The organism is Arthrobacter sp. P1_C12_2 (genome assembly GCF_056406415.1).
In genome coordinates this window covers 1-57,671 of the sequence record NZ_JBFUAF010000017.1, presented here as the reverse complement: position 1 = coordinate 57,671, position 57,671 = coordinate 1, and the positions used below count along the sequence as shown (strand labels likewise).

At 67.9% G+C, this 57,671-nt stretch carries 51 protein-coding genes and 1 tRNA gene; 39 read left to right on the top strand and 13 right to left on the bottom strand.

Annotated features, from left to right (window positions below; genetic code table 11):
- The first annotated feature begins 39 nt into the window (after positions 1–39).
- From AC1DZQ_RS16930 to tsaD, 6 genes are all read left to right on the top strand, one after another.
- Complete coding sequence (locus AC1DZQ_RS16930) at positions 40–504, top strand: phage tail protein (RefSeq protein ID WP_476964581.1); 465 nt, start codon at positions 40–42, stop codon at positions 502–504.
- Positions 505–1,072: 568 nt separating this feature from the next.
- A complete protein-coding gene (alr, locus tag AC1DZQ_RS16925; protein ID WP_476964580.1) occupies positions 1,073–2,293 on the top strand; it encodes an alanine racemase in 1,221 nt (406 codons plus the stop codon).
- Positions 2,290–2,943: a tRNA (adenosine(37)-N6)-threonylcarbamoyltransferase complex ATPase subunit type 1 TsaE gene (tsaE, locus tag AC1DZQ_RS16920; RefSeq protein ID WP_476964579.1), complete on the top strand. Its 654-nt coding sequence runs from the start codon at positions 2,290–2,292 to the stop codon at positions 2,941–2,943. The genes alr and tsaE overlap by 4 nt, the downstream gene beginning before the upstream one ends.
- Positions 2,943–3,614 carry a tRNA (adenosine(37)-N6)-threonylcarbamoyltransferase complex dimerization subunit type 1 TsaB gene (gene tsaB, locus AC1DZQ_RS16915; RefSeq protein WP_476964578.1) on the top strand — a complete coding sequence of 224 codons (672 nt, stop codon included), beginning with the start codon at positions 2,943–2,945 and terminating at the stop codon, positions 3,612–3,614. Before tsaE ends, tsaB begins: the two co-directional genes overlap by 1 nt.
- A gap of 47 nt (positions 3,615–3,661) precedes the next feature.
- Positions 3,662–4,129, top strand: coding sequence for a ribosomal protein S18-alanine N-acetyltransferase (gene rimI, locus AC1DZQ_RS16910; protein WP_476964629.1), 468 nt, complete (start codon positions 3,662–3,664; stop codon positions 4,127–4,129).
- A complete protein-coding gene (tsaD, locus tag AC1DZQ_RS16905) occupies positions 4,126–5,226 on the top strand; it encodes a tRNA (adenosine(37)-N6)-threonylcarbamoyltransferase complex transferase subunit TsaD (protein WP_476964577.1) in 1,101 nt (366 codons plus the stop codon). Before rimI ends, tsaD begins: the two co-directional genes overlap by 4 nt.
- A gap of 85 nt (positions 5,227–5,311) precedes the next feature.
- Here tsaD and AC1DZQ_RS16900 read toward each other — a convergent pair whose 3' ends face one another.
- The gene (locus AC1DZQ_RS16900) at positions 5,312–6,463 is read right to left on the bottom strand and encodes a glutamate--cysteine ligase (RefSeq protein WP_476964576.1); all 1,152 of its coding nucleotides are present in this window, start codon (positions 6,461–6,463) and stop codon (positions 5,312–5,314) included.
- A gap of 307 nt (positions 6,464–6,770) precedes the next feature.
- Here AC1DZQ_RS16900 and AC1DZQ_RS16895 point away from each other — a divergent pair, with 307 nt between their 5' ends.
- Positions 6,771–7,604: a shikimate 5-dehydrogenase gene (locus AC1DZQ_RS16895; protein WP_476964575.1), complete on the top strand. Its 834-nt coding sequence runs from the start codon at positions 6,771–6,773 to the stop codon at positions 7,602–7,604.
- Between the two features lie 55 nt (positions 7,605–7,659).
- Here the strand turns inward: AC1DZQ_RS16895 and AC1DZQ_RS16890 are convergent, their stop codons facing one another.
- Positions 7,660–8,883 carry a class I SAM-dependent methyltransferase gene (locus AC1DZQ_RS16890; protein WP_476964574.1) on the bottom strand — a complete coding sequence of 408 codons (1,224 nt, stop codon included), beginning with the start codon at positions 8,881–8,883 and terminating at the stop codon, positions 7,660–7,662.
- A 66-nt stretch (positions 8,884–8,949) separates the two neighbouring features.
- Here AC1DZQ_RS16890 and AC1DZQ_RS16885 point away from each other — a divergent pair, with 66 nt between their 5' ends.
- The 4 genes from AC1DZQ_RS16885 (at position 8,950) to AC1DZQ_RS16870 (ending at position 14,161) form a co-directional block, all read left to right on the top strand.
- Positions 8,950–9,384: a hypothetical protein gene (locus AC1DZQ_RS16885; RefSeq protein WP_476964573.1), complete on the top strand. Its 435-nt coding sequence runs from the start codon at positions 8,950–8,952 to the stop codon at positions 9,382–9,384.
- 441 nt (positions 9,385–9,825) lie between these two features.
- Complete coding sequence (gene groES, locus AC1DZQ_RS16880) at positions 9,826–10,122, top strand: co-chaperone GroES (protein ID WP_018773735.1); 297 nt, start codon at positions 9,826–9,828, stop codon at positions 10,120–10,122.
- Positions 10,123–10,202: 80 nt separating this feature from the next.
- A complete protein-coding gene (gene groL, locus AC1DZQ_RS16875; RefSeq protein ID WP_079550210.1) occupies positions 10,203–11,813 on the top strand; it encodes a chaperonin GroEL in 1,611 nt (536 codons plus the stop codon).
- A 269-nt stretch (positions 11,814–12,082) separates the two neighbouring features.
- Positions 12,083–14,161 carry an acyltransferase family protein gene (locus AC1DZQ_RS16870; RefSeq protein WP_476964572.1) on the top strand — a complete coding sequence of 693 codons (2,079 nt, stop codon included), beginning with the start codon at positions 12,083–12,085 and terminating at the stop codon, positions 14,159–14,161.
- Positions 14,162–14,217: 56 nt separating this feature from the next.
- Here the strand turns inward: AC1DZQ_RS16870 and AC1DZQ_RS16865 are convergent, their stop codons facing one another.
- A complete protein-coding gene (locus tag AC1DZQ_RS16865; protein ID WP_476964571.1) occupies positions 14,218–15,186 on the bottom strand; it encodes a DUF389 domain-containing protein in 969 nt (322 codons plus the stop codon).
- 205 nt (positions 15,187–15,391) lie between these two features.
- On the opposite strand from AC1DZQ_RS16865, the gene AC1DZQ_RS16860 reads away from it, so the two are divergent.
- The 10 genes from AC1DZQ_RS16860 (at position 15,392) to AC1DZQ_RS16815 (ending at position 32,731) form a co-directional block, all read left to right on the top strand.
- On the top strand, positions 15,392–17,476 hold the full coding sequence (locus AC1DZQ_RS16860; protein ID WP_476964570.1) for an acyltransferase family protein: 2,085 nt from the start codon (positions 15,392–15,394) through the stop codon (positions 17,474–17,476).
- A gap of 276 nt (positions 17,477–17,752) precedes the next feature.
- Positions 17,753–19,264 (top strand): IMP dehydrogenase, encoded by a 1,512-nt coding sequence (guaB, locus tag AC1DZQ_RS16855; protein ID WP_476964569.1) that lies wholly within the window; start codon positions 17,753–17,755, stop codon positions 19,262–19,264.
- 120 nt (positions 19,265–19,384) lie between these two features.
- A complete protein-coding gene (locus AC1DZQ_RS16850) occupies positions 19,385–21,235 on the top strand; it encodes an ABC transporter ATP-binding protein (protein ID WP_476964568.1) in 1,851 nt (616 codons plus the stop codon).
- Positions 21,236–21,369: 134 nt separating this feature from the next.
- Positions 21,370–22,506 (top strand): GuaB3 family IMP dehydrogenase-related protein, encoded by a 1,137-nt coding sequence (locus AC1DZQ_RS16845; RefSeq protein WP_476964567.1) that lies wholly within the window; start codon positions 21,370–21,372, stop codon positions 22,504–22,506.
- A gap of 92 nt (positions 22,507–22,598) precedes the next feature.
- Positions 22,599–24,350 carry a glycerol-3-phosphate dehydrogenase/oxidase gene (locus AC1DZQ_RS16840; RefSeq protein WP_476964566.1) on the top strand — a complete coding sequence of 584 codons (1,752 nt, stop codon included), beginning with the start codon at positions 22,599–22,601 and terminating at the stop codon, positions 24,348–24,350.
- A 91-nt stretch (positions 24,351–24,441) separates the two neighbouring features.
- Entirely contained in the window at positions 24,442–24,930 is a 489-nt protein-coding gene (locus tag AC1DZQ_RS16835; protein WP_476964565.1) for a PTS sugar transporter subunit IIA, read from the top strand.
- Positions 24,931–25,034: 104 nt separating this feature from the next.
- Complete coding sequence (locus AC1DZQ_RS16830) at positions 25,035–25,967, top strand: SURF1 family protein (RefSeq protein ID WP_476964564.1); 933 nt, start codon at positions 25,035–25,037, stop codon at positions 25,965–25,967.
- Positions 25,964–26,473 carry a DUF3817 domain-containing protein gene (locus AC1DZQ_RS16825; RefSeq protein ID WP_476964563.1) on the top strand — a complete coding sequence of 170 codons (510 nt, stop codon included), beginning with the start codon at positions 25,964–25,966 and terminating at the stop codon, positions 26,471–26,473. Before AC1DZQ_RS16830 ends, AC1DZQ_RS16825 begins: the two co-directional genes overlap by 4 nt.
- Before the next feature lie 154 nt (positions 26,474–26,627).
- On the top strand, positions 26,628–28,217 hold the full coding sequence (guaA, locus tag AC1DZQ_RS16820) for a glutamine-hydrolyzing GMP synthase (protein ID WP_476964562.1): 1,590 nt from the start codon (positions 26,628–26,630) through the stop codon (positions 28,215–28,217).
- Positions 28,218–28,513: 296 nt separating this feature from the next.
- A complete protein-coding gene (locus tag AC1DZQ_RS16815; protein WP_476964561.1) occupies positions 28,514–32,731 on the top strand; it encodes an AAA family ATPase in 4,218 nt (1,405 codons plus the stop codon).
- Between the two features lie 146 nt (positions 32,732–32,877).
- On the opposite strand, the gene AC1DZQ_RS16810 is transcribed toward AC1DZQ_RS16815, so the two are convergent.
- From AC1DZQ_RS16810 to AC1DZQ_RS16800, 3 genes are all read right to left on the bottom strand, one after another.
- Entirely contained in the window at positions 32,878–33,684 is an 807-nt protein-coding gene (locus AC1DZQ_RS16810) for an RcpC/CpaB family pilus assembly protein (protein WP_476964560.1), read from the bottom strand.
- Positions 33,685–33,910: 226 nt separating this feature from the next.
- Complete coding sequence (locus AC1DZQ_RS16805; protein WP_018773751.1) at positions 33,911–34,162, bottom strand: FmdB family zinc ribbon protein; 252 nt, start codon at positions 34,160–34,162, stop codon at positions 33,911–33,913.
- Between the two features lie 137 nt (positions 34,163–34,299).
- On the bottom strand, positions 34,300–34,938 hold the full coding sequence (locus tag AC1DZQ_RS16800; protein ID WP_476964559.1) for a 5-formyltetrahydrofolate cyclo-ligase: 639 nt from the start codon (positions 34,936–34,938) through the stop codon (positions 34,300–34,302).
- A 106-nt stretch (positions 34,939–35,044) separates the two neighbouring features.
- Between AC1DZQ_RS16800 and galU the strand changes: the two genes are divergently transcribed.
- The 6 genes from galU to AC1DZQ_RS16770 all read left to right on the top strand — a co-directional run bounded on the left by galU (position 35,045) and on the right by AC1DZQ_RS16770 (position 38,886).
- Positions 35,045–35,962, top strand: coding sequence for a UTP--glucose-1-phosphate uridylyltransferase GalU (gene galU / locus AC1DZQ_RS16795; RefSeq protein WP_476964558.1), 918 nt, complete (start codon positions 35,045–35,047; stop codon positions 35,960–35,962).
- A 5-nt stretch (positions 35,963–35,967) separates the two neighbouring features.
- Positions 35,968–36,588, top strand: coding sequence for a GNAT family N-acetyltransferase (locus AC1DZQ_RS16790; protein ID WP_476964557.1), 621 nt, complete (start codon positions 35,968–35,970; stop codon positions 36,586–36,588).
- A 143-nt stretch (positions 36,589–36,731) separates the two neighbouring features.
- Positions 36,732–37,730 (top strand): hypothetical protein, encoded by a 999-nt coding sequence (locus AC1DZQ_RS16785; protein ID WP_476964628.1) that lies wholly within the window; start codon positions 36,732–36,734, stop codon positions 37,728–37,730.
- Positions 37,731–37,876: 146 nt separating this feature from the next.
- Positions 37,877–38,017, top strand: coding sequence for a hypothetical protein (locus tag AC1DZQ_RS16780; RefSeq protein ID WP_476964556.1), 141 nt, complete (start codon positions 37,877–37,879; stop codon positions 38,015–38,017).
- Between the two features lie 46 nt (positions 38,018–38,063).
- Positions 38,064–38,136, top strand: a tRNA-Ala gene (locus tag AC1DZQ_RS16775).
- A gap of 120 nt (positions 38,137–38,256) precedes the next feature.
- Positions 38,257–38,886, top strand: a complete 630-nt coding sequence (locus AC1DZQ_RS16770; protein ID WP_476964555.1) for an N-acetyltransferase family protein — start codon at positions 38,257–38,259, stop codon at positions 38,884–38,886.
- Positions 38,887–38,903: 17 nt separating this feature from the next.
- Here AC1DZQ_RS16770 and AC1DZQ_RS16765 read toward each other — a convergent pair whose 3' ends face one another.
- Positions 38,904–39,425 (bottom strand): hypothetical protein, encoded by a 522-nt coding sequence (locus AC1DZQ_RS16765; protein WP_476964554.1) that lies wholly within the window; start codon positions 39,423–39,425, stop codon positions 38,904–38,906.
- Positions 39,426–39,605: 180 nt separating this feature from the next.
- Here AC1DZQ_RS16765 and AC1DZQ_RS16760 point away from each other — a divergent pair, with 180 nt between their 5' ends.
- Positions 39,606–41,270 carry a phosphodiester glycosidase family protein gene (locus tag AC1DZQ_RS16760; protein ID WP_476964553.1) on the top strand — a complete coding sequence of 555 codons (1,665 nt, stop codon included), beginning with the start codon at positions 39,606–39,608 and terminating at the stop codon, positions 41,268–41,270.
- Between the two features lie 16 nt (positions 41,271–41,286).
- On the opposite strand, the gene AC1DZQ_RS16755 is transcribed toward AC1DZQ_RS16760, so the two are convergent.
- Positions 41,287–41,964: a glycosyl hydrolase gene (locus AC1DZQ_RS16755; RefSeq protein ID WP_476964627.1), complete on the bottom strand. Its 678-nt coding sequence runs from the start codon at positions 41,962–41,964 to the stop codon at positions 41,287–41,289.
- 464 nt (positions 41,965–42,428) lie between these two features.
- On the opposite strand from AC1DZQ_RS16755, the gene AC1DZQ_RS16750 reads away from it, so the two are divergent.
- The 5 genes from AC1DZQ_RS16750 to AC1DZQ_RS16730 all read left to right on the top strand — a co-directional run bounded on the left by AC1DZQ_RS16750 (position 42,429) and on the right by AC1DZQ_RS16730 (position 46,262).
- Positions 42,429–42,797: a hypothetical protein gene (locus tag AC1DZQ_RS16750; protein ID WP_476964552.1), complete on the top strand. Its 369-nt coding sequence runs from the start codon at positions 42,429–42,431 to the stop codon at positions 42,795–42,797.
- A gap of 25 nt (positions 42,798–42,822) precedes the next feature.
- Positions 42,823–43,293 (top strand): GatB/YqeY domain-containing protein, encoded by a 471-nt coding sequence (locus tag AC1DZQ_RS16745; protein ID WP_476964551.1) that lies wholly within the window; start codon positions 42,823–42,825, stop codon positions 43,291–43,293.
- Positions 43,290–44,882, top strand: coding sequence for an ABC-F family ATP-binding cassette domain-containing protein (locus AC1DZQ_RS16740; protein ID WP_476964550.1), 1,593 nt, complete (start codon positions 43,290–43,292; stop codon positions 44,880–44,882). The genes AC1DZQ_RS16745 and AC1DZQ_RS16740 overlap by 4 nt, the downstream gene beginning before the upstream one ends.
- A 166-nt stretch (positions 44,883–45,048) precedes the next feature.
- Positions 45,049–45,783, top strand: coding sequence for a hypothetical protein (locus AC1DZQ_RS16735; protein ID WP_476964549.1), 735 nt, complete (start codon positions 45,049–45,051; stop codon positions 45,781–45,783).
- A 155-nt stretch (positions 45,784–45,938) separates the two neighbouring features.
- Entirely contained in the window at positions 45,939–46,262 is a 324-nt protein-coding gene (locus AC1DZQ_RS16730; protein WP_476964548.1) for a hypothetical protein, read from the top strand.
- Here the strand turns inward: AC1DZQ_RS16730 and corA are convergent.
- Positions 46,259–47,254, bottom strand: a complete 996-nt coding sequence (gene corA / locus AC1DZQ_RS16725; protein ID WP_476964547.1) for a magnesium/cobalt transporter CorA — start codon at positions 47,252–47,254, stop codon at positions 46,259–46,261. The genes AC1DZQ_RS16730 and corA overlap by 4 nt on opposite strands.
- Positions 47,255–47,261: 7 nt before the next feature.
- A complete protein-coding gene (locus tag AC1DZQ_RS16720; protein WP_476964626.1) occupies positions 47,262–47,801 on the bottom strand; it encodes an Lrp/AsnC family transcriptional regulator in 540 nt (179 codons plus the stop codon).
- Between the two features lie 175 nt (positions 47,802–47,976).
- Here AC1DZQ_RS16720 and AC1DZQ_RS16715 point away from each other — a divergent pair, with 175 nt between their 5' ends.
- Complete coding sequence (locus AC1DZQ_RS16715) at positions 47,977–49,215, top strand: MFS transporter (protein WP_476964546.1); 1,239 nt, start codon at positions 47,977–47,979, stop codon at positions 49,213–49,215.
- A gap of 15 nt (positions 49,216–49,230) precedes the next feature.
- Here AC1DZQ_RS16715 and AC1DZQ_RS16710 read toward each other — a convergent pair whose 3' ends face one another.
- Positions 49,231–49,728 (bottom strand): Lrp/AsnC family transcriptional regulator, encoded by a 498-nt coding sequence (locus AC1DZQ_RS16710; RefSeq protein WP_229995409.1) that lies wholly within the window; start codon positions 49,726–49,728, stop codon positions 49,231–49,233.
- Between the two features lie 133 nt (positions 49,729–49,861).
- On the opposite strand from AC1DZQ_RS16710, the gene AC1DZQ_RS16705 reads away from it, so the two are divergent.
- Complete coding sequence (locus AC1DZQ_RS16705; protein ID WP_476964545.1) at positions 49,862–51,025, top strand: trans-sulfuration enzyme family protein; 1,164 nt, start codon at positions 49,862–49,864, stop codon at positions 51,023–51,025.
- Between the two features lie 16 nt (positions 51,026–51,041).
- On the opposite strand, the gene AC1DZQ_RS16700 is transcribed toward AC1DZQ_RS16705, so the two are convergent.
- Positions 51,042–52,343: an MFS transporter gene (locus AC1DZQ_RS16700; RefSeq protein ID WP_476964544.1), complete on the bottom strand. Its 1,302-nt coding sequence runs from the start codon at positions 52,341–52,343 to the stop codon at positions 51,042–51,044.
- Positions 52,344–52,435: 92 nt separating this feature from the next.
- Here AC1DZQ_RS16700 and AC1DZQ_RS16695 point away from each other — a divergent pair, with 92 nt between their 5' ends.
- Positions 52,436–53,443: a LysR family transcriptional regulator gene (locus AC1DZQ_RS16695; RefSeq protein WP_476964543.1), complete on the top strand. Its 1,008-nt coding sequence runs from the start codon at positions 52,436–52,438 to the stop codon at positions 53,441–53,443.
- A gap of 112 nt (positions 53,444–53,555) precedes the next feature.
- Here AC1DZQ_RS16695 and AC1DZQ_RS16690 read toward each other — a convergent pair whose 3' ends face one another.
- Entirely contained in the window at positions 53,556–54,608 is a 1,053-nt protein-coding gene (locus tag AC1DZQ_RS16690; protein ID WP_476964542.1) for a nitronate monooxygenase, read from the bottom strand.
- Positions 54,609–54,713: 105 nt separating this feature from the next.
- On the opposite strand from AC1DZQ_RS16690, the gene AC1DZQ_RS16685 reads away from it, so the two are divergent.
- The 3 genes from AC1DZQ_RS16685 to rsgA all read left to right on the top strand — a co-directional run bounded on the left by AC1DZQ_RS16685 (position 54,714) and on the right by rsgA (position 57,633).
- Entirely contained in the window at positions 54,714–55,598 is an 885-nt protein-coding gene (locus AC1DZQ_RS16685) for an N-acetylglucosamine kinase (protein WP_476964625.1), read from the top strand.
- Positions 55,599–55,632: 34 nt separating this feature from the next.
- Entirely contained in the window at positions 55,633–56,088 is a 456-nt protein-coding gene (locus AC1DZQ_RS16680; RefSeq protein WP_476964541.1) for an NUDIX hydrolase, read from the top strand.
- Positions 56,089–56,508: 420 nt separating this feature from the next.
- Entirely contained in the window at positions 56,509–57,633 is a 1,125-nt protein-coding gene (rsgA, locus tag AC1DZQ_RS16675; RefSeq protein ID WP_476964540.1) for a ribosome small subunit-dependent GTPase A, read from the top strand.
- Positions 57,634–57,671: the final 38 nt, after the last annotated feature.

Sequence of the window (57,671 nt, the reverse complement as noted above, 5' to 3'; positions counted from 1 at the left end):
CGTTAGCATTGGTCCCAACACACCTGACCGGGAGGCCGCATGCCGTACGTCGTTGAGTTCGAGAACGTTTCTACTGTCGGCTTGGAATCGTCTCCGGTCGCCGAGGCCGTCGCCGGGTTGCGCGCCAACGAGGCTCGCTATTACCGGAACAAGTACGACCACGTCTTCACAGTGAGCCCTGCAAGCGAGGTTCCGGAGGTGGTCGACCGGCTGAGCCGGATCCTCCTGGACGAGCGTGACATCGTCATTGGATCCCGCCCGCTAGAAGCGACCGCCTTCGAAGTCGACGGTTTGCGGATGGCCTACGTTTTCTACGAGTCGGGGCTGTCGATCAACGTCATGTACAGCATCGAGGACGGCGGGAAGCGAGCGGTCGGGTTCAAACTTGCCGAAGGCATGGAAATTCCGGAAGAACTGGCGCCGCGCTTCAAGTTTGCCCGCCAAAAATCGAAGCTGGCAGGCGTTATCCGCGGCTCCTACTTCGTGATCAAGGGCGAGTACTGACTGGGCTCACCGCCGCATTTAGGCGACGACGCGACCGCTGCGGACTGACGTTTCGCGCCGCACGGGGCTCAGACCAGCATCGCGGTGCTTGTCGGAGGTCGCCTGGCTGGTCAAACCCAGCGTGTAGTCGTTCCCAAATGCGGGTCGGCTCCAACTGACTCTGACACTGGCCGTCTTGTTGACGGGATACATCCTCCTCGCCCTAGCCGCCGCCATTCAGGGGTGGTGATCGGTCCGGGCGTCGCAGCGCTACTGGTCCTACCAGTGGGCGCCGGGGCGGGTTCCTGCCGCCACTGGACATGTCCTCCGCTCGGGCCAAGGAGTGGACCTGGACCCGTTGTACCCGGCCGGGGGCGCGAAGAATGGACATGTCCCGCGGTGGACGCCCGGCTGGGTTCCTGTGACCGCTGGGCATGTCCTCCGCTCAGACCAAGGCTTGGGTATGGACCCGTTCTGCGCGGCCTTGGGCGTGCAGAATGGGCATGTCCCGCGGCGAGGAATGGGCCTGTCCAGTGGTGGCCGGGGCCGCCGATTATTCGGCCCGCAGCGCCGCGCCTAGAATCGTTAAGTGACTTACCAAGCAGCAACAGGCGATCTCCTGCCCGGCTCGGCGGCAGCGCCGGCCCGCGCTGAGGAGCGCTCGGCCGTAATCGACCTCGACGCCATCCGGCACAACGTCCGCCGCATCGCAGCCGTGGCCTCACCCGCGCAGGTCATGGCTGTGGTCAAGGCCGACGCCTACGGGCACGGTGCCATCCAGGTGGCCCGGGCGGCCCTCGGCGCGGGGGCCAGCTGGCTGGGCGTCGCCCACATCTCCGAGGCCCTCGCCCTGCGCGCCGCCGGGATCGAGGCGCCGCTGCTGGCCTGGCTGCACACCCCGGACAGCAACTTCGGCGCGGCAGTGGCCGCAGGAATCGACATCGGCTGCTCAGGCTGGGAACTGGACCGGATCGTGGCCGCGGCCCGCGAGCAGGAAAGGCCCGCCCGCGTCCACCTGAAAGTCGACACCGGGCTCGGCCGCAACGGCGCCACCCTCGATGCCTGGGATAGCCTGGTAGGCGAGGCCATGGAACACCAGGACCAGGGCCTGCTCCGGGTCGTGGGGATCTTCTCCCACCTGGCCGTCGCCGACGAACCCGAACGGCCCGAAACCGACGAGCAGCTCGCCGCGTTCCGCCAGGTCCTCGCCGTCGCCCAGGACGCCGGCGTGGACCCCGAGGTCCGCCACCTGGCCAACACCCCGGCCACCCTCTCCCGGCCGGACACCCACTTTGACCTGGTCCGCGTGGGTCTTGGCTTGTACGGGCTGTCCCCCTTCGATGGACAAAGCCCGGCCGAGCTCGGGCTGCGCCCGGCCATGACGGTCCGCACGGTGGTCTCGCACTGCAAGGACGTCCCCGCCGGGCAGGGCGTTTCCTACGGGCTGAATTACCGCACGGACGGCGTCAGCACCCTCGGGCTCATCCCGCTGGGCTACGCGGACGGCGTGCCGCGCATCGCCACCGGAGGCCCCGTCCGGGTCGAGGGCGTGAACTATCCGGTAGTCGGGCGCATCGCGATGGACCAGATGGTGATCGACCTCGGACCCCGCCACGTGACGGCCGGAGGCCCGAGCATCCTCGGCGCCGAGGCTGTGCTGTTCGGCGACGGCGCCGACGGCGGACCCACGGCCGATGACTGGGCCAGGGCCGCCGGTACCAACAACTACGAGATCGTCACCAGGATCAGCCCGCGCGTGCCGCGCCGCTACATTCACGAAGAGCCCACCGCCGGCGAAGAGCGGCCGTGAGCGGGCCCGCGTGGGAACGGAGCCTTGAGGTCCACACGGCGGCGCAGACGCACGCGCTCGCCGCGGCCCTCGGTGCCGTGCTGGAGGCGGGCGACCTTCTGGTCCTGACCGGCGAACTGGGTGCCGGCAAGACCACGTTCACGCAGGGGCTGGGGGAGGGACTGGGCGTGCGGGCCGGCATCATTTCACCGACCTTTGTCCTGGTGCGCATCCACCCCAGCCTGCCCGGAGGACCCCGGCCGGGCGGTCCGGACCTGGTGCATGTGGACGCCTACCGGCTGGAATCGGCCGCTGAAATCGACGACATCGACCTCGAAAACACCCTGGACAGTGCCGTGACGGTGGTCGAGTGGGGCCGGGGCCGGGTTGAACACCTCAGCGACAGCCGGCTGGAGGTGGAACTTCACCGCACCCGCGGAGGCGCCGCTGCTCCCGCCGCTCCCGCCGCCGGTCCCGTTCTGGATTTCGACACGGACGACGACGATGAGCCGCGGACCGTGGTGATCCGCGGCTTCGGCCCGCGCTGGGCCGAAGCGCCGACGCTGCCCGGCGTCGCGCCCGTGCCCGGCACCGGGCCCGTGCCCGGCACCGTGCCCGAGACCACGCCCGTGCCCGAGACCACGCCCCAGACCCCGGAACGGAACTCCTGATGCTGCTCCTCGCCATCGACACCTCAGCCGTCGCCAGCGCCGCGCTGGTCTCCGATGACGCACCGGAATCCGTGCTCGCCAGCTTCGCCACCGAGGACACGCGCACCCATGCGGAGGTCCTGGCCCCGGGGATCGACAGGCTCCTGGCCGAAGCCGGGGTCAGCGGCCGCGACGTCGACGCAATCGTCACCGGCGTCGGCCCCGGACCGTTCACGGGACTGCGCTCCGGGATCGTCACCGCCCGCACCCTCGCTTTTGTCTGGGGCAAGCCGCTGTACGGCGTCATGAGCCTGGACGCGATCGCCCTGGAAGTAGCCGAATCCACCGACTCGGCCGCGGAGTACATTGTCGCCACCGATGCGCGCCGCAAGGAAGTGTACTGGGCCCGGTACACCCTCTCCGATGCCCAGCTGCCGCACCTGGCGGACGGCCCGCACGTGGGATTCGCCGCGGATCTGCCGGATCTGCCCGTCTACGGTGCCGGGGCCGGGATCTACTCCGACGTCGTCAAGGCGGTCGCCGAATTCAGCACCAGGCAGCCGGAGGCCCTCTCGCTGGGCCAGTTCGCCCTCGCCCGGCTCTCGGCGGGGGAACAGCTCCTGGACTCCACGCCCCTGTACCTGCGCGAATCCGACGCCCAGGTGCCCGGACCCCGGAAGCGTGCCCTGTGAGCGGGGAGCGGGCCGCCCGACTGCCCGGCGGGGTCACCCTGCGGGACATGGACGCCGCGGACATTCCCGCCATCCACGCGCTGGAACGCCGGCTGTTTCCCGTAGACGCCTGGCCGCTGCAGATGTTCCACGACGAGCTGGCGCAGACGGATACCCGGCGCTACCTCGTGGCGGAGATCCACGGCGGGATTGTGGGCTATGCCGGGCTCATGTGCATCGAGCCGATCTCGGACGTCCAGACCATCGCCGTGGTGCCCGAGGAGGAAGGCAAGGGCATCGGCTCGGCCCTGCTCACGGAGCTGATCGCGGAAAGCCGGCGCCGCCACGCCCAGGACGTGCTGCTGGAGGTCAGGGCGGACAACCCGCGGGCCCAGCACCTCTACCTGCGCTTCGGCTTCGAACAGATCCACGTCCGGCCCCGCTACTACCGCGACGGCGTCGATGCCCTGATCATGCGGCTGCAGCTGCCCCGCGAACCGCTCAGCCCCCAGCCCACGGAAGCAGGCCGACCATGAACCGCACCCAGCCGCTCGTGCTCGGCATCGAGTCCTCCTGCGACGAAACCGGCGTCGGCATCGTCCGGGGGACCGCCCTGCTGACAAACACCGTCTCGTCCTCTATGGACGAACACGTCCGCTTCGGCGGGGTGATACCCGAGATCGCGTCCCGCGCCCACCTCGACGCGTTCGTCCCCACTCTCGAAGAGGCCCTCGCGGAGGCGGACGTGACGCTCGCGGACATCGACGCAATCGCCGTCACCTCCGGGCCGGGCCTGGCGGGGGCACTCATGGTCGGAGTGTGCGCTGCCAAGGCGCTCGCCGTCGCCACCGGCAAACCCCTCTACGCCATCAACCACCTGGTGGCCCATGTCGGCGTCGGGCTCCTGCAGCAGGGCGACGGCACTCGGTCGCCGCAAACCCCGCCGCGCACCCTGCCCGAGAATATGGGTGCCCTTCTGGTCTCCGGCGGCCACACCGAGATCCTGCGGATCCGGAGCATCACGGACGACGTCGAGCTGCTCGGCTCTACGATCGACGACGCCGCCGGCGAAGCCTACGACAAGGTGGCCCGGCTCCTGGGCCTGGGCTACCCGGGCGGTCCGGCCATCGACAAGCTCGCGCGCACCGGCAACGCGAAGGCCATCCGGTTCCCGCGCGGGCTCACCCAGCCCAAGTACATGGGGACCGCCGAGGAACCCGGGCCGCACCGCTACGACTGGTCCTTCAGCGGGCTCAAGACCGCCGTCGCCCGCTGCGTGGAGCAGTTCGAGGCCCGCGGCGAGGAGGTTCCCGTGGCGGACATCGCGGCGGCCTTCCAGGAAGCCGTGGTGGATGTCATTACCTCCAAGGCGGTGCTCGCCTGCCGCGAAAACGGCATCACGGAGGTCCTCCTGGGTGGGGGCGTTGCCGCCAACTCGCGGCTGCGCCAGCTCACCGAACAACGCTGCACTGCGGCCGGGATCCGGCTGACGGTGCCGCCGCTGCCGCTGTGCACGGATAACGGCGCCATGGTGGCCGCACTCGGCGCGCAACTGGTGATGGCCGGCGTGGAACCGAGCGGGATCGGGTTTGCGCCGGATTCCTCGATGCCGGTCACGACCGTCTCCGCCTGAGGCTCTGACCGCCCGAAGTTAGGACAGCCCGAAGCCTCGACCGCCGCCGTGGCGGCTGTTGCGTGGCGGTTGTTGGGTGCCGCAGCTAGGCGTCCGGGCCCTGGCGCATCTGCTTGACCAGATCCAGTACGACGGCGCGCAGGTCCCCGCCGTGCTCGGCGGCGACCCGGCGCTGCCGCTGGTAGCCGGCGCCGCGTTCGATGATCTTCTCGACGTCGGCCAGTTCGGCGCTGCAGCCGAGCTTTGCCGCCACGGGCTCAAGCCGCTTGAGCGTCTCGCGCAGGTGCTCTGTTACGAGCTTTTCGTTGCCGTCGGCGTCGAGGATGATGATCGCTTCGAGGCCATACCGGGCCGCGCGCCACTTGTTTTCCTGCACGTGCCACGGGGGCATCGTGGGAATGGTGCCGCCGTTCTCCAGCGTCGTGGAAAATTCGTCGACGAGGCACTGCGTGAGTGCGGCGATCGCGCCGACGTCCTCGAGGGTCGCCAGGCCGTCGCAAATGCGCATCTCGATGGTGCCGAGGGCCGGAACGGGGCGGATGTCCCACCGGATCTCGGAGAGCGTATCAATCACACCGGTGGTGAACATGTCCTGGACGTAGGCCTCGTAGTCCTCCCAGCTGGCGAACTGGAACGGCAGGCCGGCGGTGGGCAGCTGCTGGAACATGAGGGCGCGGTGTGAGGCGTAGCCCGTGTCCTCGCCGCCCCAAAAAGGGCTCGACGCAGAGAGCGCCTGGAAGTGCGGGAAGTAATTGACCAGGCCGTCCAGCACCGGAAGGACCTTGTCCCGGCTGTCCAGTCCGACGTGAACATGGACGCCGTAAATGACCATCTGCCGGCCCCACCACTGGGTCCGGTCAATGAGCTTGGCGTAGCGTTCCTTGTCCGTGACGGGCTGCAGCTGGGGCGGGCTGAAGGGGTGGCTCCCGGCACAAAAGATCTCCACGCCCATGGGATCGGTGACCTCCCGGACGGCCGCGAGCGAGCTGTTCAGGTCCGCTTTGGCTTCCGCGACTGTGGTGCAGATGCCCGTGACGAGCTCCACGGTGTTCAGCAGCAGCTCCTGCTTGATGTGCGGGTGCTCGTCGTCCTCATTGAGTTCGGGGTGCCGGGCAGCGACGCCGCGGAGCACCTGGTTCGCCACGGAGGCCAGCTCACCGGTCTCGGCGTCGACGAGCGCCAGCTCCCATTCCACGCCAAGAGTCGACTGCCTGGATGAAGCGAACTCGATCTTCATGTGGTCCCTTCACTGTTTTGCTGTCGCTGGCCGCGGTCCTGGTGGGAAATGCGCTGGCAAACACCCTCGGGCGTGCCCTGGCCGTTGCCACCGGCGGTGGCACGCGACATTTCCCCACACCTGAGCGCCGGCCGGGCGGCTGGCACGGCTACGGGTGGTCCAAGTCTAGTGCAGGGGCGTCCCAAGGGCGGTGTCAAAGTGACCGCTGGTGCGTGAGTGTATTCACAACGCGGCTGGTCAGCGACGGCGCGCGCGGCTGCGGGGTGAGCTGCGGGGGACCGGACCCATCCTGGCGTTTAATGGAGCTGTGCCCATTCTGAACAAAGACATGACCCTGTGTATCTCGCTCTCGGCCCGGCCCAGCAACAACGGGACGCGCTTCCACAACCACCTGTATGAACAGCTGGGCCTGAACTGGATCTACAAGGCCTTCGCCCCCACCGACCTCGCCCAGGCGATCGCCGGGGTGCGCGGCCTCGGCATCCGCGGCTGCGCGGTGTCCATGCCGTACAAGGAGGACGTGATCGCCCTCGTTGACGTCATGGACCCGTCGGCGAAGGCCATCGACTCGGTCAACACCATCGTCAACGACGGCGGCCGGCTCACGGCCTACAACACCGACTACACCGCAATCGAGCAGCTCCTGCGCAGCAACGGCGTCCCCACGGACTACTCGGTGCTGGTCCTGGGCGCCGGGGGCATGGCCAAGGCCACCGTGGCGGCGCTGCGGGACGCCGGCTTCAAGGACGTGACCGTCGTGGCCCGCAACGAGGACGCCGGCCGCGCCCTGGCCGGCCAGTACGGCTTCGCCTGGAGCGCGGAACTGGGCCCGGCGGGGTCCGGCACCGGTACGGCGGACATGCTGATCAACGTCACACCTATTGGCATGGCCGGCGGCCCGGACGCCGCCGCGCTGCCCTTCCCGCAGGAGGCCATCGACGCCGCCAAGGTGGTGTTCGACGTCGTCGCCCTCCCGGCCGAGACGCCGCTCATCAAGGCCGGCCGCGCGGCCGGCAAGACCGTGATCACCGGAGCCGAGGTGGCCACGATCCAGGCGCTGGAGCAGTTCGTGCTGTACACCGGCGTCCGGCCCACCGACGAGCAGATCCGGGCCGCCGAGGAGTTTACGCGGGCCCAGTAGTCCAGTTGCCCGGCCGCCTCCCGGGATCCTGCGGCGGGCTCCCGCGCCTTCGGGGCTAGACCGGCTCCACCGAGATGGCCACCCGGTCCTCGCCGATCCTGGTGAGGACCAGGGTGGCCGACTTCTTGCCCTTGTGCTTTGCGCTGCCGCCGGGCAGGAGTTGCTTGCGCAGTTCCTCCGGCGTGACAGCCGTGCCGCGCTTCTTGATGTCCAAGACCCCGATCCCTTGGTCCTTGACCCAGGCCTTGAGCGCCTTGACGTTGAACGGCATCACATCCAGGACCCTGTACGCCTTGGCGAACGGGGTGTCGTGCACGTCCGGGGCGCAGATGTAAGCGATGTGCTCGTCCACGAGGTGCCCGCCCAGCTGGAGGGCGACGTCGGCCACCAGTCCGGCGCGGATCACCGCGCCGTCGGGCTCATACAGGTACCCCTCCACGGGGCCCACGGGCGCCACCGGGCCGGCCCCGAAGTCCTCGCCGCTGGTGAGCTCAGCGGATCCGAGGGGTCCGAGCACGAGGGCCGCGCGCCGCACCCCGGGGCGCCGCACCGCATTGAACCACAGGGCCACCTCGGTCACGTCCCCGCCCACCGAGACCCACTGCGCCTCGCAGCCGGCCGGCACGGAGTCGTGCGGCATGCCCGGCCCCATCTTCACGCCGACGGCTCGGCCGGAGCCGGCGAGTGTCTCCACGAAGGACAGCGGCGGGGAGAAATCCTCCGGATCCCAGATCCGTTTGGTTCCCGACGTGGACGTGGTGCGCCGGGCCGGGTCCATCCAGACGCCGTCGACGCCCTCCAGCGACACCGACGTGGCATCGGCATGGACCACGGTGGCATTGCGGAACGGGATCAGGTTCATCGTGGCGCACGCGGCCGTGGCCTCGTCCATTTCCACCGAGGTGACCACCAGGTCCAGGGACGCCAGGGCCATCGAATCCGCCCCGAGCCCGCAGCCGAGATCCGCGACGTGGCCGATCCCGGCCTCCGCGAACCGCTGCGCATGCCGTGCCGCCACCGTGAGCCGGGTGGCCTGCTCCAGACCGGCCCTGGTGAAGATCATCTGCCGGGCGAACTCGCCGAATTTGGCCTCGGCCTTGGTCCTTAGCCGGGACTGGGTGAGTACGGCCGAGACGAGTTCGGGGGAGTGGCCGGCTTTGCGCAGCGCCGCCGTGAGGCGGAATGCCTCGTCCTCGCGGTAAGGGCCCAGCGACGCCAGCAGCTCCCAGCCCTCGGGGGTGAGGATCGGGGCAATATGTTCCTGCGGTGCGTCAGTCATGCCATCCAGCGTAGTTGAGGTCCGCGGGCGCGCTGTGACCGGGCAGCGGGGGCTAGGCTTGACGGCATGGAAGACAGCGGCACAGGCGACAGCATCCCAGCGGACACGGCCGGGCAGGACACGGTAGGCAACGACGACGCCGGGCAGGAGCGCCGGAGCCCGCAGGGGCTGGCCCGCTACGCAAGGCCGGCGCTGGTCGCCGGCGCGGTGATCGCCGTCGTATGCGTTGCACTGTTGGTGATCATCTTCTTCCTCGATTCCTTCAACGCCACCGTGTATTCCGTCGGCGGCAAGAACGTCCAGGACGCCACGGAGGAGGCCCGGGCCATCCGCGATACTTACACGGCTGCCCGGCTCGGCGGCATCATCTTCCTCATCGCGGGGATCCTGCTGGCCGCCGCCGGCGCCGTGCTGATGTACCGGCACCGGAACGACGAAGGCCAGGACACGGACGAAGACGACGGCGAGAACGTGGACTTCGAAGACCTCGCAGGCCAGTAGCCAGCCAGCAGCCAGCGCATTAGCGTCCGAGTCGGCGTGAGAGTCGGCGCGCGCCCGCAAACGCCAGACGGCCAACGGCCACGGGACATGCCCACTCTCCGGCGCCACGAATGGGCATGTCCTCCCGGGCAATGCCCGCACGTTGGGCATGTCCATCGCTCGGCGCGGGCAGTGAGCATGATGCCCACGTGTCCTCTCGCCGCGGCGAAAATTGGGCATGTCCCCCCGGGGGAAGTGTTCACCCGGAACGAATTTCTGGCACTCGCCTTGACCGAGTGCTAGCCATTTACATAGAGTCGTCATTAGCACTCTCCCTAGGAGGGTGCTAACACGTGAAGCGCGTTCCGCCAGGCACGCTGCCGGCACCGCGACGACGGTCTGTGCGCCTTGGCATCACCGCTTCATGGTCCACGAATTTGCTGACGAAAAGGAGAGGTCCGAGTGTCGGTCTCTATTAAGCCTCTTGAGGATCGTATTGTTGTCCGCCCGCTCGAAGCCGAGCAGACCACGGCTTCCGGCCTGGTTATCCCGGACTCCGCGCAGGAGAAGCCGCAGGAAGGTGAAGTTGTTGCAGTAGGCCCCGGCCGCTTCGATGACAACGGCAACCGCGTTCCCATTGACGTTGCCGTTGGCGACGTCGTCATTTACTCCAAGTACGGTGGAACCGAAGTCAAGACCGGCGGCACCGAGTACCTCGTGCTCTCCGCCCGCGACGTTCTGGCGATCGTCGTAAAGTAACTCTCTTGGACCCCCGCGCAGCCGATCCTTCGTATTGAATGGATCAGTTGCGCGGGGTTCTGTCTTGAAAGGACAAAACCATGGCAAAGCAGCTTGCGTTTAACGACGCTGCCCGCCGGTCGCTTGAAGCCGGCATCGATAAGCTCGCCAACACCGTCAAGGTCACGCTGGGCCCGCGCGGCCGCAACGTCGTACTGGACAAAAAGTGGGGCGCCCCCACGATCACCAACGATGGCGTGACCATCGCCCGTGAAGTCGAGCTGGACGACCCCTACGAGAACCTTGGCGCGCAGCTTGCCAAGGAGGTCGCCACCAAGACCAACGATGTTGCCGGTGACGGCACCACCACGGCCACCGTTCTGGCCCAGGCCCTGGTCAAGGAAGGCCTGCGCAACGTTGCGGCAGGCGCCGCACCGGGCGAGATCAAGCGCGGCATCGAGGTTTCGGTCGAGGCCGTCGCCGCCCGCCTGCTGGAGAACGCGCGCCCGGTTGAAGGCACTCAGGTTGCCAACGTTGCCGCCATCTCCGCCCAGAGCGACGAGGTCGGCGAGCTCCTGGCCGAGGCGTTCGGCAAGGTCGGCAAGGATGGTGTGATCACCATCGAGGAATCCTCCACCACGCAGACCGAGCTGGTCCTCACCGAGGGCATGCAGTTCGACAAGGGCTACCTGTCCCCGTACTTCGTCACCGACGCGGAACGCCAGGAGGCCGTCCTCGAGGACGCCCTGATCCTGATCAACCAGGGCAAGATCTCCTCGGTTCAGGATTTCCTGCCGCTGCTGGAAAAGGCGCTGCAGAGCTCCAAGCCGCTCTTCATCATTGCCGAAGACGTCGAGGGCGAGGCCCTGTCCACGCTCATCGTCAACCGCATCCGCGGCACCCTGAACGTCGTCGCCGTCAAGGCGCCGGGCTTCGGTGACCGACGCAAGGCCATGCTGCAGGACATCGCGACCCTCACCGGTGCGCAGGTTGTCTCCGCCGAGCTGGGCCTGAGCCTGGACACCGTTGGCCTCGAGGTGCTCGGCACCGCACGCCGTATTACGGTCACCAAGGACAACACCACGATCGTCGACGGCGCCGGTTCGGCCGAGGACGTCGCCGCCCGCGTTGCCCAGCTGCGTGCCGAACTGACCCGTACCGATTCGGACTGGGACAAGGAAAAGCTGCAGGAACGCCTGGCCAAGCTGGCTGGCGGCATCGGCGTGATCAAGGTCGGCGCTGCCACCGAGGTTGAGCTGAAGGAAAAGAAGCACCGCATCGAGGACGCCGTGTCCTCGACCCGCGCTGCCCTCGAAGAAGGCATCGTGGCCGGCGGCGGCTCCGCCCTCATCCACGCGCTGAAGGCTCTCGACGAGGACGCTGCCGTCCAGGCCCTCGAGGGTGACGCGGCTGCCGCCGTCGGAATCGTCCGCCGCGCCCTGACCCAGCCGCTGCGCTGGATCGCCCAGAACGCCGGCTTCGACGGCTATGTCGTGGTTGCCAAGGTGGCCGAATCCGCTGTGAACCAGGGCTTCAACGCCAAGTCCGGCGAATACGAAGACCTGATCGCCGCCGGCGTGATCGACCCCGTGAAGGTGACGCGTGCGGCTCTGCGCAACGCGGCCTCCATCGCGGCACTGGTCCTCACCACGGAAACCCTCGTGGTGGAGAAGCCGGCCGACGAAGACGAGCACGCAGGGCACAAGCACTAGGTTCTGCCCGCAAAGGGGACGGTCCGGCACCTTGCCGGGCCGTCCTTTTTCTGTCGAGTCTCTGCTACGGTTCTGCCGGAATCTTGGTTGCAAGTGGCCTGGATTCTCGCGCGTTGACGCCGTCAGGTTCCGCGCCAGGGTCCCGGGTTCACTGGAAATTCCCACGTTGGCATGCCTCAATGGAGATCTGTGGCCGCCGGGGCGATTGGCCATAAAAATTACGTTTTGGTAACATGGAGGCTTTGGTTATCTGGTTGAGGGGTAGTTCTATGACACAGCAAGGAACCTTGCCCCTGCCTGCCCGGCACAGTGCCGCGCACAGGGCAAGCCCCACCGCCGCACTCAGGGCCGGCCGGAAATCCACATTCAGGCCCGAAATCCAGGGACTCCGGTCCCTGGCCGTGCTGATGGTCATGAGCTATCACATTTGGCTTGGCCGGGTCTCCGGCGGCGTGGACGTGTTCCTGCTGATCTCGGCCTTCCTCATGACGCTGCAGTTCGTCGGCCGCTACGAGCAGGGCCGGCCCATGGCCTTGCTCAAGCATTGGCTGCACCTTTTCCGGCGCCTGATCCCGGCTGCCGTCACCGTCATGGTGGCCGTACTCGCCGCAAGCATCCTGTTCCTGCCCCGGACCCGCTGGCTGGAAGTCATCAACCAGGGGTGGGCCTCCCTGTTCTACGCCGAGAACTGGCTCCTGCAGTCCGAGGCCACGAACTACTACGCCTCGGACCACAGCAAGGCCAGCCCCTTCCAGCATTTCTGGTCCCTCTCAATCCAGGGGCAGGTCTTTATCCTGTGGCCGCTCATCTTCGCCGGAGCAGCAATCCTCGCCAAGCGCTTCAGGCTCCGTTACCGCGTGCTGCTGTGCTACATATTCGCCCTGATCTTCGTTGTTTCGCTGGTCTACTCAATCGTCTTCACCCAGACGTCCCAGACGGAGGCGTACTTCGATACCTGGGCCCGGCTATGGGAGTTCGCGCTCGGCACCCTGGTGGCTCTGGCCCTTCCCGCCCTGCGGCTTCCGCGGGGCTGGCGGCTGGGCCTGGGCTGGCTGGGCATTGTGGCCATGCTCAGCTGCGGCCTCCTGCTCAATGTCCAGGCGTCCTTCCCCGGGTCCGTGGCACTCTGGCCTACCCTGGCGGCAGCCTGCGTCATCGCCGCCGGGCAGTCGGGCAGCAAGCTGGGCGTCGACCGGATCCTCAGTTCGAAGCCGTTGGTCCGGCTGGGAGACATCTCGTACGCCCTGTACCTATGGCACTGGCCGGTCCTGGTCATCTCGCTTGCCGCGACGCACAGGGACCATGCGGGGCCGATCACGGGCGCCGTCATCGTCACCGTGTCGCTGGTGCTCGCCTATCTCACTACCCGCTTTGTGGAGAAACCCTGGCGGGAATGGAAGTGGCCGGAGGTGCAGCGGCGCCGCGCATTCATTGCCATCGCCGCGGCCGTGGTCACCGCCGCCGTGCCGCTGGCCGGCTGGCACCTTCAGATCAACTACGCCACGGCGGCCGCGGCGAGCCAGGCCTGGGCCAATAATCCGGGTGCCCGGTCGCTGGACCCCGCCTACGTCGACGGGGCTGACAAATCCGCCCCGCTCCTTCCCACCCTCGCCACGGCAGCGGAGGAATGGCCCCAGTACGCGGGCGGCTGCACCGCGGATGCAAAGGAATTCACGAACGTCTGCAACAACGGCAAGCAGAATGCCACCAAGACCGTGTTGATCATTGGCAACTCGCATGCCCACGTCTGGGCGACCCCCATCCTCACTATGGCAGAGAAGCACGGCTGGAGGGTCGAGGCCATCACCAAGGGGTACTGCCCCGTGACGGTCCACCAGGCCGCGGGGCTCTCGGAGGGCTGCCTGGACTTCAACAAGGACACCCTCAAGAAGGTGCTCGAGATGAAGCCGGACCTCGTGGTGACAACTAGCACCCGGACTGACCCCGACCCGAGCAACACAGAATTCATGGATCCGGGGTGGGTTCCGCCGATCAAATCCATCAACGACGCCGGGATCCCCGTGGTGGCGCTGCGGGACACCCCGCGCATGCACGAGGCCGTTCCCGCGTGCCTCGAAAGCAACCCCGACAACTACGCCGCCTGCGGAACGACGACCGCGGAGAACTATCAGGCAGCGTCGCCCGATGCAGCCGTGGCCGGGCAGTTGCCGGCCACCAAGTTTCTCGACTTCAGCCGGTTCTTCTGCCCGGACGATCTCTGCCCGGCCGTGATCGGCAACGTGATGGTCTACAAGGATGACAACCACGTCACGCGAACCTACATGGAGAGCCTCACTCCGTACTTTGAGACCGAGTTTATGGCAGCTACCGGTTGGAACGCCGGGTAAGGACCGTGCCGGTCCTTAGCCGGCGGGCCGTGGCGAGCGCCTGCCGCCTTCGTGCCTCAGCGCCGCGAGCGGTCCGCCCTGCGCCGCAGCCGCAGCGCGGCCCCCGGCGCCAGCCGCTTGGTCGCCAGCCGGTAGAACAGCAGAACGCCGACGGCGGCCGCGACGATTCCCAGCAGGTTCAGGAACAGCTGCAGGGCGGAACCGGCCGCCTTCTGGTACTCGCCCAGGACCAGAGCCACGGCCACAAACCCCGCCGCTGGCACCGTGGTGACGGAGATGAAGACCCCGATCAGTGCCGCCGAGCGCTGGCTGATGACCGACAGCATCCCGGCTGCTCCGGCCAGCACGGCGACGATCAGGGAGTAGGGGCCCGGGTGGTAGATGAATTCAACCGCTGATCCGTGGTCCAGCGCGTCCGGGGGAAACAGCCCGAGCGGCACGGACAGCCACGCGCCCAGCGCGGCAGCTAGCATCGCGACTGGAAAGCCGACGCCGAGGGCCAGCGCCGCGTCGCGCCCGAGCCGCCGCTGGCGCCGGACCAGGGCCACGGCCAGGGCAGCCAGCGGGCCGAACTCCGGGCCCACGGCCATGGCGCCAACGATCGCAATAGTGGAGTTCGTCACGATGCCGATGGCCGCCAGTTGGGTCGCCAGGATTAGGAACGCCAGAAAACTCCACGTCAGGCGCGAATCCTCGCCGGTCTGCCGCGACACCTCGTCCCAGATCACGGCGTCCGCGCCTTCACCCGGAGCCTCCGCCTCCGCCCGGTCTGCGCGGTCCGAGAGCACAAGGTCCGGTGCGATGACCGAAAGTGATCCCCGCTGCTGGACGTCGAGGGCGTGGAGCTTCTCTACGAGCCCCTCGACGGATTCCCGTGCCAGCAGAACCTGGATAACGTCCCCGGGCGGCATGACGGAAGAATCCTTCGCCAGCGCGACTTCCGAGACGCCGACGTGATTGGTACAACTTTCGACAACAACTCCGGACAAGTCACCCGGAACACAAATGCGCAGCTGCACGATCACTTGGCGGCCTCCTCAGACTCGTACCAGCCTAGCTTCCGCGCTGCGGCCGACGACGTCGGCCGGCCGCCGCGAGTGCGCCGCCAGTCGCGTGCCTAGAGGCTCCCGCCAGGGCCACCAAGAGGCTTCTGCGGGGCACGTGCGATTGGCAAAGAAGGTTACGTTTCGGTAACATTGATGTTTTGGAAACTGGCCGGAAGGGTTATTTGTGTCGACCGAGCGAACCATCGTCACCCCGCCAAGGGCGGATGCGGGTTCTCCGGCGACCCGAAAAACAAGCTACCGCCCCGAAGTCCAGGGCCTTCGCGCCCTCGCTGTCCTCATGGTGGTCACGTACCACGTGTGGCTGGGGCGGGTCTCCGGGGGCGTAGACATCTTCCTCCTTATTTCAGCCTTCCTGATGACGCTCAGCTTCACGCGGAAGGTCGAAAGCGGCGCGCCCCTGAAGCTGCTCAGCCACTGGCTTCATCTGCTCAAGCGCCTGCTGCCCGCCGTCGTCGTGGTGATTCTCGGCGTCCTCGCCGGCACCTGGGCCATCCTGCCGCAAAGCCGGTGGCCCGACGTCCTCGAACAGGCCTGGGCCTCCCTGCTGTACCGGCAGAACTGGCTCCTGGCGGACAGCGCCGTGGACTACTACGCCCAGGACCATTCGGGTGCGAGTCCGCTCCAGCACTTCTGGTCACTCTCGATCCAGGGCCAGGTGTTCGTACTGTGGCCACTCGTCTTTGCCGGCACGGCCCTCCTTAGTCGACTGCTCCGCCGCCGGACCGGCCAGGACCACGCCCTGCTGCGTTACCGGCCCCTGCTGGCTGCGGCCTTCGGCGCCATTTTTGCCGTGTCCCTGGCGTACTCGATCCAACAGACCGCCACGAACCAGGCCCACGCCTACTTCGATACCGGTGCCCGGCTCTGGGAGTTCGCCCTCGGCTCGCTCCTGGCCCTCGCCCTGCCGTACCTGAAGCCGGGCCGGATCCTGCGCGTCGTGCTCGGCTGGGCAGGCCTCGTGGCCATGCTCTCCTGCGGGCTGCTGCTGACCGTGGACCGTTCCTTCCCCGGATTCATCGCACTGTGGCCCACGCTGGCCGCCGCCGCGATCATCACCGCCGGTCAAAGCGGCAGCCGCTTCGGCGTCGACCGCTTCCTGACCTGGAAACCCCTGGTGGCGCTGGGGGACAACTCCTATGCGCTCTACCTCTGGCACTGGCCGCTGCTGGTCCTGGCCCTCGCCGGGGCGGGCATCACGGCGCCAAACCTGTTCCAGGGGCTGTGCATCGTTGCCGCGTCCGTCGTCCTGGCCGTGCTGACCACCCGCTTCGTCGAGAAGCCGCTGCGCGAATGGCACTGGCCCGAGCGCCGCGCCTGGCGTACCGCCGTCGTGATTGCCGCCTGTGGTGCCCTGCTGGCGGGTCCCGTCGGCGTCTGGCAGAGCCGGCTCGTCGCCGACGAAGCCGAGGCGGCCTCCCAGCCCAAGGAACTGACCCCGGGCGCGGCTGCCCTGGCGCCGGAAAACGCAGGCAAGCCCACGCCGGAGGCGAAGATCATCCCCGCACCGGCGGCGATGAAGGACGAGTGGGCCGACATCGACGGGCTGTGCACGGACGGAAACGTCCCCAGCGACCCCTTGCTGCAGGGATGCCTGCAGAACAATAAACCGGAGAAGGTCACCAAGCGGATCGTGGTGCTCGGCGACTCGCATGCGCAGCAGTACATGGCCGCGCTCGGGCCCATCGCGAAGAGCCACGGCTGGGAAGTGGTCACGCTCCTGAAGGGCAACTGCCGCTTCGGCGGGGAGTCCCCGGAACGGGACGCGGACTGCAACGCCTTCAACCGGGCCAGCGCGCAGTACGTCCTGGACCACCATCCCGACGCCGTTTTCACGGTTGCGTCCCTGACCCACAAGGAAGCGCCGTTCGAGACCGAAGTGCCGGAGTACCTGGCGGGCATCAAACCCTTCACCGACGCCGGCATGGACGTGGTGGGCATCCGCGACAACCCCCGCTTTAGCATCAACATGCCCGAGTGCGTCCAGAAGAATGGCGAGGATGCCTCGGAGTGCAACGTGCCGCAGCAGGAATCGCTCGCAGGGTCCTCGCCCCTGGATGCGTACCGCGGCCAGGTGCCCAGGCTGCACCTCCTGGACATGAGCGATTTCATCTGCGCCAACGGAACGTGCCCCGCGGTGGTCGGCAACGTGTACGTCTACAAGGACGACAACCATCTGACCAAGACGTACGTCCAGACCATGATCCCCATGTTCGAAAAGCGGCTGCTCGCCGCCACCGGCTGGAAATAGGCTGCGGGAACGGGCCCGGGCGGCCGGGGGGCCGGCGCGGCCGGCCGGGGAGCCGTCCGGGCATGGGGCGGCTCACATTGAAGCTGCACATTACCGCCCCGGAATATGGCTATGGCCGCCAAGGTTCTACTATTTATTGAGGACTTCTGCACGAATCGAATCTTCTGCACGAACCTTCTGCATGACCTTCTGCACAGGCCAGACCCGTAATGACGGGCTGGTCATCTGTTGCAACCCCTACCCGTGACCCCGTAACCCAAGGTAAGAGGCGCACTCATGACCCAGCCCGAACACAATCCCTTCGGCTTCATCGGCCTGACCTACGACGACGTCCTGCTCCTGCCCGGCCACACCGACGTGATCCCCTCGGAAGCGGACACGTCCTCGCGGATCTCCAAGCGCATCACGGTCCAGACGCCGCTGCTCTCCGCCGCGATGGACACCGTGACGGAGTCGCGGATGGCCATCGCCATGGCCCGCCAGGGCGGCCTCGGCGTCGTGCACCGCAACCTCTCCATCGCCGACCAGGCCGACCAGGTGGACCGGGTCAAGCGCAGCGAATCGGGCATGATCACCAACCCCCTGACCATCGGCCCCGAGGCCACGCTTGCCGAGCTGGACGAAATCTGCGCACGCTACCGCGTCTCCGGCCTGCCGGTCGTGGACGAGGGCAACCGGCTGCTGGGCATCGTCACCAACCGCGACACCCGCTTCGTGCCCGAATCGGATTTCCCGCTCCGGCTGGTCAGCGACGTCATGACCAAGATGCCGCTCGTCACCGGACACGTCGGCATCAGCCGCGAGGAAGCCTCGCACAAGCTGGCCACGAACAAGATCGAGAAGCTCCCGCTCGTGGACGAGCAGGGCCGGCTCAAGGGCCTGATCACCACCAAAGACTTCACCAAGGCCGAGCAGTACCCGCTCGCCACCAAGGACGACGAAGGCCGCCTGCGCGTCGGCGCGGCGATCGGCTTCTTCGGCGACGGCTGGGAACGCGCCATGGCCCTCGTGGACGCCGGGGTGGATGCCCTCTTCGTGGACACCGCGAACGGCCACTCCCAGGGTGTGCTGGAAATGATCCGCCGGCTCAAGTCCGATCCCGTTGCGGCGCACGTGGACATCATCGGCGGCCAGGCCGCCACCCGCGAAGGCGCCCAGGCACTGATCGACGCCGGTGCCGACGGCATCAAGGTCGGCGTCGGTCCCGGGTCCATCTGCACCACCCGCGTCGTGGCCGGCGTCGGCGTCCCGCAGATCACCGCCATCTACGAGTCGGCGAAGGCTGCCATCCCGGCCGGCGTCCCGCTGATCGCCGACGGCGGCCTGCAGTACTCCGGTGACATCGGCAAGGCGCTCGTCGCCGGCGCCGACACCGTGATGCTCGGCTCTCTCCTGGCCGGTTGCGACGAATCTCCGGGCGACCTGATTTTCGTCAACGGCAAGCAGTTCAAGAGCTACCGCGGCATGGGCTCCCTCGGCGCCATGCAGACCCGCGGCAAGAACACCTCCTACTCCAAGGACCGCTATTTCCAGGCCGACGTCTCCGGCGATGACAAGCTCATCCCGGAAGGCATTGAGGGCCGGGTCGCGTACCGCGGTCCGTTGTCGTCGGTGGCGTACCAGCTGGTCGGCGGGCTCCGCCAGACCATGTTCTACACCGGCGCCCCGACCGTGGCCGAGCTGAAGGCGCGCGGCAAGTTCGTCCGCATCACCCCGGCCGGGCTCAAGGAGTCGCACCCGCACGACATCCAGATGACGGTCGAAGCCCCGAACTACGGGGCGCGCTAAGACCATCCGCTTGAACCGGGTGACCCCACCCAACTAACTCGCAGCAGGGGCCGTTCTGGAGCCTCATAGCGGCCCCTGCTGCGAGCCACTTGGGCAGGGGGTGTGTCCTAGGCTGGAGGCATGTCCGAACTCCTGCCGGCACGCGCGCCCAAACGCAAGCTCGCGCTCAAGCCCTACGCCCGCGCCGTGGCACAGGTGTTGCGGGTGAGCTTCCGGGCCTCACCCTCCGCCGTCGTCATGAAGGTCCTGGGCTCGCTGATCTCGGCACTGCTGCCGCTGGTCACGACGTACTTTGCCGCCCTGACCACCACGGCGCTGGCCGCCGCCTACGCGGGCAACGCCGACGCCGGCCGGCAGGCAGTCGTCTACGTCATCATCACCGCGGCACTCGGGCTCTTCTGGGGATCGTTCAGCAGCGTGGACCGCTACATCCAGCAGCTCATGAGCTTCCGGGTCGGCGCGATCGTCGGGGATCTGATGTACGAGCGCTTCCTGACCCTGGACTTCTGGCGCTACGACGACAAAGAGACCGTGGACCTGTACGACCGGGCCAAACGTTTCTCCGACTCCTACGCCCGTGTCCTGGACCGGATCGCCGCCATCTTCACCCAGCTCGTCTCCGTGCTCCTGGCCATCGGCGCGCTGCTGCTGGTCAGCTGGTGGATCGCCGTGATCGTCCTGATCGCGATCGTCCCCAGCGTCTACCTGCAGTTCAAGCTCTCCCGCGAACAGATCGCGCACTGGAACACCCAGGTCGATTCGCGCAGGCAGCGCAGGATGATCGAAACCAACCTCCTGCGCCCGCAGCACATCGCCGAGATGCGGCTCTACGGGATCGTCGGCTACCTGATGGGCCTGCGCTCCCGGCTGCGGGACGCCGATGAAAAGCGGCGGCTGGACTTCCAGAAGCGCTACATTCCCAAACAGCTCGCGGCCGATGCCCTGCAGTACGGCGCCGAGGTCGTCTCCCTGATCTGGGTGGTGGGCCAGATCATCGCCCGGGCCCAGCCGGTGGGGCAGTTCCTCTATGTCCAGCAGATTGTCAGCCGCGCCCTGTCCACGGCCAACAGCCTGATCTCCTCGCTCAGCTCGATCGACGAGGACCTGGCGAACCTCACGGACTACGAGCTCTTCATGGCCCTGCCCGTGCCGTCCGGCCACGCCCCGCCGCTGCTGCAGGCGCCGAAGACGGTGGAACTGCGGGACATCCGCTTCACCTACACCGGCAGCGAACTGGAGGTGATCCGCGGCATTTCGCTGACCGTCAGGCAGGGCCAGCACATCGCGATCGTGGGCGAGAACGGCGCCGGCAAGTCCACCCTGATCCGCATCCTGGCCGGGCTGTACCGTCCCGATTCCGGGCAGGTGATGCTCGACGGCGTTGATCTCGCCGCCGTCGACGTCACCTCCTGGCACCGGCACCTGGCAGTGCTCAGCCAGGAGTTCCTTAAATACGAATTCGCGACCGCGGCGGAAAATATCTTCTTCGGCGACGTCGACTCGCCCCGCGATGACGGACGGGTCCGCCGCTCCGCCGCGGATGCCGAAGCCCTCGAGTTCATCAATAAACTGCCCAACGGCCTGGACAACCACGTCAGCAACTGGATGGAGGACCCGCGCGGGCGGAAGGGCTCCGGTCTTTCCGGCGGGCAGTGGCAGCGACTGGCGATGGCCCGGAACTTCTACCGCAGCGCATCGTTCATGGTGATGGACGAGCCGACGTCGGCGATCGACGCGCTGGCGGAACACCGGATCTTCACGCGGCTCTTCGCCGACCGCAGCAGCACCATCATCGCCATCAGCCACCGCCTGGCCACGATCGAGAAGGCCGATGTGGTCTACATGCTCGAGGACGGCCGCGTCGTGGAACAAGGCACCCACAAGGAACTCGTGGCGCTCCGCGGCCGCTATTTCCGGATGTTCGAGTCCCAACTGACGGTCCCGGATACCGAGAACGTCAGCGGCGAGTGAGGGGAGCGCCCTCCATCCGTGCCGACCCCGGCGTTGGGTCCGTCGAATATCCGGCGCCGGTCCAAGACGGACACAGCATGACGGACACAGTACGTCGAAGCGGCACCGCGCGTCGGCTGGGATAACCTAGAGCAGTGACTTACGAGATTGAGATTGGCCGAGGCAAGCGTGGGCGTCGTGCCTACTCCCTGGATGACATTGCGATCGTCCCCAACCGGCGCACCCGTGACCCCAAGGACGTCTCCGTCTCCTGGCAGATCGATGCCTACAAGTTCGACATGCCGGTCATCGCGGCGCCGATGGATTCGGCCATGTCGCCGGAAACCGTCATCGCCCTGGGCCGCCTCGGCGGACTCGGTGTGCTGGACCTCGAAGGCCTGTGGACCAGGTACGAGGACCCGCAGTCCGTACTGGACGAGATCGGGGGCCTCGCGGACGAGACCAACAGCCCCGCCGTCACCCGGCGCATGCAGGAGCTCTACCAGGCCCCGATCCAGCCCGAGCTGATCACCTCGCGCCTCGCCGAGATCCGCGCCGCCGGCGTCACCGTGGCCGGTTCCCTGACCCCGCAGCGCACGCAGGAACACTACAAGACCGTGGTGGCCGCCGGCGTCGACATCTTCGTCATCCGCGGCACCACGGTCTCGGCTGAGCACGTCTCCAAGGACCACGAGCCGCTGAACCTCAAGCAGTTCATCTACGAACTCGACGTCCCCGTGATCGTCGGCGGGGCGGCCGGCTACACCCCGGCCCTGCACCTGATGCGCACCGGCGCCGCCGGCGTGCTGGTCGGCTTCGGCGGGGGAGCCACCACCACCACCCGCCGTGCACTGGGCATCCACTCGCCGATGGCCTCCGCCATCTCCGACGTCGCGGCGGCCCGCCGGGACTACATGGACGAGTCCGGCGGACGCTACGTCCATGTGATCGCCGACGGCGGCATGGGATCCTCCGGTGACATCGTCAAGGCCATCGCCATGGGCGCCGACGCTGTGATGCTGGGCAGCGCCCTGGCCCGCGCCGACGAAGCCCCCGGCAAGGGCTGGCACTGGGGCCAGGAAGCCCACCACCTCGAACTGCCCCGCGGCGACAGGGTCAACGTGGGAACGGTCGGGCCGCTCGAAGAGGTCCTGTTCGGGCCGGGCCACCACACCAACGGCACCTCCAACCTCGTCGGCGCGCTGCGCCGTTCAATGGCAACCACCGGCTACTCGGACCTGAAGGAATTCCAGCGCGTCGACGTCGTCGTCTCGCCGTACGCCGGCAACTAAACCCCACGTCGGCCGCTGATTGGCCCTGCCCATCCGGGAAACTTGGACGTAGTCTGGTGCCCTACGAGGTTTGATCCGGATGGAGGCGTGACATGAACAGTTTTGCCGGCGGTTCTGCCGTGGCCGGAGGTGCCCTTGGGCCTGCGGAACGCGAGGCTTCAATCACTGTGCTTAGGGGGAGCACCGCCCCCGGCAAAGAGCTCGACATCCTGATCGTGGGCGGTGGCATCGTGGGCGCTGGCGCTGCCCTGGACGCGGTCACCCGCGGGCTCAGCGTGGGCATCGTCGAGGCCAATGACTGGGCCGCCGGGACGTCGTCGCGTTCCTCGAAGCTCATCCATGGTGGCCTCCGGTACCTCGAAATGCTCGACTTCGGCCTGGTCAAAGAGGCACTGCACGAACGTGGCCTCATTCTCTCCGTGCTGGCACCGCACCTGGCCCGGCCGGTCCCGTTCCTGTACCCGCTCCACAAGCCGTTCCTGGAACGGCCCTACATCGGCGCCGGAATCGCCCTGTACGACGCGATGTCCATCACCGGCGGGCACAGCCGCGGCGTCCCCTTCCACAAGCACCTGTCCCGGCGCGGAACCCTGCGCGCTGCCCCCAGCCTCAAGGACGACGCGTTCGTCGGATCCATCCGCTACTACGACGGGCAAGTCGACGACGCCAAGTACGTCGCAAACCTCGTGCGGACCGCGGCGCACTACGGCGCCCACGCGGTCAACCAGATGTCGGTTGTGGACTTCGTGCGCGAAGGCGAGCGGGTGGTCGGCGCCAAGGTGGTCAACCACGAAGACGGCACCAGCTTCAAAATCCGGGCCAAGCAGGTCATCAACGCCACCGGTGTCTGGACTGACGAAACCCAGGCCATGGTGACAGACCGCGGACAGCTCAAGGTGCGCGCCTCCAAGGGCATCCACCTCGTGGTGCCCCGCGACCGGATCCAGTCCACGGTGGGGCTGATCCTGCGGACCGAGAAATCCGTGCTGTTCGTGATTCCGTGGGGCAGGCACTGGATCATCGGGACCACTGACACCGACTGGCACCTCGACAAGGCACACCCCGCGGCCTCCAGCAAGGACATCGACTACCTCCTGGAGCACGTCAACAAGGTCCTCAAGCGCCCGCTGACCCGCGAGGACGTCGAGGGCGTCTACGCGGGGCTGCGGCCGCTGCTGGCCGGCGAAAGCGATTCCACCGCGAAGCTCTCGCGCGAACATGTGGTGGCCCACCCGGTGCCGGGCCTCGTGGTGGTGGCAGGCGGGAAGTGGACCACATACCGGGTCATGGCCAAGGACGCGGTCGACGAGGCAACGCGCAGCATGGACGAGCGCGTTCCGGCCAGCTGCACTGAGTCCATCCCGCTGCTGGGGGCGAGCGGTTTCAAGGCCGCATGGAACCAGCGGAACCGGATGGCGGAGGAGACCGGCGTCCACGTGGCCCGGATCGAGCACCTGCTCAACAGGTACGGCGCCATGACTTCGGAGGTTCTGGCGCTTATCGCCGGCAGCCCGGAACTGGCCGAGCCGCTGCCGGGCGCGGACGACTATCTGGCCGCCGAAGCCGTCTACGCGGCCTCGCACGAGGGCGCCCGCCATATCCAGGATGTCCTGACCCGCCGCACCAGGATTTCGATTGAGGCGTGGGACCGGGGTGTGTCCGCCGCTCCGGTAGTCGCTAAACTAGTGGGAGACGTTCTCGGCTGGAGTGATGCGCAGCGCGAGGGCGAAATCAAGCACTATCTGGCCCGAGTTGATGCCGAGCGCCTGAGTCAGCAGCAGCCGGACGACGAATCCGCCGATGCCGCACGGCTGGGCGTGGAGGACATCACGCCCCTGCGCTGAGACTCTCAGCGCCGGCGGGCCGTGCAGATTACAACGCTAGTCATTGGACTGCCGGCCGGCGTGCACTGACGCCACTTCGAAGGGACACCTCTTGGCGGAACCACTGGACCGGTACGACGCCGAGCTCACCACGCCCGAGATGGTGATCCTCGAAATGGATGCCACGGACAAGCTCGACGCCACTTCCCAGCTCGCGGAACGCATGCATGCGGCCGGACGAATTTCCGATCTCGAGGGCTTCCTCAAACAGGTCAACGCCAGGGAACACCAGCTCGCCACCGGCCTGCCCGGCGGCGTGGGCCTGCCGCACGCCCGCAGCGAGCTGGTCTCCCAAACCTCCATCGCGGTCGGCATCACAAAGTACGGCAGGTCACTGGACTTCGGCGCAACGGACGGGCCGGCCACAGTGATTCTGCTCATCGCCACTCCGGCGAGTTCCTTTTCCGATCACCTCGAAGTGCTCGCGACGCTGGCACGCTCATTGTCGAAAGAGTCCTTCCGCGAGTCGCTCCGCCGCGCCTACGACGCCGAAGTGATCGCAGAGCTGATCAATTCCAGCTTGGTGTTCTTCGACCACTAACGCTGGTCCGTACGTGTCGACTCCGTCGCCACGCAGGGACCCGGCTGCCCCACTCTAGATGGCCCGTTTCGCTGTTCTACACGGGGACGAAGTACCTTTAAGAGGTGCTGAAAACTGCCCTCAAACCCCGCTGGATCGCAGGACTCGTGTTCGCGATCGCCATTTCCGGGGTCTTTGTGCTGCTCAGCCAGTGGCAGTTCGGCCGTTCAACGCAGGCCGAAGCCCCGGTTTCCACCACAACGGAGGAAACCCGGCAGCTCACCTCGGTCCTGCAGCCCGGCGGATTCTTCCCCGGATCCGTGGCCGACCAGATGGTCTCCGCCACCGGCAGCTACGACGCCCAGAAGCAGGTTCTCGTCCCCGGCCGCCTCAATGACGGGGCGAAAGGCTACTGGATCGTTTCGGCCTTCGCGGTCAAGGATGCCCCGGCCCTGAAGGGCGGCGGGGCCACACCGCAGACCTGGATTCCGGTCGCGCGCGGCTGGGTCGCGGATCCCGGGGACGCCGTCGCGCCGCCGTCGGGCACCGTCGAACTGACCGGGCGGCTGCTGCCGTCCGAGTCGCCGCTGCCGCAGACCGATCCCGGCCCCGGCCGCGCCAGCGCCGTCTCGGTCGCCGAACTCATCAACGACTGGAACATCAGCAGCTACCCGGGCTTTGTCGCTGCGACTACCGAACTGGCAGGCGGCACCGACGTCGGGGCCGCGGCCGCCGGCGGCGACGTCAAACCCCTCCGGATCGGCCCGCAGCCGCCCGCGCAGCAGCTCAACTGGCTAAACCTCTTCTATTCCGTGGAATGGGTGGTCTTTGCCGGCTTCGCGCTGTTCATCTGGTGGCGGCTCGTCAAGGACGACTACCGCCGCGACCTCGAAGACGCGCTCGACGAGGAACAGGCAGGGGAAGAGCCCCCAACCGGCCACCCCGCGGACCACTATCACGCGGCCGGCCACCACGCGGCCGACCACCCCGCGGCCGAAGAACCCACCGATTCCCGTCCCACAGCCCCCCAACCCACAGACCCGAGAGTGCAATCATGATCGAGCCCCAGCCCGCCATCCAGCCGCAGACCACCAACGGCACGGGGAAAACCGGGAAGAAGCGCCGCTTCGGCGGCACCGAGGCCCAAATCCGTTCCGCCCTGAAGTTCTACAAAGTGCTCGCCTACCTGACGGGCTCGATGCTGCTGCTGCTGTGCGCCGAGCTGATTGCCCGGTACGGCTTCGGGCAGTACCTCTTCGCCGGCGGCACCAACGCCATCACCGGCCAGCCCTTCGGCTTCGGGTTCGCCGACGCCGAGCCGCCCGGGGTGATCGGGGGCGTCAACCTCTCCGTCACGGTCCTGATCGTGCACGGCTGGATGTACGTCGTGTACCTCATTTCCAACTTCCGGCTGTGGTCTCTCATGCGCTGGCCGTTCACCAAGCTCGTGGTTATGGCCCTGGGCGGCGTCGTGCCGTTCCTGTCCTTCTTCGTCGAGAAGAAGTTCCACGCCGAGGTCGAGGCCGAACTCGCGGCGAACCCGCAGGCGCCCCAGCGGTACTGAACCCCAGCGGTACTGAACCCCAGCGGTACTGAACAGCGGCACGACGCCGGCAGCCGCCGTCGGGCGTGTGAGTTCGCTTACCTCGGCCCGCGATTCGGGCCCGCGCCGGCTTCTCAATGTGCGGGCGGGCAGCGGCGCAAAGTAGGCTAGTGGGGTGACTACTCCCACTGCATCCCAGACGTCCCACAGGCCGGTTCTGGTCGTTGACTACGGTGCCCAGTACGCGCAGCTGATTGCCCGCCGCGTCCGGGAAGCGAATGTGTATTCGGAAGTGGTTCCGCATACGTACAGCACCGAGCAGCTGCTGGCCAAGAACCCCGCCGCGATCATCCTCTCGGGAGGGCCCTCGAGCGTCTACGCCGACGGCGCCCCCAGCGTCGGTGCCGACCTCTTCGAGGCCGGTGTCCCGGTCTTCGGCATCTGCTACGGCTTCCAGGCCATGGCCAACGCCCTCGGCGGCAAGGTGGCCCAGACAGGCCTGCGCGAATACGGCGCCACCGAGACCACCACCCTCGGCGAGGGCCGCTCCATCCTGGCCGGCATGCCCCAGCACCAGAGCACCTGGATGAGCCACGGCGACTCCGTCCATGAAGCCCCCGCGGGCTTTGAGGTCCTCGCGACGACGGCGGGCGCCGACGTCGCCGCGTTCGCCAATGAGGACAAGCGCCTCTACGGCGTCCAGTGGCACCCCGAGGTCAAGCACTCGGCCTACGGCCAGCAGGTCCTGGAGAACTTCCTCTTCAAGGGCGCCGGGCTGGAACCGAACTGGACCACCGGCAACATTCTGGAAGAACAGGTCCAGCGGATCCGTGACCAGATCGGCGACGCCCGGGTCATCTGCGGCCTCTCCGGCGGCGTCGACTCGGCAGTGGCCGCGGCCCTGGTCCAGCGCGCCGTCGGCGACCAGCTGACCTGCGTCTTCGTGGACCACGGGCTGTTGCGCGAGGGCGAAGCCGAACAGGTCGAACGTGACTTCGTGGCCGCCACCGGCGTCAAGCTCTACGTCGCCAACGAGCAGGAGCGCTTCCTGAGCGCCCTTGCCGGCGTCAGCGATCCCGAGACCAAACGCAAGATCATCGGCCGCGAATTCATCCGCGCCTTCGAGGAAGCCGAACTGGCGATCATCGCCGAGGCGGCGGCACACGGCGAAAAGATCAAGTTCCTCGTCCAGGGCACCCTGTACCCCGACGTCGTCGAATCCGGCGGCGGCGAAGGTGCGGCCAACATCAAGAGCCACCACAACGTGGGCGGGCTCCCCGAGGACCTGCAGTTTGAACTGGTTGAGCCGCTGCGCGCCCTGTTCAAGGACGAGGTCCGCGCCGTCGGTGCACAGCTCGGCCTGCCGCAGGAAATCGTCGGACGCCAGCCCTTCCCCGGTCCGGGCCTCGGCATCCGGATCGTCGGCGATGTCACCAAAGAACGCCTGGACCTGCTCCGCAAGGCCGATGCGATCGCCCGCGCCGAGCTGACCGCGGCCGGTCTGGATGACGAAGTGTGGCAGATGCCCGTGGTGCTGCTGGCGGACGTCCGCAGCGTGGGCGTCCAGGGCGACGGCCGGACCTACGGACACCCGATTGTCCTGCGACCCGTGTCCTCCGAGGACGCCATGACCGCCGACTGGTCGCGGCTGCCCTACGACCTCCTGGCCCGGATTTCCAACCGGATCACCAACGAGGTGGACGGCGTCAACCGCGTGGTGCTGGATGTGACCAGCAAGCCGCCGGGAACCATCGAGTGGGAATAGCAATCTGAATGGCCGGCCTTTCGAGGCCGGCCATTTCATTTTGTTCCTGACAATTCGGGCTGAATTTCGCACCGCCCAGTGTTGCGGCCCCGCACGTGCGGGGGATTCGGGCTACCCTCGAAAGCATGTCGGTATGGTCCAAGGCGTCCCGCGCAAGCCAGACAACCGTGAGCACACGAGATGCGGCCAGGGAAAGCGCGGACGCAACACAGACGAGCGTTGATACGACGAACGCACTAAAGTCGAGCCCGCCGCGGTCCGGCACCGAGAAGTCGAGCACAGAAAAGAAGGCAGCAGTGTCAGTTGGTCAAGGCCACCCCGAGGGCTCCGAGGAGTTCAGGAAATGGCTGTCGGGGCTCAAACCCGTCACGGGTGCAGATACCATGCTGCGCTTCACCAAGACGCCCGAAGGCTCAATTGACCTGACTCATGCCCATCCCTCGGGACTTGCCCAGCTGATGGCAGGCCGGCGCACCCGGCTCTCCACCCTGATCCGCGACCGCCAGCAGTACGTTGTTGCGGCCAGGGCATCGCGCAACCTGCGCTCCAAGATCTTCGAACTCGCCAACGACCGCGGCATCGACGCGGGGTATTTCTCCGCCGGCACGGTCGTCTGGACGTCCGCCGTCGGTGGTAAGCCGCAACGGATCTCTGCCCCGGTCATGCTCACCGCCGTTTCCCTCACGGTGCGCCCCGGCGAGGACGACTACGAACTGCAGCTGACCGAACAGGCGCAGATCAACCCGGCGCTGGTCCGGCACCTGAAGTCAGTCCACGGGATTGTGTTCGACGTCAACGCGGTGACGCGGATGGCGTACAGCACGGCCCGTTACGACCCGCAGCCTGTTCTGGACCGCCTGGGCACCCTGGTCCAGCCGATTCACGGCGCGGAGGTCGAACACAACCTGCTCGTCTCCACCTTCGCCGACCTCTCCGGCAACCTCGATGATCCGTGGATCAACCAGAACAACCCCATCGTCACCGCGCTGGCACGGTCCGGTTCCGGCGAACTGGTCGACGTGCCGGCGCTGGAACCCGGCCGCTTCCCCAACACCGACGACCGGGAACCCGCCGAGGAGCTTTTGCTGCTGGACGCCGACACGGACCAGCAGTATGTGATCGACGCCGTCCGGGCGGGCGACTCGCTGGTGGTCAGCAGCCCGCCGGGCACCGGCCAGACGCAGACCGTCATCAACACCATCGGCGCCCTCGTGGACGAGGGCAAGTCCGTCCTGGTGGTTGGCGACAGGCGGGCGGGCCTCGCCGAGATCTCCGCGCAGCTGGACGGCCTCGGCCTGGATTCGGTTCTCTTGCAGCTGGCCGGCAATGCCAGCCCGCTGCAGCTCAAGGGCCAGCTGGTCCGGGCGATCGTCCGCAACGAGAAGTCGCTCCAGCCGCAACTGAGTAACCTCCACGCCACGCTGACCGGGCACCGCCACGCCCTGATGGACCATGTGGCCTCCCTGCACAATGTCCGGGCGCGCTGGGGTTGCTCGCCGTATGAGGCTATGCAGTCGCTTGCAGAGCTGACCTCCATCCAGCCGGCGCCGGCGACGACCGTCCGGCTCAAGCGCAGCGTCCTGGACAACATCCGGGACCGCGAGGAGCTCGCCGGCCGGCTCCGCCGCGCTGCCGAGCTCGGCAGCTTCAGCCGCGCGTCGACCACCAGCCCCTGGCACGGCGCGCGCCTGCTCACCCGCAAGGAGACGCAGGAGGCGCAGGGCGTTGCCCAGTCCGTGGCGGAGAAACTGCCGTTGCTGCGTGGGCGCATGGATGCCGTGGCGGAACACGCAGAGATCCGGCTCGGCCGGACCTTTGCCGAATGGGGTGAGCAGATCGAACTTCTCGTGGCTGTCCGCGAAAGCCTGGACAAGTTCACCCCCGACATCTTTGACCGGCCGGTCCACGACCTGATCTCGGCCACGGCGTCCTCCGCCTGGCGCAGGGAACGCGGCATCGAGATGCCGTCCATGCAGCGCTCACGCCTGCGCAGGGTGGCCAAGGAGTACGTCCGGCCCGGCGTGCACATCGCGGACCTGCACAGCTCGCTGGTCCTCGTCCAGGAACAGCGCGCCGCCTGGTCCGGCTACGCCACCACGCAGCGGCACCCGGCCGTGCCGTCCGGGCTGGGCGAAATCACCGGCCTGTACCGGGAGCTCGCAGCGGAACTGGCTGAACTCGGCCAGGCAGTCAAGCACACGGCTGCCGGCGGCGATCTGGACCGCGCACCCTACGACGACCTCCTGCCCCGGGTGCGGCGGCTCGTCGCCGACACCGCGACCCTTGAAACCCTGCCTGAGCGCACGCTGCTGGTCGAGAGCATGCGTGAGCACGGCCTGGGCGAGCTCCTCGCCGACCTTGCCGAGCGCGAGGTCCCGGAGGGATCGGTGACCGCCGAACTCGAGCTGGCCTGGTGGCAGTCGGCCCTGGAAGCCATGATCAGCGGCGATGACTACCTCGCCATGTCCGACGGCGACGCCCTGCGCCAGCTTGAGGCGGAGTACCGTCTCGCGGACAACGCCCATATCGCCAGCGGCGCTGCCCGGCTGCGGTGGAACCTGTCCGAGAGCTGGCGCACGGCCATCGCGGCATACCCGCGCCAGGCCGAGCTGTTGCGCAGCCTGCTCAAGGACGGCCGGGTGACCCTGGCAGCCCTGAGCGGCCAGGCGCAGGAGCTGCTGCCCACACTGGTACCCGTATGGTCCGGCAGCCCCTACCTCATGACGGGTCTGCTGCCGATCGAGCAGACCTTCGATGCCGTCGTGATCCTCGACGCCGAGACGACCTCTTTGCAGGCGGTCCTCCCGGCCATCGCCCGGTCCCGGCAGGTCATCGCCTTCGGCGACGAACAGATCGCCTGCCCCCGGACCTTTACCGTGGGCGTCGAACGGCTCGCCGCGGGGGAGAGCTCCTACCAAAGCGTTGAGAGCTCCTTCCGGGCACTCTCTGCCGTGCTTCCGGTCTGGAACCTGAGGACCGTGTATCGTGCGGTCGATGAAGACCTGGTACGCCAGCTCAGCAAGGGTTTTTACGGCGGGCAACTCACCCGGCTCCCGGAGGGGCAATCCGCCACGGGCCTTGACCGCACCCTCAGCGTGGAGTACCTCCCCGACGGCACGGGCCTGCCCAGCGCTGACCACGACGGCGTCGAATCGGTTGTTGCCGAGGTCAACCGCGCGGTGGAGCTCGTCTTCGAGCACGCCCGACTCCGGCCACGGACCTCGCTGGCCGTGGTGACCGGCAGCCTTCGCCATGCCGCACGGATCGGAGAGGCCATCAGGGCGCAGCTGCCCAACTACCCCACGCTCGGCAGCTTCTTCACGGCCGGGGAGGAATCCTTCCGCGTGGTGGATCTGGAACGCGCCCAGGGCCTGGTTCGTGATCACGTCATCTTTTCCCCGGGCTATGGCCGCACCCCACATGGGCGCACGCTCCACAGCCTCGGGCCGCTTTCCGCCGACGGGGGCCGCGCCAAATTCGCCCTGGCGATGACGCGTGCCCGCCGGTCCCTGCACGTACTCAGTTGCTTCCGCCCCGAAGACCTCGATGTCAGCCGCCTCAGCCACGGCGCCGTGGACTTCTACGAACTCCTGGACCGTGAGATCGCGGGCAATACCGATCTTGGCAGCCCCGCTTCCCGGGCCGCGGCCAGCGAGCAGGCGCTCGGTGCCGATCCGCTCGTGGCCGACCTGGGCGACCGGCTCCGGGCCCGCGGGGCACGCGTGTGGCACCAGTACGACGGTGTCCTGAACATGGTGGCTGCTGCCGACCCGATGACCACGATCGGCCAGGACGATGCGGAGATTCCCCGTCCGGTGGCGATCGAGTCCGATGGCACCGGCCAATACCGGCGGATGAGCGTCCGGGAACGGAGCAGGCTCCGGCCGCAGCTCCTGGAGCGGCTTGGCTGGCGGTACATGCCACTATGGACCATAGAGGTCTTCACCGACCCCTCGGCCTGCGCCGACCGGATTGGCGGCTACCTCGGGTTGGAGAAGCCCGCCGGGGCCAGCCGGTTGCGGACATCGCACGGGTTCTTCGACGACGGCATCGAGCACCTGGCAATCGACGAGACGCGGGCCGCCGAATACCACGTGGCCGCCGAACCCGCGGGACAGGTATTCCGCGGCCACGAAACTGCCGGCCAGGGATTCCGCCGGCAGGCACCAGCAACAGGACTGACAGGCAATACAGGCAGTAAGGAGGCCGGCGGCATGAGCGCGGACGGCGACATCCAAGGCAACACAGACACCACAGGCCCCAACGGGGATTACGCGGCCGGCGCAGCTGAGCCGAAGGCCGCCGGGCCGAAGCCCGATGAATCGACCGGCGACGGCCCGGACCAGGACGCGGCGGAGGAGACGTCCCGCCGTTCGGAGGCACAGGCCGCCGTGCCCGAAGGTGTGCTGCCGAACAAGGCGGCGGAAGACGACCCCCGGCGCTGGGGTGACCAGCCTGATAATTACGATCACGACGCCTGGCTCCAGGAGCAGAAGCCGCCGCACTGGGGCTGAAGTTGCGGACGCCACCGCAGAGCCTGCGGCGCTGCCGGTGTCAACCGGAGCAGACTGTCCGGGCCCCTGGCCCGGCGGTGACGCTACAGCCCGGCGGTGACGCTCCTGGTGCGGCGGGGACGCTACACAGCCCGGTGGTGACGCTCCTAGCCCGGCGGCGCGGCCACCAGCACGAAAAACAGCTTGCCTTGGGTAGACGCGCCCGCGAGTCTTCGTGCCTGGTCGGCGGCCGCTGCCACCACCACCAGCCCGTCAGTCTCCGCGGTGGCGGGCCAGGGGCCGGCCTTGCCGCCGTGCGCGGACGTCCAGAGCACCGGCACGGCTTCGGCCAGGATTTGGCCTTCGCCGGGTTGTTCATTACCGTTGCCGCCGGTGAGCACCACGTTGACGAGCTGCCCGGGGGAGATGAGCTGGATGGAGGCCGGATCCGCCATCCTCAGCGGCACGGCTGCCGAGCCGGGCGGGCTTCCTGCGAGCAGGCCCGGGCCAAGGATCTGGGCGTCGGTGAGGAGCTGGCCCTGGCGCAGCGGTGCGGCGAGCTGCTTTCCCTGGAACGCGGTCTCGCTGCCGGGGCTGCCGGCAGGCACGAGGCCGGGCGGCACGCTGATCCTGCTGACATCACCGGGTTCCAGGGTCTTTCCGGCGGGTAGATCGGCCGCTGCGGCGAAGGCAGCGACCGTGTCGGCGGGCGCGGGAGTCAGCTGCTGAACCGTCAGGCCGGCGGGGATGCAGAACAAGAGGGCCGCGATAAGCCGCCGGTTCCGGTTCAACCAGCCGCGCAGGCGGCGCCGCGATGGCCGGCCACGGGGCGGCCGCCGGCGGGGCTTCGCGGAATCGATCGGGCTCCGGAACGGACGGCCGGCCGGAAACGTGCCGGGAGGAAGGCCGGCGGGGCGGATCCTGGTTCGGGCCCAGCGGCCGGAGCCCGCTACCGGCATTGCGCGGAACGGCATGGACGAAGGCGTGGAAGACCATCTGGACGCGGCCGTGGCAGCCGTCCGGAACGAAGGCGGGGAAACCGCGCTGAGAGTAGGTGCCATGCCGCCACGCTACGGATCAGCGCATAGCGGCGGGAGCCGTGGAACGTCCTATGTGGACAACGGTCGGCGGAACTAACGAACTAAGCAGCCTCAGCGGGGCGTGGCCCAACTGGCTGTCGGCGCCAACCCGGCAGATGCCCTAGCTGGCCGCAGCGGCGGGTGCGGGGGTGGCCGCGGGAGCTGCCGGAGCCGGGGAAACCGTGCTGCCCTTGGCGTCGCGCGAATCGGTCCGGTAGAAGCCCGAGCCCTTGAACACTACGCCGACGCTGTTGAACTTCTTGCGCAGCGTGCCCTGGCACTCGGGGCAGGACGTCAAGGAGTTGTCGCTGAACGACTGCACGATCTCGAAGGCGTGGCTGCAGTCCTTGCAGGCGTATGCATACGTGGGCACTGGAAATCCTCCTCAGGGACAAACGAGCAGGTCCCGTGCTGTCGAGTCGGGATCACCGCCGATATATCTATCGACAGGTTCCGCTTAGCAGTCGCAGGGCCTGAGTGCCAATTCTATCACCTTGGCAGGAACCCGGATCAGCCGAGCAGGGATCGGCCGAGCCGGATGATCCCGCCCGGGGTCAGCGCCGTGTCGACTTTCCGGTCGAACGACTCCGCGGGAATGCTGCCTGCGGGTAGCACCTCGCTGGAATAGACGACGGCGGCCGTCGGCAGCGCCGCGGCGTCGGACGCTTCGCTGGACGCGGACGACATGGCAGCCAGGGAGGCCAGGAACTTGTCGTAGTAGCCGCCGCCTTGTCCGATGCGGTTGCCCGAGAGATCCACGGCGGTGGCCGGCAGGAAGATTGCGGTGGCGTCCCGCATGACTTCGGTGCTGTGGCGCTCTCCGACAGGCTCCTGGATGGGCGCGTACCGGCTGCGGACAAACCCGGACTGCGGAGTCCAATACACCCAGCTGAGCTCGATATCGGGTTCGCAAACCGGCAGCAGCACCCGGTGTCCGGCATCGACCAGGGCCGTCAGCAGCGGCTGCGTGGGCGGTTCGGCGCCCACGCCGAGGTACGCCGCGAAGGTGCCCTGGCCGCCGCGGGCCAGCCCGGAGGCCCACTGGAGCCCATGGCGGGCGATGCCCGCCGCGGCGGCATCCTGCGCGGCCAGCGGGAGCGCGGAACGCGCCGCCCTGTGGCCAGAGCGTATTTCCTCTTTTGACGCCATATTGGCCCGTCCTCTGCCTCTATCGGCCGCGACGCACCGGGGAGGGCCCGGCGGGCGGTTCGAATAATGATTACGCAATGATTGGTCCCTCCGTTAGATTAGTCGTGTGAATACACCCAACGCTTCCGTCCGCAAGGCCGTTATCCCCGCCGCGGGCCTTGGTACCAGGTTTCTTCCGGCCACGAAGGCCATGCCCAAGGAAATGCTGCCTGTCGTTGACAAGCCGGCCATCCAGTACGTCGTCGAGGAGGCCGTGAATGTCGGCCTGAACGACATCCTGATGATCACGGGCCGCAACAAGCGGGCGTTGGAGGACCACTTCGACCGCGTTCCCGCGCTGGAGTCCACGCTGAAGGCGAAGGGCGACACGGCGAAGCTCGAGTCCATTCAGGCCGCCAGCAACCTCGGCGACATCCACTACGTCCGCCAGGGCGATCCCATGGGCCTCGGCCACGCCGTCCTCCGGGCCAAGCAGCACGTCGGGCAGGAGCCGTTCGCCGTCCTCCTGGGCGATGACCTCATCGACGCCCGCGATGAGCTCCTCAGCACCATGATCGACGTCCAGGCCAAGACCGGCGGGTCGGTGGTCGCTCTGATCGAGGTGGACCCGTCCCAGATCAGTGCCTACGGCTGCGCCGACGTCGAGGCAATCGGCGGTGAGGACTACGTCCGCGTCAACCAGCTCGTGGAGAAGCCCGACGCCGAGGACGCCCCGTCCAACCTGGCCGTGATCGGCCGCTATGTTTTGCACCCGGCCGTCTTTGAAGTGCTGGAGCGCACCGCGCCCGGCCGCGGCGGGGAAATCCAGCTCACGGACGCCCTGCAGGAACTCTCGGCCGGCACCGGCGAGGGCTACGGCGTGTATGGCGTCATCTTCCGCGGCCGCCGCTACGACACCGGCGACAAGCTCAGCTACCTCAAGGCCTGCGTCCAGCTCGCCTGCGACAGTGAGGACCTGGGCCCCGGCCTGCGCGAATGGCTACCCGGCTTCGCGGCCAGCCTGGCGCCCAGCCTCGCCAAATAACTCCCGTGGGGGGCAGCTTCACCTGGCCGGTGACCCTGGAGAGTGGCGACATCGTGTTGCGCCCGATCCGGTACCGGGACCGCAAGGAGTGGACAGCGCTCAGGTCCCGTAACTGCGAGTGGCTGGCCCCCTGGGAGGCGTCGAACCCGGTCCCCGGCGGCGGACTGCCGGACTACCGGCAGATGGTTCGCTCGCTCAAGGCCCAGGCCGCGCAGGCCACGGCCCTGCCTTTCGTGATCGCGGAATGGACGCCCGGGCATCAGGCGCCGGTGATCGTGGGGCAGTTGACGGTGTCCTCGATCGTGTGGGGATCGGCCATGATGGCGACCCTTGGCTATTGGGTCGACAAGGAGCGGGCCGGCCGGGGGATCGCCCCGACCRCCGTGGCCATGGCGACGGACTATTGCTTCGGCACCCTTGGCCTGCACCGCATGGAGATCAACATCAGGCCGGAGAACGCGCCGAGCCTGCGCGTGGTGGAGAAACTCGGGTTTCGCGATGAGGGATTCCGGCCCAGGTTCCTGCACATCAACGGTGAATGGGCGGACCACCGGACCTTCGCGCTCACGGCCGAGGAAGTGCCGGAAGGCCTCCTCGCACGGTGGCTGAGAACCCGCCAGTCCTGAAGCCCGTGACAGCCGCCTGACCAGCCACGACGCCCCGACGCCGGCCAGCGGCCGCGGCGCTCGCGACACACCCCTGACAATGCGGGGCAGCACCCCATATACCTCATACGGTTTTGAGTGTGGACTTCCCTCTTAGCAGCTCTGTGATACTTGTCATTGCTGTTGCGCTCTGGATCGTGTGGGTGGCGCCTTACGTTCTCCGGAACGGGCGCCACCAGCTGCAGCCTGCAGGCGAATTCCTGGCGGACGTCATTGACATGGAACCAGCAGATCCACATGCGGGGAAGGTTATGAAAATGGCGGCGCAGCAGGAGAATCCCATGATCAGCACTCAGCGCGCGGAACCGGCCGGTGGCACACCAAGGCCTGGGGCGAGCAAGGCGGCGACGCCTCGAGCGAGCCCGGTTGCTGCGGCGAGCTCCCCGGCGTTCCGGATTCGTTGGGGACGGCTGGTGCTGGCGGTCGCCGGGCTCCTATCCCTCGTCACGGCAGTGGTGTCCGGGGCTCTTCGACTTTTCGGCATCGGTTCAGGCTGGCTGCCGGTGACGGCCCTGCTGGGCGCCGTCGCCGCAGTGGTGCTGCTTCGCCGACTCGCCGTCCGCGACCGCCGGCGGAAGATGAACGCCGCATTCCGTGCAGCAATGGGCAGCCCGGAACGCACCGCTGCGCGGCCGTCCGCGCCCGAACAGACCCCCTCCCTTCCCGCCGGCCGTCCCGGCGCCCGGCCGGAAAGCCCGCTCTTCGACGCCGAAGCGGGCCGCGACACGCCCGAACCAACACCGAAGCCGCTGACCGCACTGGAACTCCGCCAGGCCGCCCTCGCCGAAGCCGTAGCCTCGGGGGATGCCTCGGCGGTTGTGGCAGCCGGCACGGCGGCAGTAGTGGAGGGCACGAGCTGGGAGCCCGTCGAGGTTCCCAAGCCCACCTACGTCGAAGCCGCGAAGGCCGAACGTGCAGCCCCTAAGCCCCTCGACCTCCCTGAGGCGCCGAAGGCCGTCGGGAAACCGTCCCTCAAGCAGGCCTCGGCCCGGCCGGTAGCATCCGATCCGCAGACCGCCGACGATTCCGAGACTAAGCAGCTCAGCAAGGCCCAGAGCGCCTTGAGCAACCTGGATGATGTCCTCCAGCGTCGCCGCGCCTGATCCGGTCCGTCCTTCCGGAGATTTCGCCCCGGGCAGCCAGCGATGGCTGCCCGGGGTTTTTCATTTCCCCGAAACGTCGCCGACCGGCTTCGCTGCGGCAGCCTCGGGCCATCACAAGGATCTGCATCGCCGGAGGAACAGAACAAGTGGGCCGCGAAGTGGTGCGCCTGCCGCTGCCCGGAGCCATGAGCCGCTATCTGCGCGAGGGGCTGAACCTGGTGCCGGACGCGCGACACGGCACCGAGACTTTCCGGGGCTGGCTGGAAAACAGCGCAGATAGTTTGTAGCCTAGGGACACCGGCAACGCCGTTCCGTCAGGACCGGCGTTGCTTCGGGGCTATAGCTCAGTTGGTAGAGCGCTTCGTTCGCATCGAAGAGGTCAGGAGTTCGAATCTCCTTAGCTCCACAGATTTCAGAGGTTTTTGAACCTTTGAGTGCGGGGAAAACATTGCTGGCCGCGGGGTCGTCCCCGCCTGTCCCAAGGCGATGCAATGGTGCGTGGTCATGCCCGCCAACGAGGAGCAACATGATAGCCACAGCGGTGGGGACCCGGCCGGCGTCGAACGTCCGCCTGCACGTGGGTACGCCTGGGCCCGCCGTGGCCGGCGAAACGGCAGCGCTCCTCAACGAATCCCTCGGATCCGGTTTCGTCCGGCCATCGGCTCTGACGGAACTCACCGTCGAGGGCGGGGGAGTCGTCATCCGCGCCCGCAGCCGGAGCCGCGAACTCCTGGGCGCGGCGACCGCCCGTGTCCTGGACCAGGCGTCGCACACCGCGCTGCAGGAGCGCCTGCGCCTCGCCGGGATCGACGCCGGTCTGGCCGGGTGCCGGTCCGGGGAGCTGAAGTCCATCGTCGTCGCGCCCGCAGCCCGGGGGCTGGGCGTCGGTTCAATCATGCTCGCGGCCAGCCTGGACTTTCTGAAGGCCCGCGGCTGCCGCAACGTCGTGTCCGCTTCCTGGGTCTCGGCCAATCCACAGCACTCTTCCCTGCGGATGCTGGAGCGGGCCGGGTTTGGGCAGGTGGCCACTGTCCCCGCCTTCTGGGCGGACGACCAGAAAGCGGCCGGCTACCTCTGCCCCCTGTGCGGCGCGGAGTGCATCTGCGCGGCCGTCATTCTTGTGCTCCCATTCGAGGACAGGCCGCCAGGCCGGTGACAGCAGCCTGGGTACGGCTAGAGCGCTTCGTTCGCGAGGGCCGTGGTGCCGGGAGGTGTCGTGCGGCCTAGGCGCTCGTCGAGTCTGACGCGCAGTCTGGCGGCGGTGACCTGAACCCGGTGCTGCGAGACGGTTGCAGAGTTGGAAACTCTTGCGGAGACGTGCTGCCCGCTGCCTGCATATTCCTCAGCCCCGTTCACGGACTTCCACGCGATGTCCAGGAGTTCGAGCTCCTCGTTCCGGGCCAACTCGCTGCGGGCGAGCACATCCAGTGCTGCCAGCCCCAGGGCTTTGCCGTCCTCGTCCTCATCCAGGGCACGGTCCAGCGCCCATTGGGTCCGTTTCCACCACTCGGCCCGGTCGTCGGCCACGGCCTTCTGGCGCAGTGTCCGCCAGGCCATGAACGCTCCAACGGCTGCCGCTACGAGGACCGCAACAGGGGCAAGCGCGGCAACGATCTGCCACCACTCGGCCGGACCTGAATGGAGGAGGACTTCAATCGGAACCGGAACCGGAGTCGGGGCTGGCGTTGGCGGCATGCGACCAGCCTAAGCCGAGGCCCGGACAGTGGCAGGCGGCGCGGCGGGTGCGGCGTGCTCCGGCGCTCCCGGGCGATCACCGCGGGAGTCGGTAAACGGGCTGCAAAGGTTCGGCCAACAGGCGACCAACCCCGCATGAAACAGGCGGATTCGGCCTGGCGGCTTGTCTACGGTGGACGGATGAAAGCCTCCCTAATGCACCGCAGCGCCCTGTCCGGCGGACTTGTTCTCGCCGTCTGTTCAGCGCTCCTCACTCCCGCCGGCCCCACTCATGCGGACGGCAGCCAGAAAGGTGACACCGGAGCGAGCCAAGGCGCCCACCTCGACCTTGGCCCCACCGACCTGCCCGAAATCCGGACGGTGACCACGCTCGCCCCGGGCGTCACCCGGACAAAGATCAGCCGCGGCGGAGCAGACCCATCACTGTTCTGGACAGCCGAAGTGGCCATACCGTCGGATTCGCCGGATCCTGACGCACCAGCCTCGGCGCTCTCCAGCCAGGCCACCGCGCAGCACATCGCCGACAAGCTCAAAGCGGCCGGAATCGATGCCCGAGTCGAGCATGTCCAGTCCCCGCAGTTGGCCGACGCCGGCGGCGATCTGGGGTATCGGGTCCGCGCCGGTCACCTCGCCGCCAAAGCCGACGGCAACCCGGTTGTCGCGCAGATCAAGGCGGCCGGGTTTGCCTCCTCGGTGATCTATACCGGTTGGGACGGCGACGCCGGCACCAGCACGAAGACCCGCGGGCCGTGGAACCTTGAGGTCATCACCATCGATCCCGGGAACTTCAAGGGTCAGCTCACCGGCTCATTCGGTCCGGACCTGGAAAAACGGGAGACCACCAGCCAGCTGGCTACCGACGCACGCGCCATCGCCGCCGTCAACGCAGGCTACTTCGTCTTCGACCCGGCGGCCGGCGCCGAAGGTGACCCCGCCGGGGCCGGTGTCTACGGCGGCAAGACCCTCAGCGAACCAGTCGCGGACCGCCCGGCCCTGGTCATCGACGGCAAAAAGAACAGCACCGGCATTCAGCGGCTGACCTGGGCCGGCACCGTCTCCTCCGCGTCTGGTGACGCGGATCTGGACGGCATTGACCGGGTTCCTGGCCTGATCCGCAACTGCGGCGGAGCCAACGGCCTGCCCACCCCGCTCGCACTCCATGACGTCACCTGCACGAACGCCAACGAACTCGTGGCCTTCACGCCCGAATTCGGGCCATCCACCCCGGCCGGTCCGGGCCTCGAAGTGGTGGTGGACAATCACGACACCGTCACTTCAGTCGTCGAGACCCGTGGCTCGGCCGTTCCTGCCGGCGGACGGACTATCCAGGCGACCGGGACCGACGTCGCACGGCTCCGGGCAATGGCCACGGTGGGCGGGAAGCTGAAAATTGGTACCGGTCTGCTCGGCCAGGACGGAAAGACCTTCTCCACGGACAAGGACACCACGGTCGTCAACGGCGGTCCGCTGCTGGTCAAGGACGGCAAGGAGGAGGTCACCGCCAAGCGTGACGGCATGGTCCACCCCAATGACGGGAACAGCTTCTACTACGGCTGGGTCCACAAGCGGAACCCGCGGACGTTCGCCGGCACCGATGCCCAGGGGAAAACCATGCTGGTGACCGCCGACGGACGCTCGACCGCCTCACTGGGCCTGAGCCTGAAGGAAGAGGCCGGCGTCGCCGCGTCACTCGGCATGGTCCAGGCGATCAACCTGGACGGTGGCGGTTCAACAACAGCTGTTGCAGGAGGAACCGTCCTGAATATCCCTTCGGGCGGCGCGGAACGTCCCGTCGGTGACGCCCTTCTCGTGCTGCCTACCCGCAAGGATGAGACGGACAAGTAGCGGCCGCACCCGGGGGTCACAGCGAAGCATACAGCCTGCCGAGGGATGTCAGCGGGCCGTTCGTTTGGTAGAGGGCTGACGGGCCCATGGCAGGGTCGCTGGGTTCCCTGGCTTTCCACGCAAACCGTTCGACGAAGGGCATCGCACGCATGCCGGCGACCGCAACCTGCATGAAGTAGGCGATCTCGCGTGTCGTGTACCGGGAGGGGCGTGCCGGCGTTGCCGACCAGTCCGCAACCGCAAATTCGGTAACCCAGACCGGCCTTCCATACCTGTGATGCAAGTACAAAACTTTCGCGAGGAAGCTCTCTGGGTTGGGCGAGCCGTAGGAATGCATCGTCATGAAGTCGACGCGGAGGTTCGCCCGCCGCGCCTTGGCCATGAACTGGTCCAGCCACGGGCTCCTGACACCGACGGTGACCGGAGATCCCAACCGCAGCCCGGTGGACTGAAGATGGGGCCACAACCGGATGGCCTCATCGACAGACATGTTGGCCTGGCCAGGGTGGTCCGGCTCGTTGAAAGCCAGGAGGTGTTTGGTCCTCGTCTGGGGAAGTTGTCTTGCCACGTCGCCAAGGGCGTCCTTTCGGAGCAAGGTATTCGCGCTCCACACCATCGGGACAAAGGCCGGGTTGGTCGTGACGGTGTACGCGGATCCCCAGGAGTAGTACCAGCTGGCGTTGAGACTCCGGATTTGTCTCAGCGCCAGTGCATCATCCCCGCCGTGGGCTGCGCCTTTGAGGGCACGCCGTGTGGAGTTGGCCCGACGGGCAAGGGATGGCGCGGAGGGGGCCGGAACCGGCTCTGGCGGTGTGGCGGCGAAACTCGCCCCGGCCGCAGCCGGGGCAGACAGCATTGCAGTGAGAAATGTCCGGCGATCCATGGATTTCTTCTTTCGAAGCGAAGCGGGCCGATACCAATCCTCAACCGGATGTGACGAAGGTCACGCTACGCCACTCTCTCGGCATTTGGAACAGCCGCAGCGCGCAGCAATACCGGCGACCTCGGGTGCGGGGCAAGACAGCATTCATGAGATGGTGTCAACATGCGTGATCGGCGCCGTGGCCGCGCCGGCGCACCCATCTGCGCGGCAAAAACCAGCACGGCAAACAAGCCGAAATCCAGCGCAGAAATCCATTACAGACAAGGCCACTAACGTTGAAGAACACCCCCGCGATCGTATTTGCCCTGCTGTCTCTTCTGCTGACCGCGGCCTGCTCCGCCTCCCCGAGTCCCGAGCCGTCCGCCGGGAGTCCGTCCGCGGGCCTGCCGGCGTCGCTTCCCAAGCCGGACGCGGCCCAGCAGGAAGCGCTCTTGGCCTCGCTCGCCAAGATCAACCCCCGCCTGCCAGGCGACCAGGCAGTGGACAAGGCCCGCCGCCTGTGTGCCCGCCTGCTGGGGCAATCGACGGCGGACCAGCTCGTCGTTGCCGCAAAGACAGAGTTCAGCGGCGACGTCCCGGCCCTCTCCGACGGGGAGGCCCAGCGGATCCTCTCGGCGATCGGGGCCAACGGGTTCTGCCGCTAGCCTTGTTAACAACACGAGGAGAACTATGACCACCCTGAAAGAACGCCTGCACGCCGACGTCGTGAGCCACATGAAGGACCGCAACAAGGTTGCCCTGACCACCGTGCGAAACGTCCTGGGCGAGATCGAAACCCGGGAGAAATCGGGCAAGACGCCAATCGTGCTGGACGACGCACAGGTGACCGCACTCCTGCAGAAGGAAGCCGCCAAGCGCCGCGACACAGCCCGCATCTACACCGAAGCCGGGGAGGCCGAGCGTGCCGCCGCCGAGATCGCCGAGGCCGAGGTGATCGAGGCCTACCTGCCCAAGCCACTCACGGCGGCGGAAGTCGAGACGATCGTGGACCAGGCCATCGCAGCGCTCAAGGCCGACGGCGTCGAGCTGTCCATGCGTCAGCTGGGGGCAGTGATGAAGCCCGTCACCGCTACGGTGGCCGGACGTTTTGACGGCAAGGCCGTCAGCGAAATCGTCCGCAACCGTCTCGCGCAGCAGTGAGCCTGATCCGGCTGCACGACGTCAGCGTCCGCTTCGACAACACACAGATCCTCCGCGAGGCGTTTTTCCGGCTCGAACCCGGGGACCGGGTCGGCCTGATTGGCAAGAACGGCTCCGGGAAGACGTCCATCCTCAAACTCATCCTGGACCAGTTCTCCCCGGACGCCGGAACGGTCACCGTGGAGCAGGGAACCCGGGTGGGGTACTTCTCCCAGTTTTCCGAGCTCGACGGCGAGGCAACCATCCTTGAGGTCCTTGACGGACTGTTCGTCGAGATCAAGGCTGCCGAGGCCGAGCTGGCAGGCATCGACGCCGCTATTGCCGCGGACCCGGCCGGCGCGGAGCTGGACCGGCTGATCCGTCGCCAGGCCGAGCTGTTCGAGGACATGGACCGTCTCGACGGCTGGGATTACCAGCGGCGCATCGACACCGTCCTGACCACGCTGGGGTTCAGCGACGCTCACCGCAGCTGCGCGATAGACGAACTCTCCGGCGGGTGGCGCAACCGCGCCGCCCTGGCCAAGATCCTGTTGGAGGGCCCGGACGTGTTGCTGCTGGATGAACCCACCAACTACCTCGACGTGGCCGGCGTCGAATGGCTGGAAAACTGGTTCCGCGACTTCCGTGGCGCCGCGATCATCGTCTCCCACGACAGGAAGTTCCTTGATGCGGTGGTCACCCGGATCATCGAGGTCGAAAACTTCCATCTGCACGAATACCCCGGAAATTTCGCCGAGTACGTTGTCCAGAAGCAGTTCCGGCTCAAAACACTCGAGGCGCAGTTCGTCCATGAATCCGAGCTCCTGGCTTTTGAAGCGGAGGGCATCGCCGACCGCCGCGAGGCCGCCAAGGCCGCCAGCCGCGGGTTGGGGAACCAGCTGGCCAAGATCAAGAAGGCGCGCACGCCCCGGCCCGTAGACCAGATCGTCACCGAGATCTACGGCGGGCTGCACGTGAAGGATGTCCTCTGCCGGGTCGAAGGGCTGGGCAAGTCCTATGGCGACAAGGTGTTGTTCGAGGACCTGAGCTTTGAGATCCGCCGCGGCAACAGGATTGTGGTCCTGGGCTCCAACGGCAGTGGCAAGTCCACGCTGCTGAAAGTCCTGACCGGGGAGGAACCGACGGATTCCGGTGAAGTGGTCTGGGCCAAGGGCCCCGGTTTTGTTTCGTACAACAAAATGCTCGAAGAGCTCGACGACGCCGACACCGTTTCGCACGCCGTCAACGCGCTGCCGGGCAGCCTGGCCTTCAGCGCCACGAAGAAGTCCGTCAACAGGTTCCTCGCGATGTTCCAGTTCTCCGAGGCCGACCTCAAACAGAAGATCGGGAACCTCTCCGGCGGACAGAAAGCCCGCGTCGCCATGGCCCAGTGCCTGCTCTCCGGTGCCTCGGTGCGGCTCCTGGATGAGCCCACCAACCACCTGGACATGTCCAGCACCCAGGTGATGGAGCGGGCACTGCTCCACTTTCCCGGCGCGGTCGTCGTGGTCAGCCACGACCGCTTCTTCACCGAGAAGATTGCCACCCGTCAGCTGGTCTTCGGCACCGATGGTGCAGAGCCCGGCGAGGTCGACGTACGCGCGGCCTAGGGGCGTGGTGATTGCCCCGACGCTCAGTGTTTGCTCAGCATTGGCGCAGGATGTGGCCTAAGCGGCTGACGGACCGCCACGTGTTCGTTTCCGAGCGGTAGTGTGGCGCTGGCTGCCGACCGGGGGGACGGCAGCGGTCTCTTATCCGCTTTGAAAGGAATCTCCCGTGGCAGGAATCATCGGCTGGCTCAGTGCGCTGGGCACCACAGGCAAGGCAGTAGTAGTGGCCTCCGTCGTCGTCACCGGCGGCGCCGGCGCAGCGGCGGCCACCGCGACCACCAATCTTCCGGCTGACCCGACGTCGTCCACGACGGCGACCGGCACCGCGACCTCTGAGTCGGCCGATCCGGCCGAGTCGGAGACCCCGGTAGTGGGCGGCCAGGAAGCCGCCGACGAGGAAGCCGCAGATCACGAATCGTCCGAATCCTCTGAACCCTCTGAATCGTCTGAATCGTCCGAACCGGGCGATCCGGCTGAGTCGGATGACCAGGAGGCGGACGATCAGGGCACTGACGCGGACTCGGACGATCAGGACGCGGACGACCAGGGCGCGGAAGAGGTCGCGGACGCGCAGGAGCCTGCTGCCCCGGCCCCCGCTGCCCCGGCACCCGCAGCTCCGGCCCCCGCGGCCCCGGCCCCGGCGCCTGCCGAAGACGATGCGCAGGATTCGGCCGACGCGCCGGAAGCCGAGGCGTCCCACGCATCGAACGGCAACAGCGGATGGGCGCACCAGAACGCGGCCGAACACCGCGCCGCCGGCCAGGCCAACGCGGCCGAACATCGCGCCGCCGGCCAGGCCAAGACCGCCGAACACCGTGCCGCGCCGACCAGCCATGGCAGCGATCACGCCGCCAAGACCAACAAGGGCGGCGACTCGGGCGGCCACGGCCACAGCAAGTAGCCATCAGGTCTGCAATGACGGGGTCCGGACCACTGGTCCGGGCCCCGTCGTCGTGACGGCACGAAATGCGACGGCACGAAAATGTTTCAGCGCGAAAATGTCATACGGTTCGGTCTCACAGGTGCGGCGCTCCGGGTCCGCGAGATAATGGAAACATGACCAATCAGAAGCAGGACCGCGACCCGTGGGAGGAGTTCGACCAGCTCAAGCCCGCTGGCCCGGACCGGGTTGCGGGCTACCCCGGCGGGGAACCGCAGGGCTTCGGCTTCCGCACGGGCGTCCGCAGCGCCCGGGTTGCCCTCGGATTTGCCGTGTATTCCCTCGCGCTTGGAAGCATTCTGGTCCTCATCGGGGCCATCGCTTTCATTGGCAGCGGGAAGTGGCTGCTGCTCGGACTCATGGTGCTGGTCGAGGTCGTTTTTATCCTGGCGTTCCGGCGGCTCGTGGTCCAGGTCCGGAACCGCCGCGCTTCCGGCTAGAGCCAGCCCTTCTTCTTGAAGATGGCGTACATCAGCGCCGCCGTGCCGGCCATGAGCGCGATTGCCATCGGGTAGCCCAGCGTCCAGTGCAATTCGGGCATGTTGTCGAAGTTCATGCCGTACAGCCCGGCCACAAATGTTGGTGCGAAGAAGATCGCGGCCCATGACGAGATCTTTTTGACCTGCTCGTTTTGTTTCGCGCTGGCCTCGTTCTGGCGGTTGGCGGTCAGGGTTCCGTCCAGGGTGAGTGCGTTCTGCAGCAGGTCGCGGAAGGAATCGGCGCGGGAAATCAGCCGTTCCACGTGGTCTTCGACGTCGCGCAGGCTGTGCTGCAGTTCCGTGTCCACCCGGTACTTCTCGAAGCCACGCCGGAGCTGTTGCATCATTGCCGGGAGCGGGTGGATGGCGCGCTGGAAATGGATGACTTCCCGGGCGAGCTCGTAGATCCGCCGGGACACCAGGGGGTCGCCGCTGAAGAGCTGGTCCTCGATCTCGTCGATGTCGTTTTCCAGCCCGGCCACCACAGGTCCGTAGTCATCCACCACTTGGTCCATGAGTGCGTACAGGACGGCCTCGGGGCCGTGGCGAAGCAGATCGGGTCGGCCCTCCAGCCGGCGCCGGACCTGGCCCACGACCTTCGTCTCGGCGTGCCGTACGGTGACCACGAAGTTCCGCCCCGTGAACACGTGCAGTTCGCCGAACTCCACCGTCTCGGTCTCGTCCAGGTACCGGGCGGGCCGGAGCACAGTGAATAGGTTGTCGTCGTAGCGTTCCAGCTTGGGGCGCTGATGGGCAGAAATTGCGTCTTCCACCGCCAGCCCGTGCAGGTTGAATTCTGCCGCGACGGCAGCCATTTCTTCGGTCGTGGGCCGGTACAGGCCAATCCAGGCCATGCCCCCGTGCTCGGTGAGGGTCTCGAAGGTCTGCTCGAGGTTCCGAGGCTCGGCGCTGCGGATGCCGTCAACGTAAACGGCGTTGTCGATGATAGTCACCGGCACATTATCCTTTGTTCATCTGGGGTTCGGCGGAAGCGGCCCGCCGCGACGCGGACCGGCCGGGAGCCAGCGCGTTGCCCTGGGCGAGCCGGCTGATAAGGGGCTCGGTCCGGTAGGGGATATGGGTATGCAGCGCCAGCACAGTCTCGGTGCGGATGACGCCCTTGATCCGAAGAATCGACCGGAGGGCCGCCTGGAGGTTGTGCGTATCCGTCGCCACCACCCGGCACCAGACGTCGCCGCGGCCGGAGATCTCGTGGACTTCCAGGACCTGGGCGATCAGCCGCAGGGCCCCTACGACGCCGTCGAGCTCCCGGTGGTTGACCTCGATCGTCACGAACGCGACGACGTCGTAGCCCACCGCCTCCAGATCGATTTCGCGGCCGCCGTCGTGCAACACCCCAGAGCGCAACATGCGCCGCACGCGCGACTGGGCGGTGTTCCGGGCGATGCCGAGGGCATCGCTGAGGTCGCCGATCTGGATCCGCGGATCCCGGATCAGCTCCAGCAGGATCTTGAGGTCGGTGGGGTCCAGACTGTTCAAATCATCACTCCGGTTCACTTCAACAGTCCGAGAATGACTGTTTTGCTCAATTTTGACACAGAATTTAGCCATGCAGATCATTGGTATTGCATTCTGTAGGTACCAATCTTTCGACCAGGCCGGGCTTTCCCCCACAACAGGGAAAGCCCGGCCTGCACTTTGCAAGGGCACGGCCATGACAGTCTTCAGTGAACTTCGCATGCGCCCGGCCACAGCTGACCGCTGGGGCTGGGACGCTTCCACCACCGCACGGCTCGTGATGGCCGGCGTCGTGATCTTCACGCTGCTCGTCGGCGCGAATCTGGCGACGCCGCTGTACCCCCTGCTGCAGGCAAAACTCGGGATTACGGCGCTCGACGTCACGGTGGCGTTCTCGGCCTATGTCCTGGCGCTCGTGGCCACCCTGGTTCTCGCCGGCCACTGGTCCGACCACATCGGACGCCGCGCCGCCCTCGTGCTGGCGGTCCTGGTGGGCCTGGTAGGCGGCTTTGTCTTCGCCACCGCGGGCAGCCTCGTGGCGCTCTGCGCCGGGCGGGCGCTGCAGGGCGTCGCCGTGGCGCTTGCCACCGGCGCCAGCTCGGCTGCCCTGCGCGAGCTGCTGCCCAGCCGGCCGGAGTGGGCCTCCCGGTTCACGCTCCTGGCCTCGGCCGGCGGCGTTGCGGCCGGCCCCGCGATCGGCGGGCTGCTTTCTCTCCTGCCGGGTCCGACGTCGACGCCGTATTACCTGCACTCCATCGTCCTCGCCGCCGTGCTGGTGCCCCTCTACCTGCTCAAGGCGCGGCCCGCCATCAGCCTGCACGCCGGTCGCCAGAGCCTGCGTGTCCTGGCACCGCGGCGGCCTTCGGTCTCCAGCGACGCGCGCGGCGCCTTCTGGCTGGCTTCCTCGGTGGGCTTCCTGAGCTTCACGGTCTTTGGCTTCTGCCTCTCGTTGGCACCCGGCTATTTTGCCCAGATTGTCCACGCCGATTCGCGGCCGCTGATCGGCCTGCTGGCAGGGCTGACGCTGGGCTCCTCAGCCCTGAGCCAGCTGCTGGCCATCCGGGGACGGTTTGCCGTGTCCGCCGGCCTGGCCGTCCTGGGCGTCTCCGTCCTGCTGATCGCCGCGGCCGCCGCCTGGAGCAGCCCCTGGCTGCTGATATTGGCCAGCATCACTGCCGGCGTGGGGCAGGGCGTGGCCTTCCGGACCGTGTTCAACGACGTCGCCGGCAAGGTGGAGGCTGCCCGGCACGCCCAGATCATCAGCACCGTCTATGTCATCACGTACCTTGGCAGCGCCTTCCCGGTGATCGGGCTGGGGCTCGCGGCCGGGATGGTCGGGCTGCAGAGCGCCGTCGCCGGTTTCGTCACGGTGTGCGCCGCCGCCGCGCTGACGCTGGCGGCCGTTACGCTGCGGAGCACTCTGCGTCGGGTCTAGTGCGCCGTGGGCCCGTTAGGGCAGCGGGCCGTGGTTGCCCTGGATGTGGTCGAAGACCAGCGTGGTTTCGGTGTGGCCCACCACGGGGTCGGTGGCCAGGTTGTCCAGAACCCAGTCCCGGAGGTCCTCGGTGGTGGCCACGGCGATGTGCAGCAGGTAGTCCACTGACCCGGACGTGTGGAAGGTCGAGAGCACGGCCGGCAGTTTGGGCACCCGGGCGGTGAAGCGGTCGATCTGCTCGCGGTCATGTGCCCGGAGCCGGACCGCAATGAGGGCTTGGACCGAGCGCCCGATCGCGGACAGGCTCAGATTGGCCTCGAAGCCCTCAATGATGCCGCGCTCGGACAGGGCGCGGGTGCGCATCAGTGCGGTCGACGGCGCGATCCCCACCAGCTCTGCCAGCTGCTTGTTCGAGATGCGGGCGTCCGCGACGAGGGCAGCGAGCAGGCGCTCGTCGATCGCGTCCAGCGGCTCGCTGGCTCCCGGCCGAACATTCTTCGCACTGCTGCTCACGGATCCTCCTAGTAGTGTTCTCCGTTCATCATAAACGGCGTTATCCGACAGTTCCATTCACAACCCCTACAAAAGTGCGAATTATTGCCAGATACTTGCGGAATTCAACGGCGAATATTCGTAAGGAGCTAGGGTGCTTTCTCAAGATTCATTGGCGGTCCACGCAGGCCGGAACGGGCTCACGGAACTGGGCGTGCACGCGGTGCCCATCGACCTGTCCACTACGGCGCCCCTGCCGTCCGTGCACGACGGGGGCCTGGCCTACGAGCACATGGCCACCGGCGGGTCGCATGTGGAGGGGCAAAGCACTGTCTACCAGCGGCTGTGGAACCCCACGGTGGCACGCTTCGAAGAGGGCGTCGCCGTCCTCGAAGGCACGCCCGAGTCCGTGGCCTTTGCCACCGGCATGGCGGCGCTGAGCGCCGTGCTCCTCGCGGTGGTGGCGGCGGGCAAGAAGCATGTTGTCGCCGTACGTCCGCTCTACGGCGGCAGCGACTACCTGCTGGCCTCCGGCGTCCTCGGCAACGAGGTCACGTTCACGACGCCGGAGGGCGTCGGCGCCGCCCTGCGGCCGGACACCGGCCTGGTGATCCTGGAGACGCCGGCCAACCCGACCCTCGAGCTGGTGGACATCGCCCGCGTGGCCGCCGCCGCCGACGGCGTGCCGCTCCTGGTGGACAACACCTTCGCGAGCCCGGTGCTGCAGCAGCCTTTCAAACACGGTGCGGCCATGGTGCTGCACAGTGCCACGAAGTTCCTGGGCGGCCACGGGGACGCCATGGGCGGCGTGGTGGCGGCAGGGGCTGAATGGGCGGTGCGCCTGCGCCAGATCCGGGCGGTGACCGGCGGCATCCTGACCCCGTGGCCGGCGTACCTGCTGCACCGCGGGCTGGCAACGCTCCCCGTCCGGGTCCGCGCCCAGCAGGCCAGCGCCGAAAAGGTCGCGGTTGCCCTGGCGGGGCACGGGCTTGTGGGGCGCGTTTACTACCCGGGACTGGCCGAATGCGACCCGCAGGGCCTCGTGGGCACGCAGATGTCCGGACCGGGATCGCTGATGGCCTTCGAGCTCGCCAGCGCCGAGCACGCCGAGCGGATCCCGGCCGCCGTCGGGATGATCACCCACGCCGTCTCCCTCGGTGGGATCGATACGCTCATCCAGCACCCTGCCGGCCTGACCCACCGGCCGGTCGAGGCCGCGGCCAAGCCGCACGCGAGCCTGCTGCGGATCTCGGTGGGGCTGGAGGACCCGGCCGACATCGTCGCCGACCTCGTGCAGGCGATCGAGGCAACGCAGTAGCCCGCGGGCCCGGCGCCTAGCCCGGTGCTGCAGCCCTGCCGCCGGCAGCTGCGGTTCCGGTGGCGGGCGCCGGCGTGGGATGCGCGACGGCGGTGATGGCCGCCGTCGCGCCGGCCAGTCCGATGACCGTCAGGGCAAGGGCCGTCCAGCCGAGCCGCTGGAAGATCAGGCCGCCGGCCCAGCCAAGCACGCTGGAGCCGAGGTAGTAGGCGAGGTTGTACAGCGAGGCGGCCTGCGCCCGGCCCGTCGTGGCGATCAGCCCGGTCCAGCCGGAACCGATGCTGTGGGCCGCGAAGAAGCCGCCCGTGAACAGCAGCAATCCCACCAGGATCGCGAGGAGCTGTTCCGTGAGCGTCAGGGCCAGCCCGCCCGCCATCAGTGCGGTGCCGGCGATCAGGACGGTGCGCCGGCCGAACCGCGACGTCAGGCCAGCGGCCCAGCGCGCCGAGACGGTTCCGGAGAGGTAGGCCAGGAAGATCAGGCTGATCGCCGTGGCGGGCAGGCTGAACGGTTCCCCGGACAGCCGGAATCCGAGGTAGTTGTAGACGGCCACGAAACCGCCCATGAGCAGGAACGCCTGGACGTACAGGGCCAGGAGCCGGGGATTGCGGCCATGGCCGGCCAGCGTGCGCAGGGCGCCGCGGAAGCCGCCCGCGGCCGCGGCGGTGAAGCCCTGGGCCCGCGGCACGAGAACAAGGAACAGCACTGCCGCTCCGGTGGCCAGAATGGAGACGGCCAGGGCCGCGGCCCGCCATCCCCACAGTTCGCCCGCAGGCCCGGCGACCAGCCGCCCGGCCAGGCCGCCCAGGGTGGTCCCGGCGACATAGCTCCCGGCGGCGAGGGCGGCGTGGGCCTTGTTGACCTCCTCGTTGAGGTACGCGATCGCAATGGCCGGGATGCCGCCGAGGGCCATTCCCTCCAGCATCCGCAGGCACAGCAGCACCGGGAAGCTGGGGGCCAGCGGGACCAGCAGGCCCAGGACGGTGGCCGCGGAGATGCCCCACATCATTGCCCGGACGCGGCCGATCCGGTCGGCCAGGAAGGACCACGGGAGCACCGTCAGGGCCAGCCCCACCGTAGCCAGGGAGATGGTCAGCGCGGCCTCGGCGGCAGAGACGTGGAGATCCGCCGCCAGGAGGGGGAGCACCGCCTGGGTGGAGTAGAGCTGGGCGAAGGTCGCGACGCCGGCGAAGGCAAGCCCGGCGAGAATCCGGTGGTAGGCCGTAGAGCCCTTCGGGTGACCCGCCCACGCGGCTGTGGCTGCAAGATGGGCTGCGGGACCGGGAGCGGCGCCGGCGGGCGAGGAATAGCGTGGCATGCCCTCAGGTTAGAACCTGCCTGAGGAATGCTTCCAATGCATGATTTCCATAGAATAGATAGCAAATATGGAACAGTGCCCGGGAGGGGAACATGGACGTCGAACACCGGCAGCTAGTGCAGCTGCTGCCCCTGCTGCCGCTGCTGGCGGAACTTGGGCGGACGGAGCACATCACCGAGACGGCCGAGCTCCTGGGCGTGCCGCAGTCGACGGTGAGCCGTGCCATTGCCCGTGCCAGCGCCATCGTGGGGACGGAGCTGCTGATCCGGGACGGCCGCGGCGTGCGGCTGACGCCCGCGGCCAAGGCGCTCATGCCCCACATCGAGGCCGCCCTGGACGAATTCAAGACGGGGCTGGACAATGTCCGGCACGAATCGGAAGTGGTCCGGGGCCGGATCGCCGTGTCTTTCCAGCACACCTTCGGCGAGGCAATGCTGCCGTTGCTGATCAGTGCGTTCAGGAGCCGGCACCCGCAGACCGCCTTTGACCTCAGCCAGGGTGCGCGGGACGGCTGCCTGGCGGAACTGGCCGCGGGCTCCGCGGACCTGGCGCTCACGGCACCGGTTGCCACACCAAGCAAGAGAATCGGTTCGGCCGCGCTGTACCGGGAACCGCTGCGCCTGGTGGTCCACCACCGGCATCCCCTGGCCGGTCGCCGTCGGGCAAGGGTTGCCGAGATCCGGCAGGAGCCGTTCGTGGCGATGGGGTCCGGCTACGGCATGCGCTCGCTGACGGACGCGTTGTTCCGGGAGGCTGGGTTCCGCCCCCGCATTGCCTTCGAGAGCCAGGACTCGCACACCATCCGCGGACTCGTCTCGGCCGGACTCGGCGTCAGCATCCTGCCGCCCGGCGGCTCCGCACCGGGGCGGCACTACCCGTCGCCGGGCAGCGAAGCCGACGACGGCGGGCCCGGCTGGGTAGAGATTCCCCTGGATTCAGCCTTGGCGTTCCGCGAGATCGGCCTCGCCTGGCGGGAGCCGGCTTCCCGGAATGCCAGGGCCGATGCCGAGCCCGATCTCGTGCGCCTGTTCCGCGAGCTCGTGCTGCGCGACGGGCCGGCGCTCCTGGCGGGCTTCGTGCGCGAACGCTCGGGAGGCTGAGCTGGGCCGACCGGTGCGCCGGGGTCGCCGGTTGGCCCCTAGATCGCCGTAAGAAACCGGCGGTTTCGCACGTTTCCGGCGATCTCGGGGTGCTGCGGGCGTTCTCCAGCGGTCAGCGGCCGGCGAGTAACCCGTGCACGACGCCGGCCACGGGTCCAGCCTGTGCCTGCCGCCAGCCGGTGCCCGCCCACAGATTCAGACGCTCCGTGTCGCCGGCTGCGGCCGCCGCGGCCCGGAGGGGAGCGGTCAGGTGGTGGACGGCCGGGTAGGCCTCCGGCGCCCCGGAGTGGTCGCGGACGAATTCGTTCTCCAAGGCCCGGGCCTGCCGGCCGGTGAAGGCGCGTGTCAGCCGGGTCCGGCTGAAATGTGAATCGGCCAGGGCATCCTTGTGCAGCTGCCGGGCGCCGCTTTGGTCCGTGCGGAGAAACGCGGTGCCGAGCTGGGCTGCGGCAGCCCCGGCGCGCAGCACGGCGTCCAGCCCGGCCGCGTCCATGATGCCGCCCGCAGCCACCAGCGGGAGGTCGACGGCGGACCGCACCTCCGCGAGCAGCTCCGCCGTCGTGCCGCCGGGCTCCGCCGTCGTGCCGCCCGGCTGCGCCCCCGACACCGGAAGGAACGCGCCGCTGTGTCCGCCGGCGCTCGTGTGCTGCACCACCAGGGCGTCCACGCCCTGCTCCGCTGCCTGCACGGCCTCGGCCGCGGTGGTGACAGTGGCGAGCACCGCCGATCCCGCCTGCTGCAGGGCGCGGACGACGTCGGGGCCGGGTAGCCCGAAGGCGAAACTGACCAGCTCCACGGGGTCCGCCAGCAGGGCATCGATCTTTCCCTGCCATTCGTCGTCGTCATCCAGCCGCAACTGCGGGAGCTCCACGCCGTAGCGCCGGGCATCGGTGCGCAGCTGCAGCCGGTAGTCCTCGAGCTCCGCCAGCACCGCCGCGGACGGCGGCAGCTGGGCCGGATCCGGGACGAACACATTCATGCCGAACCGGGCGCCGGACTCCCGGATGGTGCGGATTTCCGCCTGCATGGCCGCCACGCTCTTGTAGCCGGCCGCCAGGAAGCCCAGCCCGCCGGCGCGGTGCACGGCCTCGACGAAGGCCGGCGTTGAGGTGCCTCCGGCCATGGGCGCCGCGATGACGGGTGTGCCGAAAAGATCGTGGGGCATTGCGGGCTCCTTGCAGCGATTCAGTAACCTGTTCCAGTGACTAACACTGATTTGCCGCCGGCGGCGGACTCCGTTCCATCTTCCACCACGCCATCTGCCACGGCGATGACAGGTGCCGTGATCGGCCTGGACATCGGCGGCACCAAAACCCGGGGCGTCCGGTTCGAGGACGGCACGCCCGTGGCCGACGAATCGGTGGGCAGCTCCAATGTCCAAAACGTCAGCCCCGAGGAAGCCGCCTTCAACCTGGCGGAACTCTTCGGCAGGATCGGCGGGGGAGCAGTCGCCCAGGTCTACGTCGGAGCCGGCGGCATCGACACCGACGACGACGCCGCGGCGCTCGCGGCACTGATTGCCCCCCACGTGCCCGGCGCACGGATCACGGTGGTCCACGACACACGGCTGCTGCTCGCCGCAGGCGGCGCCAGCACCGGCGTCGCAGTGATCGCCGGCACTGGCTCGGCTGCGTGGGGCAGGGACGGCCGGGGTGAGGAAGCCCGGGCCGGGGGCTGGGGCTACCTTCTCGGCGACGAGGGCAGCGGCTACTGGCTGGGCCGGGAGGCCGTCCGTCACAGCCTGCGGCGGATGAACCAGGGGCTGGAACCGGACGAGCTCTCTAGCGCCCTGCTGGCATCCTGCGGCGTAGACCACCCGAACAAGCTGATCGCAATGTTCCACTCGCCCGAGACCGGGCGCCGGTTCTGGGCCCAGCAGGCCCGGCTCGTGGTGGAGGCTGCAGACGCCGGCCATGCGCCGAGCCAGGCCCTCATGGACCAGGCCGGGCACGACCTCGCCGACCTCGCCGGGCAGACCGTCAGGCAACTCGGCATCGAGGGCCCCGTCATCCTGGGCGGCGGGCTCGGCATGAACGTGCCGCGGCTGCAGGAGTCGTTCCGCGCGGCACTGGAGGCAGCCGGGATCACCGATGTCCGGGTCCTGGCGCAGGAGCCGGTCTTCGGGGTGCTGCAACTGGTGGCGGAACAGGGCTAGCCGGGGGCAATCCTCCGGCCACTACGCTGGAGGGATGAGCATGCAATTCGACACCCGGCCCGCCGCCTACGCGGTCATCATCCGCGACGCCGAGATCCTCCTGGCGTACTGGAAGCAGGACGGCCGCGAGGGCTGGACGCTGCCCGGCGGCGGCCTGGACCTGGCCGAACACCCGGTGGACGGGTGCCGCCGAGAGATCCACGAGGAAACCGGCTACGACGCCGCGGTCGGCGCCATGCTGGGGATCGACGTCGGGCACTGGCCGTCCGAAGTACGGCTCGACGGCGGCGAACGGGACTTCCAGTCGCTCCGGCTGGTCTACGAGGCGACGATCACGGGCGGGGAACTGCGCCACGAGGTGAACGGCAGCACCACCCACGCGGCCTGGATTCCGCTGGAGGCGGTGGCGGAGCTGAACCGGGTCTCGCTCGTGGATGCCGGACTGCGCCTGTATCGCGAGAGGCCGCTGAACGGAAAACTTTCCGGCTAGATCGCTAGCCAGGCGCGGGCTCCATGGCTATTCTGTAGAAACCGCCGGGCAGTCCGCAGACGGGATCAGCCGACTCGGCAATCAGGGTCGGCAAGCAGGGCAGGCCGCAGCAGGCCGGCAATCGACGGGGAGGTGGAAGCAATGAATGCGATATTTCTGAGCGCGCAGCGCACCGATACAAGCCATGTCATTATTCCTGCCCCGTCCCGCGGCGCAGCCTAGCCATCCAGCGCTAGTCTCCGCACACGGCATCCCAAACCGCCGCAGCGCGCACGCGCCGCACCACGGGGCCCCACCAAAGGGTTTTCGTTGACCATTCATGCTGCATCCCGGGGCGCCCGTGGCGCCCTCTTCGCCCATTCATCCGTACCTAATTCATCCGCACTAAATTCATCCGGGCCCTCCGATGAGGCTGGTCCCGTGGGTCCAGTCCACTACGGTTACACGGCCGGCGTCGCCGAGCGGTTCGCGGCCCATCCCGTGCCGGGAGGCGACCGCCCGGGCCGCGTCATCCGGGTGGACCGCAACCTCGTCCTGGTGGCCGACGGCGTCGGAACCGCCCACCTGCCCTACCCCCGCGGCGGGGAGCTTCCCGCCACGGGGGACTGGGTCTGGCTGGGTTCGAACGCGGCGGGGGAGCCCGCCATCGTGGGCATACTGCCGCGCCACTCGGAGCTGAGCCGCAAGCGTGCCTTCGAGGCTTCGTCCGAGGCGCAGGTCCTTGGCGCAAACATGGACGTCGTCGGGATCGTCGTTCCGGTGGATCGTCCGCTCACGCACAACCGGCTCGAACGAACGCTGGTCGCAGCGTGGGATTCAGGTGCCACGCCGCTCGTGATCATCACTAAGGCGGACATCGCGGATCTCGCGGACGACGTCGTGGGGACGGTCATGCGCCAGGCAGCCGGCGTCGACGTCGTCACCACCTCTGCCGAGAACGGTGACGGCCTCGACGAACTGCTGGGCCATCTGCCGCCCGGCGGCACGCTGGTGCTGCTGGGGCCTTCCGGTGCCGGAAAATCCACGCTCATCAATGCCCTCGCCGGGGTCGCGGCCCAGGAAACAGGGGCAGTCCGTGCGGGCGACGGCAAAGGCAGGCACACCACCACGTCCCGCGCGCTCGTCCCCCTGCCCGGCGGCGCCGTCCTAATGGACACGCCGGGGGTCCGCGGCTTCGGGGTTTTCGACGCCGAGGGAGGAATGGAGGAGATGTTCGGCGACCTCGAGGAGCTCTTCGAGCGCTGCCGCTTCTCGGACTGCGCGCACGGCCGGGAGCCCGGCTGTGCCGTGCAGGCCGCGCTCGCCGACGGCGTCCTGGAGGACCGCCGGTGGGCCAGCTACCTGAAGCTGCAGCGCGAACTCGCCGCCCTGGCCCGCCGCCACGACGCCGCCGCGCGGCGCGCCTACCAGCGCGAATGGCACCAAAAGATCGCCGTGGCGGGCAAGAGCCAGCGGTCGGCCGAACGGGACAACCACGAGAACGCTCGCGACGGCGGCGGGAAGGGCGGTCACGGCGGCAAGGGTGGCAGGCGGCGGCCCCGCTGAAGCACACCGCGCTGACGCAAAGGGTCCCGGTGGCGGGG

Coding starts and splice junctions, on each gene's coding strand:
- AC1DZQ_RS16870 (WP_476964572.1), top strand. CDS start 12,083: ATGACACAGCAAGGAACCTTGCCCCTGCCTGCCCGGCACAGTGCCGCG.
- AC1DZQ_RS16715 (WP_476964546.1), top strand. CDS start 47,977: ATGACAGTCTTCAGTGAACTTCGCATGCGCCCGGCCACAGCTGACCGC.
- AC1DZQ_RS16850 (WP_476964568.1), top strand. CDS start 19,385: ATGTCCGAACTCCTGCCGGCACGCGCGCCCAAACGCAAGCTCGCGCTC.
- groL (WP_079550210.1), top strand. CDS start 10,203: ATGGCAAAGCAGCTTGCGTTTAACGACGCTGCCCGCCGGTCGCTTGAA.
- AC1DZQ_RS16840 (WP_476964566.1), top strand. CDS start 22,599: ATGAACAGTTTTGCCGGCGGTTCTGCCGTGGCCGGAGGTGCCCTTGGG.
- AC1DZQ_RS16770 (WP_476964555.1), top strand. CDS start 38,257: ATGATAGCCACAGCGGTGGGGACCCGGCCGGCGTCGAACGTCCGCCTG.
- tsaD (WP_476964577.1), top strand. CDS start 4,126: ATGAACCGCACCCAGCCGCTCGTGCTCGGCATCGAGTCCTCCTGCGAC.
- AC1DZQ_RS16900 (WP_476964576.1), bottom strand. CDS start 6,463: ATGAAGATCGAGTTCGCTTCATCCAGGCAGTCGACTCTTGGCGTGGAA.
- guaB (WP_476964569.1), top strand. CDS start 17,753: ATGACCCAGCCCGAACACAATCCCTTCGGCTTCATCGGCCTGACCTAC.
- AC1DZQ_RS16745 (WP_476964551.1), top strand. CDS start 42,823: ATGACCACCCTGAAAGAACGCCTGCACGCCGACGTCGTGAGCCACATG.
- AC1DZQ_RS16800 (WP_476964559.1), bottom strand. CDS start 34,938: ATGGCGTCAAAAGAGGAAATACGCTCTGGCCACAGGGCGGCGCGTTCC.
- AC1DZQ_RS16885 (WP_476964573.1), top strand. CDS start 8,950: ATGGAAGACAGCGGCACAGGCGACAGCATCCCAGCGGACACGGCCGGG.
- AC1DZQ_RS16730 (WP_476964548.1), top strand. CDS start 45,939: ATGACCAATCAGAAGCAGGACCGCGACCCGTGGGAGGAGTTCGACCAG.
- AC1DZQ_RS16825 (WP_476964563.1), top strand. CDS start 25,964: ATGATCGAGCCCCAGCCCGCCATCCAGCCGCAGACCACCAACGGCACG.
- AC1DZQ_RS16685 (WP_476964625.1), top strand. CDS start 54,714: ATGACAGGTGCCGTGATCGGCCTGGACATCGGCGGCACCAAAACCCGG.
- tsaB (WP_476964578.1), top strand. CDS start 2,943: ATGCTGCTCCTCGCCATCGACACCTCAGCCGTCGCCAGCGCCGCGCTG.
- AC1DZQ_RS16810 (WP_476964560.1), bottom strand. CDS start 33,684: ATGCCGTTCCGCGCAATGCCGGTAGCGGGCTCCGGCCGCTGGGCCCGA.
- AC1DZQ_RS16690 (WP_476964542.1), bottom strand. CDS start 54,608: ATGCCCCACGATCTTTTCGGCACACCCGTCATCGCGGCGCCCATGGCC.
- AC1DZQ_RS16700 (WP_476964544.1), bottom strand. CDS start 52,343: ATGCCACGCTATTCCTCGCCCGCCGGCGCCGCTCCCGGTCCCGCAGCC.
- AC1DZQ_RS16680 (WP_476964541.1), top strand. CDS start 55,633: ATGAGCATGCAATTCGACACCCGGCCCGCCGCCTACGCGGTCATCATC.
- rimI (WP_476964629.1), top strand. CDS start 3,662: ATGGACGCCGCGGACATTCCCGCCATCCACGCGCTGGAACGCCGGCTG.
- AC1DZQ_RS16695 (WP_476964543.1), top strand. CDS start 52,436: ATGGACGTCGAACACCGGCAGCTAGTGCAGCTGCTGCCCCTGCTGCCG.
- AC1DZQ_RS16760 (WP_476964553.1), top strand. CDS start 39,606: ATGAAAGCCTCCCTAATGCACCGCAGCGCCCTGTCCGGCGGACTTGTT.
- AC1DZQ_RS16890 (WP_476964574.1), bottom strand. CDS start 8,883: ATGACTGACGCACCGCAGGAACATATTGCCCCGATCCTCACCCCCGAG.
- AC1DZQ_RS16765 (WP_476964554.1), bottom strand. CDS start 39,425: ATGCCGCCAACGCCAGCCCCGACTCCGGTTCCGGTTCCGATTGAAGTC.
- AC1DZQ_RS16930 (WP_476964581.1), top strand. CDS start 40: ATGCCGTACGTCGTTGAGTTCGAGAACGTTTCTACTGTCGGCTTGGAA.